This window comes from Streptomyces sp. CB02009, from assembly GCF_001905825.1.
GTDB lineage: Bacteria > Actinomycetota > Actinomycetes > Streptomycetales > Streptomycetaceae > Streptomyces.
This window is the reverse complement of sequence record NZ_LIVV01000009.1, coordinates 169,729-227,399: the sequence shown is the minus strand read 5'-3', so window position 1 is coordinate 227,399 and position 57,671 is coordinate 169,729. Positions and strand designations below refer to the sequence as shown.

Genomic DNA, 57,671 nt, shown 5'->3' with positions numbered 1-57,671 from the left:
CGGCTATCCGCAGCAGGCGCCGCAGCCGGACCCGGGATACGGGTACCCGGCCCAGCCGCCCACGCAGCAGCAGCAGCCGTACGGCTACCCGGCCCAGCCGCCCACGCAGCCGCAGCAGCCCTACGGCGCCGGCTACCAGCAGCCGGCCCAGCCCCCGTACGGCTATCCGCAGCAGCAGCCCTACGGCGGGTACCAGCAGCCCGCCACGGCCGCGGCTCCGGCCGTGGCGCCGGGCGGCGGCAAGAAGCTGTCGGCGCAGCTCCAGATCGTGATCGCGGCGGTCGTCGCGGTCGTCCTGATCATCGGCGCCGGCATCTGGTACGCCAACTCCGGTGACGGCGGCGGCAAGGGCGACGAGTCCAAGGGCACCGGCGGCGCCTCGCAGGGCGCCGACGGCGGGACCGGCGGCAGCCAGGGCGTCGGCGGCGACGGCAAGGAGAAGGCGGGCGGGAACACCAAGGCGAAGGTGGCGTTCCAGCTCGACGTGCCGAAGGTCCCCGACACCACGCCCGTCGCGGGCTCGTGGGTCACCGACAAGGTCTTCGTGAAGACCGGCGTCAACTCGGTGGTCGGCTACGACCTCGACAAGGGCACCGTCGTCTGGACCCTGCCGCTGACCGGCCAGGTCTGCGGCGCCTCCCGGCACATGACCGACGACCACAAGGTGCCGATCCTCTTCGAGGCGTCCAAGCGCGTGGCGCCCCGGTACTACAAGGAGTGCACCGAGGTCGGCATGGTCGACCTCGACACCGGGAAGCTGGTCTGGTCGACCTCCGTCACCGGCGGGGCGGCCGGCGACGGCAAGGTCCGGTTCGGCGAGGTGACGCTCAGCGGCAAGACGGTCGCGGCCGGCGGTCTCGACGGCGGCGCCGCCTTCGACGCGGCCAACGGCAACCCGCGGTGGAAGCCGCAGGCCAACGACCAGGGCTGCTACGACATGGGGTACGGCGGCGGCGAGGGTCTCGTCGCGGTCCGCAAGTGCGGCACGTACGACGCCCAGTACGTGATGATCCAGAACCTCGACCCGGTGTCGGGCGCCCCGCTCTCGCAGTTCAAGATGCCGACCGGCGTCAAGTACGCCTCGGTGGTCTCCACGAAGCCGCTGGTCGTCGCGGCCGACGTCGGCGACAGCGCCGGCGACGGCAGCGGCATCTCGGACTTCTTCTCCCTGGACGAGAAGACCGGGAAGCTGAAGGCGAAGATCACGGCGGACGCCGACCAGTACGCGGCCCGCTGCCGTTCGACCAAGGTCGAGGCCTGCACGCAGGCGCTCGTCGGCAACGGCCGGCTGTACGTGCCGACCGAGGAGCACGAGGGCTCCACCGGCGAGTTCGGCGACGAGACCAACGAGGTGATCGGCTTCGACCTGGCCACCGGCAGGACGGTGCCGGAGAAGGCGGACGCCGGCGACAAGTACACGCTCATCCCGCTCCGCATGGACGGCGGCGACCTGATCGCGTACAAGGAGCCCCCGTACGACAAGGGCGGGCAGATCGTGTCCATCCACGGGGGCACGATGAAGGAGACCCTGCTCCTGGAGAACCCGTCGGACAAGGTGAACCGGGAGAAGGAGAACAGCTTCTCCATCAACGGCGCCGAGTTCCTCTACGAGGACGGCCGGCTCTTCATCTCGTCGGTGAACGTGAGCAAGGCGCGCGAGTCCGCCTCGGCGTACGACAAGCGGTACCTCGCGGTGGCGTACGGCACCAAGGGCTGACGCCGCGCCGCGAAGGAGACGAGGAGGGCCTCCCCGGGATCCCGGGGAGGCCCTCCTCGCGTGTGGGCCGGGACGCGGCCGTTTTCCGGGACGGAGGTTGACGGGCTGTGAGGAGGGGGAGCGTGTAGCTTGCCGGGCGGGGTGGCCGGTGGACGGCGGCCCGGAGGACGGGGGATGACCGGGATGGGCGTACGGCTCGTGGTGGTGGACGACCACCGCCTGCTCGCGGAGGCGCTCGCCTCGGCGCTGAAGCTGCGCGGGCACCGGGTGCTCGCGGCGGCGGCGCCGGTGGCGGGAGCGGCGGAGCTCGTGGTGGCCCGGGCGCCGGAGGTCTGCCTCCTGGGCACGGCCGCGCCGGCCGAACCGGGGGCCTTCGACGTGGTCGTACGGATCAAGCGCGAGCGGCCCCAGGTGGCCGTGGTGGTGCTCGGCCCGGTGCCCTCGCCGCGCGGGATCGCGGCGGCGTTCGCCGCCGGTGCCTCGGGGTACGTCCGGCACGACGAGCGCATCGAGGGCGTCGAGCGCGCCCTGGTGAAGGCGCGGGCCGGGGAGTCGGCGGTGGCGCCGCAGCTGCTCCAGTCGGCCTTCGCGGAGCTGCTGCACCCCTCGGCGCAGCCGGACGACGAGGGGCAGCGGCTGCTGCGGCTGCTGACGCAGCGGGAGGTGGAGGTCCTCGTCCGGGTCGCCGAGGGGGAGGACACCCGGCTGATCGCGGAGGGGATGGGGATCGCGCCGAGCACGGCCCGGACGCATGTGCAGCGGGTCCTGATGAAGCTGGGGGTGGGGTCGCGCCTGGAGGCGGCGGCCCTCGCGGCGCGTACGGGGCTGCTCGACCGCGCGGTGCCGGTGCAGCGGGGTCCGTCCCTCTGACGCTCCGGGGGCGCCGGGTGTCCGGTCCGGGTGTCCGGGCCCTCCGGCGCGCCGGTCTTCCGATGTCCGGGTGAAGCCCGGTCCCTTCCTTCGGGGGAGGGGCCGGGCTTCGCCGTTGACGGAGATGTTGGAATGTGGTTCCTTGTGCGTGGTTATGTTTGAACCGCCGGAGGGCACCCCGTGAAGAAGACCGTCACCACGCTCGCCGACGGGCGCGAGCTGATCTACTACGACACCCGGGACGACGCCGTCCGCACCGCCGTCGACACCCGGCCGCTCGACCCCGTCGCCTCCGCCACCGAACTCCGCCACGACGCGCTCCTCGGGGACTCCGTCGCCGTCGCCTCGCACCGGCAGGGCCGCACCTACCACCCGCCGGCGGGCGAGTGCCCGCTCTGCCCCTCCGGCGGCGGACGGCAGAGCGAGATCCCCGCCCCCGACTACGAGGTCGTCGTCTTCGAGAACCGCTTTCCCACCCTCGCCGGGGAGTCGGGCCGCTGCGAGGTCGTCTGCTTCACCGCCGACCACGAGGCCTCCTTCGCCGACCTCACCCCCGAGCGGGCCGCCCTGGTCCTCGACGCCTGGACCGACCGCACCGCCGAACTCGCCGCCCGCCCCGGCGTCGAGCAGGTCTACTGCTTCGAGAACCGCGGCGCCGAGATCGGCGTCACCCTCGCCCACCCCCACGGGCAGATCTACGCCTACCCGTCCGCCACCCCCCGCACCGCCCTGATGCAGCGGCACGCGGCCGAGCACCGGGCCCGCACCGGCGGCAACCTCTTCGACGACGTCGTCGCCCGCGAACGCGCCGACGCCGAGCGGATCGTCCTGGAGACCGCGCACTGGACCGCCTTCGTGCCGTACGCCGCCCACTGGCCGTACGAGGTCCACCTCTACCCGGCCCGCCGGGTGCCCGACCTGCGCGCGCTCGACGAGGAGGCCCGCACAGAGTTCCCACAGATCTATCTGGAACTCTTGAGGCGCTTCGACCGGATCTTCGGACCGGAGGAGCCGCCGACGCCGTACATCTCCGCCTGGCACCAGGCGCCGTTCACCGGTGCGGACCGCGAGGAGTTCGCCCTGCACCTGGAACTCTTCACCGTCCGCCGGACGTCCGGCAGGCTCAAGTACCTCGCGGGCACCGAGTCCGGCATGAGCGCGTTCAGCAACGACGTGCCGCCGGAGACGGCGGCCCGGCGACTCAGAGAGGTGGCAGGCAAGTGACCGAGGCAGTGCGGAAGTACCTGGTGACCGGCGGGGCCGGATACGTGGGCGGCGTCGTCGCCGCCCACCTCCTGGAACGGGGCCACCGGGTCACCGTCCTCGACGACCTCTCCACCGGCTTCGCCGAAGGCGTCCCGGCGGGCGCCGAGTTCGTCGAGGGCCGCGTCCAGGACGCGGCCCGATGGCTCGACGACTCCTACGACGGCGTCCTGCACTTCGCCGCCTTCTCCCAGGTCGGCGAGTCCGTCGCCAAGCCCGAGAAGTACTGGGAGAACAACGTCGGCGGCACCATGGCCCTGCTCGCCGCCATGCGCTCCGCGGGCGTCCGCAGGCTGGTCTTCTCCTCCACCGCCGCGACCTACGGGGAGCCGGTGACCGTCCCGATCACCGAGACCGCCCCCACGGCCCCCACCAGCCCCTACGGGGCGAGCAAGCTCGCCGTCGACCACATGATCGGCGGGGAGTGCACCGCCCACGGCCTCGCCGCCGTCTCGCTGCGCTACTTCAACGTCGCCGGCGCGTACGGCTTCCTCGGCGAGCGCCACGCACCCGAGTCCCACCTCGTCCCGCTCGTCCTCCAGGTCGCCCTCGGCGCCCGCGAGGCGATCTCCGTGTACGGCGACGACTACCCGACGCCGGACGGCACCTGCGTCCGCGACTACATCCACGTCGCCGACCTGGCCGAGGCCCACCTCCTGGCGCTCGACGCGATGACCGCGGGCGAGCACCTGGTCTGCAACCTCGGGAACGGCAACGGCTTCTCCGTCCGCGAGGTCGTCGAGACCGTCCGCAAGGTCACCGGGCACCCGATCCCGGAGATCACCGCCCCGCGCCGGGCCGGCGACCCCGCCGTCCTCGTCGCCTCCGCCGAGGCCGCCCGCGAGCGGCTCGGCTGGACCCCGTCCCGCCCGGACCTCGCGGACGTCGTCGCCGACGCCTGGGACTTCGCGCGGGCCCGGCACGAGGGAGACCGCGCATGAGCGTCGCCGCCGGTTTCGAGGCGCTGTACGGCGCCGCCCCCGACGGTGTCTGGGCCGCCCCCGGCCGGGTCAACCTCATCGGCGAGTACACCGACTTCAACGACGGGTTCGTGCTGCCGCTCGCGCTGCCGCACACCACCGTCGCCGCCGTCGCCCGCCGCGACGACGGGGTGCTGCGCCTGCACTCCGCCGACGTCGACGGCGGCATCGTCCAGCTCGCCGTCGACTCCCTCGAACCGCTCTCCGGGGGCGGCTGGGCGGCCTACCCGGCCGGCGTCGTCTGGGCCCTGCGGGAGGCCGGGCACCCGGTCACCGGCGCGGACGTCCACCTCGCCTCGACCGTGCCGACCGGCGCGGGGCTCTCCTCGTCGGCCGCCCTCGAAGTCGTCACCGCGCTGGCCCTGAACGACCTGTTCGGACTCGGGCTCTCCCGGCCCGAGCTCGCCCGGCTCGCCCAGCGCGCCGAGAACGCCTTCGTCGGCGTGCCCTGCGGGGTGATGGACCAGATGGCCTCCGCCTGCGCCGAGCAGGGCCACGCCCTGTACCTGGACACCCGGGACCTCTCGTACCGGCAGGTCCCCTTCGACCTCGCGCGGGAGGGGCTGCGGCTGCTCGTCGTCGACACCCGGGTGAAGCACGCGCTCGGCGACGGCGCGTATGCCGAGCGGCGCGCCGGTTGTGAAGCCGGTGCGCGGGCGCTCGGAGCCCGGGCCCTGCGTGATGTGGGCATCGCGCAACTGCCCGAAGCGCTCGCACTGCTGAGCGACGAGACGGTTCTGCGCTATGTGCGGCACGTCGTCACGGACAACGCCCGCGTGGAGCGCACGATCGCGCTGCTCGACGCCGGCGACACCCGGTCCGTCGGCCCCGTCCTCACCGAGGGGCACGCCTCGCTCCGGGACGACCTGCGGGTCTCCTGCCCGGAGCTCGACCTGGTCGTCGAGGCGGCGAACGCCGCCGGGGCGCTCGGGGCCCGGATGACCGGCGGCGGCTTCGGCGGCTCCGCCGTCGTCCTCGTCGACGCCGACCGGGCGGACGCGGTCGCCGCCGCCGTGGAGAAGGCCTTCGCCGAGGCCGGCCACGCGGCCCCCGGGATCTTCCCGGCCGTTCCCGCGGCGGGCGCGAGGCGCCTCTGACGCTTCCGCGGACCCTCCCGTACGGCGCGCCGGTCGCCCGTACGGGGCCGCGGACACCCTCCGCACTCCCGTACGACTTCGGACAGTTCCGTGAATCGGCCCCCGCCGTGACGCCCCGCCCCTACTCTGAGGGGCAGCGCCGGTGGGGGCCGGTGCTGTTCAGGGGGCGAGACCCGGTCGGGTACGGCGCCGGAAGCGGGGGTAACAGTCAACGCACGGCGGCGGCCGCGCGGATGACGGACCCGCCTCCGACGCCGTACCCGCGTCGGCTTTCCCGTTCCTCGACACTTGGGGGTGTCCGTGGCACGTATCCGTGTCCTCGTGGTGGACGACCACCGCGTCTTCGCCGAATCGCTGGCCGCCGCACTCGCGGCCGAGCCCGATGTCGACGTCGCCGCCGCGGGAAGCGGCCCGGCCGCCCTGCGCTGCCTGGAACGCGGTGCCGCCGAGGGCCGCAGGTTCGACGTGCTGCTCGTCGACGCCGAGCTGGGCGCCGGCCCCGCGGGTTCCGTGGCCCGCGCGGTGCCGGACGACGCGGAGGGAGCCGTCGACGGGATCTCCCTGGTCGCGGGGGTGCGCGGGATCCAGCCCGCCGTCCGTACCGTCGTCCTCGCGGAGAAGGACGACCCGCACCGGGCCGCCCTCGCGCTCCAGGCCGGGGCCTCCGGCTGGGTCGCCAAGGACTGCTCGCTCCAGCGGCTCCTCGCGGTGGTCCGCGGGGTGCTGCGGGACGAGACGCATCTGCCACCCGCCCTGCTTACGGGCGTCCTGCGGGAGCTGACGGCCGCCCGCAAGCACCGGACGGACAGCGAGCGGCTCGTGGAGTCGCTGACCCCGCGCGAGCGGGAGGTGCTGCGCTGCATGGTGGCGGGCCTGGGGCGCAAGGCCGTCGCCGAGCGCCTCTTCCTGTCCCCGCACACCGTCCGTACGCACATGCAGAACGTGCTGGGGAAGCTCGGCGTGCACTCGACCCTGGCGGCGGTCGCCCTGGCCAGGCGGGCGGGGGTGGGACCGGCCCAGCTGGGCGAGGTGCCGCTGGCCGGGCTATCCGGGGACGTTGTCGAACGGGGCGGTCAGCTGGCGTAGCAGTGCGGCGAGTTCGCCGCGCTGGCCCCGGGAGAGCTGGGCCAGGATGGCCCGCTCCTGGGCGAGCAGCCCGGCGAGCGCCTCGTCGGCGCGGTCGCGGCCCTCGGGGGTGAGCCGGACCAGGACACCGCGCCGGTCGCTGGGGTCGGGGAGCCGCTCGACGAGGCCCTTCTTGGTGAGCCGGTCGATGCGGTTGGTCATGGTGCCGGAGGTGACCAGGGTCTGGGTCAGCAGCTGGCCGGGGGAGAGCTGGTACGGGGCCCCGGCGCGGCGCAGGGAGGTGAGGACGTCGAACTCCCACGGCTCCAGCTGGTGCTCGGAGAAGGCGAGCCGACGGGCGCGGTCGAGGTGCCGGGCGAGCCGCGAGACGCGGCTGAGCACCTCGAGCGGTTCCACGTCGAGGTCGGGGCGCTCGCGGCGCCATGCTGCGACCAGTCGGTCGACCTCGTCCTCCATGACGATCAGTGTAGAGGGTCTGTTGACATAAAGTCTCTTGGGGTCAAGTTTCTCCATGTCGAGTATCTTGGAATCAAGATATATTTCCCCGGACTGCGGGGAAGGGACCCGGCCGGAACTCCGTTCCGCTTCGGCAACTCGTGCCAGCAAGGGGGCTTCGAACATGCATTCCGTGGAATCCGCCGCACCGTCCGCGCCGACATGGGATCCACAGCAGTACCTCCGACACGCGGGCCACCGCACACGGCCCTTCCTCGACCTGCTCACCCGAATACCGCACCTGCCCGCACAGGACCGGCCCGCCCGAATCGCCGACATCGGGTGCGGCCCCGGAAACGTGACCGCCCTCCTCGCCGACCGCTGGGCCGACGCCCACATCACCGGTTTCGACCTCTCGCCCGACATGCTGGAGCAGGCGGGGAAGGACTGGTCCGGCACCACCCGCGGCGGCGGCTGGATCGACTTCCGGCCCGCCGACGCCGCGCACTGGACCCCCGCCGAGCCCTACGACCTGATCGTCTCCAACGCGGCCCTCCAGTGGGTGCCCAACCACCCCGAGTCCTTCGCCGGCTGGATCGAAGGACTCCGGCCCGGCGGCACCCTCGCCTTCCAGGTGCCCGGCAACTTCACCTCGCCCAGCCACGCCCTGCTCGGCGAGCTCTGCGAGACGCCCGAGTGGCGCGGCCGCCTGGGCGACCAGGGCCGGCGTTTCATCCACATCCTCGACACCGCCGACTACCTCACCCGCCTCACCGACCTCGGCTGCGAGACGGATGTCTGGGAGACCACGTACTGCCAGCTGCTCCAGGGCGAGGACCCCGTCCTCGACTGGGTCAAGGGCACGGCCCTGCGGCCCGTCCTCACCACCCTGGGCGACGACCGGGACGCGGTCGACGCGTTCCTCGGCCAGTACCGCGACCTGCTCCGCGAGGCCTACCCGCGGGGTCCGCACGGCACGGTGTTCCCGTTCCGCCGGATCTTCGCCGTGGCGCGCAAGCCTGACTGACGCGCGCGTCCCCGCACGCGCGGACGCCCCGCACCGGAGTTCCGGTGCGGGGCGTCCGCGCGTACGGGCTCCGCGCGGGTACGGGGCCCTGCGCGGGTGCGGCTCCTACGCCATGGCTACGACATGGCGTTGTAGATCTGGAAGCCGGTGCCGACCTTGTTCCGGGTGCCGAACTTGCCCGGCGCGGTGTTCAGGTAGCTGTAGAGGTCGCCGGCCGAGGTCACGCCCAGCAGGTCGGCCTTGCCGTCGCCGTTCAGATCGCCCGGCGCGACCAGCTTGGTGTACGTGTTCCAGCCGCTGCCGACCTTCACCCGCGTACCGAACGGCGTGGCCGCGTTGCCCGTGCCCGGGTACACGTACAGGTCGCCGCCCGAGGTGCGGGCCGCGACGTCCGCGCGCCCGTCGCCGGTGTAGTCGCCCGCGCCGACGATCTTGTTGAAGGAGCCCCAGCCGCCGCCGACCTTGACGCGCGACGCGAGCGTCGAGCTGCGGCCGGTGCCCCGGTACAGGTACAGGTCGCCGGAGCGGTCGCGGGCCAGCAGGTCGGCCTTGCCGTCGCCGCTCAGGTCGCCCGGGCCGACGAGGGCGTTGTAGACGCCCCAGCCCGAACCGACGTAGGCGCCGTCGACGTAGAGGCCGTTGTCGAAGAGCTGCGCGATGTCGGACCAGTTGTCCGGGGCCAGGGAGGCCAGGTGCGTGTAGTCGGCACCCCGCCAGCCGGCCGTGGGGCCGTACTGGCTGCGCGTGCTGAGCAGGCCGTTGGTCCGGCTGCGGTACCAGAACATGGTGCCGGCCGAGTCCCGCGCCAGGACGCCTTCCTTGGTGGCGGCGACCGGGTTGTTGCTCGCGCCGCCGAACTGCGGGACGCCTTCCCAGCCGCCGACGTTGCTGGCCTGCGCACGCGGCGACAGGGTGCCGTTGCCCCTGCCCGTGTAGTACCAGAAGGTGCCCTTGGCGTCGCGGGCGAGGAGTTCGCCGCTGCCGTCGCCGTTGTCGTCGCCGACGGGGACGATCGTGTTGTAGATGTTCCAGCCGGGGCCCGCCGACACCCGGTTCGCGAACGGCCTGCTCTTGTCGGCCGTGCCGGCGTAGAACCACAGGTTGCCGGCGGTGTCGCGGGCGTAGAAGTCGGCCCAGCCGTCGCCGTTGTTGTCACCCGAGCCGATGAGCTGGTCGTAGGCGTTCCAGCCGGGGCCGAGCTTCACCCGCGCCGAGAACGGCGCGCTGCGCTTGCCGGTCGCGTAGTACAGGTACAGGTTGCCGGAGGTGTCGCGGGCGAGCAGGTCGGCCAGGTTGTCGTCGTTCACGTCACCGGGCGAGAAGAGCTTGTTGTAGATCTGCCAGCCGTAGCCCCGCCACGCGTACGCGGCCGAGGTGGGCGTGGCGTCCGCGTACATGGTGAGCGCGCCCTGCTGGGAGAGCATCAGGACCTCGGGGCCGCCGCCGACCGCGTCCTGGTTGCCGATCGGGACGATGTCCTTCGGGGGCTCGGAGTGGACCCCGTTGAACGCGCCGCCGCCTTCCGCGGCCAGCGAGGTGTAGACGTTGCCGTCCCAGCCGCGGTAGATCAGGTCGCTGACTCCGTCGCCGTCGAAGTCCGACAGCGGATCGGGGACCCTGGAGCCCGCGGCGGCGGCCGCGGCGGCACCGGCGGGGGCGCCGCTCGTGCGGTCCGCGGCGGGCACGGGCCGCGTCGCCGGCGGCGGAGTGAAGCCGGTGGCCGGCTTCTCGACGGCGGCGTGGGGTGGCGCGGGCCGGTCGGCCGACGCCGGGGTCGCGAGCAGCATGCCCGCGGAGAGGACGAGAGCGGTGCAGGCCGCGAGGCGGGAATGCACGGAACGCACAGAACGCACAGAACGCAAGAGATCCCCCCCAGGGATCAGAATGTCGTCGGACCGGGTACCGGCGTCCGCGGCGTCTCCGTACGGCAGAAAGCGCGTGCGGAGGGCGAACGCCCCCGGGTCCTCGGGAGCATACCGTCCGGGGGTGACGGCGGGTTCCGTGAACGGGGGACGCCCCGCGCCGGAGGTCCGGTGCGGGGCGTCGCGCGCGGGAGCCGGTGTCAGGACATGGTGTTGTACACCTGGAAGCCGCCACCGAGCCGGTAGCGCGGCGTGAACTTGTTCGGCGTGGTGTTGAGGTAGCGGTAGAGGTCGCCGCCCGAGGTCACGCCCAGCAGGTCGGCCTTGCCGTCGGCGTTCAGGTCACCGGGGGCGATCACCTTGGTGTACGCGTTCCAGCCACTGCCGACCTTCACCCGGGTCTTGAACGCGGCCGCCGCGTTGCCCGTGCCCGGGTACACGTACAGGTCGCCGCCCGGGGTGCGGGCCGCGATGTCCGTACGGCCGTCGCCGGTGAAGTCGCCGGCGCCGACGATCTTGTTGAAGCCGTTCCAGCCGCTGCCGACCTTGACGCGGGTCGAGAACGCCGTGCCCTTGCCGTTGCCCTTGTAGAGGTACAGGACGCCGGAGCGGTCGCGGGCCAGCAGGTCGGCCTTGCCGTCGCCGCTCAGGTCGCCCGGGCCGACGAGGGCGTTGTAGACGCCCCAGCCGCTGCCGATCCGGTTGCCGTCGATGTACAGCTCGCCGGCCGGGTCGCCGTTGAGCTGCACGGCGAAGTCCGAGAGGCCGTCCGCGTTCAGCGAGGACAGGTTCGTGAACGTCAGGCCGTTCACCTCGCCGTCGGGGAGGATCTGCTCGCGGGGGAACAGCTTCCCGGTGGTGGTGTTCGTGTACCAGTACAGGGAGCCGGCCGAGGTCGTCGCGACGACGCCCTCCTTGCCCGTGTACGGGATGTTGCCGGCGGCGGCGAGCTGCGCGACGCCCGTGAGGTCGCCCGTGCCGCCCAGCTGCACGCGGCCGGCCAGGGTGCCGTTGCCGTTGGCGGAGTAGGCGAAGAGCGTGCCCGCGTTGTCCCGGGCCAGCAGGCCGCCGTTCCCGGCGCGGAGGATCTGGTTGTAGACGCCCCAGCCGCCGCCGATGGCCTTGCGGGCGCCGAACGGCTTGTTCTTGTCGCCCGTGCCGGCGTAGAACCACAGCGTGCCGGCGGTGTCGCGGGCGTACAGGTCGGCCTTGCCGTCGCCGGTGCCGTCGCCGAGGCCGACGAGCTGGTCGTAGGCGCCCCAGCCGTTGCCGACCAGGATGCGGGAGCCGAGCGGCGCGGAGGCGCTGCCGGTGGCCAGGTACAGGTACAGCGCGCCGTCCGGGGTGCGGGCGATCACGTCGGCGCGGCCGTCGCCGTTCACGTCGCCGGGCGAGGTGACCTTGTTGTAGATCTGCCAGCCGCCGCCCACCACCGAGGAGTACGGGGTGCCGGTCGCGTCGGCGTCGGTGTACAGGGTGAGCGTGCCGCTCTCGGAGAGGACGAGCACCTCGGGCTCGGCCGTGCTGCCGCCCTGGTTGCCGATCGGGATGACGTCCTTCGCGACGTCCTCGTAGCGGAAGAGGTCGAAGAGGTCACCGTTGCCGGAGGACGTGTTCGAGTAGAGCTCGCCGTCCACGCCGCGGAAGATGATGTCCTCGGCGCCGTCGAGGTCCAGGTCGGACAGCAGCGGAGACGCCGCCGCGACCGCGGCCGCGCCGGCGCGGGAGGCGTCCTTACCGGCTCGGGCGACGTCCTTCTTCGGGAGCGTCAGCTTCGGCGGCGTGAAGGAGGGCTTCGCCTTCTCGACCGACGGGACCGGCGCAGGGGTGTCGGCGGACGCGGGGCCCGCGAGGAGCATGCCGGCCGAGAGGGCGAGCGCGGTGCAGGCGGCGACACGGCGGGAACGAGTGGACTTCAGGAAATACAAGAGATCCCCCCCAGGGATCAGAGGTTCGACAGAACCACACAGGGGGGCTCGTACAGCGTCGGACGGCATCGGCGCAGGCGGGTGGGCATGCGGAGACGGCATCGTCCGACGGTCGGACACCCCCCCGGATGTTGAAAGTGAGTCTACCTACCGGGGAGGTTTGTGCCAGAGCTTTACTCTCCGGATCCGACGGCGGTGGGCCGCCCCCGGCCGCGGTCAGTTCTTCCGGTGCCCTATCAACCGCGGCTTCGGCTCCAGACCGTCGAGACCGTGCCAGGCCAGATTCACCAGATGCGCCGCGACCTCCGCCTTCTTCGGCTTGCGGACGTCCAGCCACCACTGACCCGTCAGCGCCACACTGCCCACCAACGCCTGCGCGTACAGCGGCGCCAGCTTCGGGTCGAACCCCCGGGCCTTGAACTCCAGGCCCAGGATGTCCTCCACCTGCGTGGCGATGTCACTGATCAGCGACGCGAACGTGCCCGTCGACTGCGCCACCGGGGAGTCCCGTACGAGGATCCGGAAACCGTCCGTGTAGTTCTCGATGTAGTCGAGCAGCGCGAACGCCGCCTGCTCCAGGAGCTCCCGCGGATGCCCCGCCGTCAGCGCGCCCGTCACCCCGTCGAGGAGCTGGCGCATCTCCCGGTCGACCACGACCGCGTACAGCCCCTCCTTGCCCCCGAAGTGCTCGTACACCACCGGCTTGGAGACCCCGGCCTTCGCCGCGATCTCCTCCACCGACGTGCCCTCGAAGCCCTTCGCGGCGAAGAGCGTCCGGCCGATGTCCAGCAGCTGCTCCCGGCGCTCCGCGCCTGTCATCCGCACCCGGCGGCCCCGCCGGGGCTTCTGCTCGCCGCTGCCGGTGCCACTGGTCCTGCCGTCGATCGCCACGTCTTCCATCATGCCGCGTCAGCGGGCGCGCTCTGGCGGCGGGCCGCGATGCGCTCCTTCGCCGGCCAGCGCACGTCGTACGCCCAGCCCGCCAGCTCGAACCAGCGGATCAGCCGCGCGCTGGAGTCGACCTGGCCGCGCAGCACCCCGTGCCGGGCGGACGTCGGGTCCGCGTGGTGCAGGTTGTGCCAGGACTCGCCGCAGGACAGCACCGCCAGCCACCACACGTTCCCCGAACGGTCCCGCGACTTGAACGGACGCTTGCCCACCGCGTGGCAGATCGAGTTGATCGACCAGGTCACGTGGTGCAGCAGCGCGACCCGCACCAGCGAACCCCAGAAGAACGCGGTGAACGCGCCCCACCAGGACATCGTCACCAGACCGCCCACCAGCGGCGGGATCGCCAGTGACAGCATCGTCCAGAAGATGAAGTCACGGGAGATCCGCCGGATCGCCGGGTCCTTGATCAGATCGGGCGCGTACTTCGCCTGCGGCGTCCGCTCCTCGTCGAACATCCAGCCGATGTGCGCCCACCACAGGCCCTTCATCAGCGCCGGCACCGTCTCGCCGAAACGCCACGGCGAGTGCGGGTCGCCCTCCGCGTCCGAGAACTTGTGGTGCTTGCGGTGGTCCGCCACCCAGCGCACCAGCGGACCCTCCACCGCGAGCGAACCCATGATCGCGAGCGCGATCCGCAACGGCCGCTTGGCCTTGAACGAACCATGGGTGAAGTAGCGGTGGAAGCCGATCGTGATGCCGTGGCAGCCGATGTAGTACATCGCCACCAGCAGACCCAGGTCGAGCCACGACACGCCGCCCCAGCTCCAGGCCAGCGGAACCGCCGCGATCAGGGCGACGAAGGGCACCGTGATGAACAGCAGCAGCGTGATCTGCTCGATCGATCGCTTCTTGTCCCCGCCGAGCGTGCCGGAGGGGAGCGGGTCCTGTTCGGTTTCGAGCAACTCAGGACTGATGGTCATACGTGTCCCCTGGGGATGAAGGGATGAGGGATGAAACGGAGCGGAAGGGTATGAAGAGAGCGCGAGGCTACGCCTCCGTAACCTACGGCGTCGTAAGTATGGCAGCGCCGTGGCGCGCGGCAAGGGGGCACAAGACGACCCTGGCCGCCGACCACAATGTGGACACCTATCCTGGGTGCGTCGGACAGCGCGGTCCGCAAGCCTCCAGTACCCCTCCAGACGTGCTCAAACACTGCAAGGAGCCGCACCTGTGAGCAGTGCCGACCAGACCCCCACCGCCAGCACCGAGCTGCGCGCCGACATCCGCCGACTGGGCGATCTCCTCGGCGAGACCCTCGTCCGCCAGGAGGGCCACGAACTCCTCGACCTCGTCGAGCGGGTCCGCAGCCTCACCCGCGAGGACGGCGAGGCCGCCGCCGAGCTGCTCCGCGGCGTCGAGCTCGAGACCGCCGCCAAGCTGGTACGCGCCTTCTCCACCTACTTCCACCTCGCGAACGTCACCGAGCAGGTCCACCGCGGCCGCGAGATGCGCGAGAAGCGCGCCGCCGAGGGCGGCCTCCTCGCCCGCACCGTCGACATGCTCAAGGACGGCGACCCCGAGCACGTCCGCGAGACCGTCAAGAACCTCAACGTCCGGCCCGTCTTCACCGCGCACCCCACCGAAGCCGCCCGGCGCTCCGTCCTGAACAAGCTGCGCCGCATCGCCGCCCTCCTGGAGACCCCGGTCATCGAGGCCGACCGGCGCCGCCACGACCTGCGGCTCGCCGAGAACATCGACCTCATCTGGCAGACCGACGAACTCCGGGTCGTCCGGCCCGAGCCCGCCGACGAGGCCCGCAACGCCATCTACTACCTCGACGAGCTGCACGCCGGAGCCGTCGGCGACGTCCTCGAGGACCTCGCCGCCGAGCTGGAGCGCGTCGGCGTCGAACTCCCCGCCGGAACCCGCCCGCTCACCTTCGGCACCTGGATCGGCGGCGACCGCGACGGCAACCCCAACGTCACCCCCCAGGTGACCAGGGACGTCCTGATCCTCCAGCACGAGCACGGCATCACCGACGCCCTGGAGCTCGTCGACTACCTGCGCGGACTGCTCTCCAACTCCATCCGCTACGCGGGAGTCACCCAGGAACTCCTGGACTCCCTCCAGCGCGACCTGGAACTCCTCCCGGAGATCAGCCCCCGCTACAAGCGCCTCAACGCCGAGGAGCCGTACCGCCTCAAGGCCACCTGCATCCGGCAGAAGCTCGTCAACACCCGCGAGCGCCTCGCCTCCGGCACCCCCCACCAGGACGGCCGCGACTACCTCGGCACCGCCGAGCTCGTCCACGACCTCACCCTGATCCAGACCTCGCTGCGCGAGCACCGCGGCGCGCTCTTCGCCGACGGCCGGATGGACCGCACCATCCGCACGCTCTCCGCCTTCGGCCTCCAGCTCGCCACCATGGACGTCCGCGAGCACGCCGACGCCCACCACCACGCCCTCGGGCAGCTCTTCGACCGCCTCGGCGAAGAGTCCTGGCGGTACGCCGACATGCCGCGCGACTACCGGCAGAAGCTCCTCGCCAAGGAGCTCCGCTCGCGCCGCCCGCTGGCCCCGACCCCGGCCCCGCTCGACGCCGCAGGCGAGAAGACCCTCGGTGTCTTCCACACCATCAAGGAAGCCTTCGAGCGCTTCGGCCCCGAGGTCATCGAGTCCTACATCATCTCGATGTGCCAGGGCGCCGACGACGTCTTCGCCGCCGCCGTCCTCGCCCGCGAGGCCGGTCTGATCGACCTGCACGGCGGCTGGGCCAAGATCGGCATCGTGCCGCTCCTGGAGACCACCGACGAGCTCAAGGCCGCCGACGTCATCCTCGACGGCATGCTCGCCGACCCCTCCTACCGCCGCCTCGTCTCGCTCCGCGGCGACGTCCAGGAGGTCATGCTCGGCTACTCGGACTCCTCCAAGTTCGGCGGCATCACCACGAGCCAGTGGGAGATCCACCGGGCCCAGCGCCGCCTCCGCGACGTGGCCCACCGCTACGGCGTACGGCTCCGCCTCTTCCACGGCCGCGGCGGCACCGTCGGCCGCGGCGGCGGCCCCTCGCACGACGCGATCCTCGCCCAGCCCTGGGGCACCCTGGAGGGCGAGATCAAGGTGACCGAGCAGGGCGAGGTCATCTCCGACAAGTACCTCATCCCGTCCCTGGCCCGCGAGAACCTCGAACTGACCGTCGCCGCCACCCTGCAGGCCTCCGCCCTGCACACCGCGCCGCGCCAGTCCGACGAGGCCCTGGCCCGCTGGGACGCGGCCATGGACACCGTCTCGGACGCCGCCCACACCGCGTACCGCACGCTCGTCGAGGACCCCGGCCTGCCGGCGTACTTCCTCGCCTCCACCCCCGTCGACCAGCTCGCCGACCTGCACCTGGGCTCGCGGCCCGCCCGCCGCCCCGGCTCGGGAGTCTCCCTCGACGGACTCCGTGCCATCCCCTGGGTGTTCGGCTGGACCCAGTCCCGCCAGATCGTCCCCGGCTGGTTCGGCGTCGGCTCCGGCCTCAAGGCGCTGCGCGAGGCGGGCCTCGACCCGGTCCTCGGCGAGATGTACGAGCACTGGCACTTCTTCCGCAACTTCCTCTCCAACGTCGAGATGACGCTGGCGAAGACCGACCTGCGGATCGCCCGCCACTACGTCGACACCCTGGTCCCCGACGACCTCAAGCACGTCTTCGACGCCATCGAGGCCGAGCACGCGCTGACCGTCGCCGAGGTCCTCAAGGTCACCGGCGGCGAGAAGCTCCTGGACTCCAACCCGGTGCTCCAGCAGACCTTCGCCATCCGCGACGCCTACCTGGACCCGATCTCCTACCTCCAGGTCGCCCTCCTCGCCCGCCAGCGCGGCGCCGCCGAGCGCGGCGAGGAACCGGACCCGCTGCTCGCACGGGCCCTGCTCCTCACCGTGAACGGCGTCGCGGCGGGCCTGCGCAACACCGGCTGACGCCCGGCCGCACCAGAACGGTGCCCCCGTGGAGACTCTCCACGGGGGCACCGGTGCGTGGCGGGACGTGCGCGGCCGCACCCCTCAGAGCGCGAAGAACGCCGCCACGAGCAGCGCGGCCCCCGCCACCGCCATCGACCACGCCGTCCTCGGCAGCCGCAGACCACCGCCGATCAGCGGCGCGGCGAGGACCAGAGCCCCGCCCAGCGGCAGCCAGGCGTGCAGCCCGCCGCCCCAGCCCGTCCGCACTCCCTCGTCCGTGCCCGGCTTCACCACCACCGGGATCGTCACGCCCCGCTCCGCCGCCACCGAACGCGCGATCGTCAGCGTCCGGCGGGGCGAGGAGGCGTCCTCGGGGGCGTACCGGCCGCTGCAGGTGTCATCGGTGCAGCCGGTGACCGTCAGCGTGCCGTGCTCGCGGCCCTTGGCGAGCAGGACGTGCTGGGCCGAGTTCCAGGAGGTCCAGGCGCCCGCGACCACGAGGAGGAGGGCGACCAGGGCCATGGCGGCGTTACGGACGTGCGTCATGACCCGCGATCGTACAGTCGTACCGCGCGAGTCCCACCGGCCTCAGGAGTTGTACGCGGACTGAGCCCGCTCCAGACCCTCCGCCACCAGGCACTCCACCGAGTCCGCCGCCCGGTCCACGAACCAGTCCAGGTCCTTGCGCTCCGTCGACGAGAAGTCCTTCAGGACGAAGTCCGCCACCTGCATCCGGCCCGGCGGACGCCCGATCCCGCACCGCACCCGGTGGTACTCCGCGCCCATCGACTTCGTCATCGACTTCAGACCGTTGTGCCCGTTGTCGCCGCCGCCGATCTTCAGCCGCAGCACCCCGTAATCGATGTCCAGCTCGTCGTGGATCGCCACGATGTGCGCCGTCGGCACCTTGTAGAAGTCGCGCAGCGCCGTCACCGGTCCACCCGACAGGTTCATGTACGACATCGGCTTCGCGAGCACCACCCGGCGGCTCGCCGGTCCCGGCGGGCCCATCCGGCCTTCGACGACCTGCGCCTGGGCCTTCCCCGCCCGCTTGAAGGAGCCCCGCATCCGCTCCGCGAGCAGGTCCACCACCATGAACCCGATGTTGTGCCGGTTGGCCGCGTACTCCGGCCCGGGATTGCCGAGGCCGACGATCAGCCAGGGCGCGTTCGCGTCATCGGTCATGTGCGTCGGGTCTCCTCGTCCAGCTACGTCCAGATACGGAAAAACGGGGTGACGGGCCGTGCGGCCCGTCACCCCGTCACGTCAGGCAGAGCCTACGGCTCAGACCTCGGCGCCCTCGGCGGCCTCGGTCTCGGCCTCGGCGGCCGGCTCCTCGGCCTGCGCGGCCAGGACCTGTAGGACGACGGCCTCGGCGTCGGTCACCAGGGTCGAGCCCTTCGGCAGGGTGATGTCACCGGCGAGGACGGAGGCACCGGCCTCCAGGCCCTCCACGGAGACCGTGACGGCCTCGGGGAGGTGGGTGGCCTCGGCCTCGACGGAGAGGGTGCTCAGCACGTGCTCGAGCAGGTTGCCACCGGCGGCGAGCTCGCCCTCGGCCTGCACGGGGATCTCGACGGTGACCTTCTCGCCGCGCTTCACGAGGAGCAGGTCGACGTGGACGAGGAAGCCCTTGATGGCGTCACGCTGGACGGCCTTCGGGATCGCCAGCTCGTTCTTGCCGTCGATGTCCAGCGAGAGCAGGACGTTCGGCGTACGCAGGGCCAGGCCCAGCTCGTGGGCCGGGAGGGTGATGTGCGCCGGCTCGGAACCGTGGCCGTAGACGACCGCGGGAACCTGGCTGTCGCGGCGGATGGAACGGGCGGCGCCCTTGCCGAACTCGGTGCGGACGGCAGCGGCGATCTTGACCTCGGACATGTGCACTCCTCGTAGAAAGGTGACGAAAGAACTGGTCACCCGGCCACGACTGGCGATGGCCTGCTACGAAGAGCGCGTCGATAACGGACCGCCGTGACCCTGTACATCCGTACGGGTACGGCCTCCCTCGCCGAGCAACTACGGCAGTCTACCGGCCCGCCGCCCCACCACCCAATTCGATCACCCCGGGCCCCGGGGACACGGCGGAGGGCCGCTCCCACGAACGGGGAAACGGCCCTCACACCAGCAGTACAGCCGAGGCTCAGTGCTCCTCAGTGCTCTTCTCAGTGCTCTTCGAAGAGGCTCGTCACCGAACCGTCCTCGAACACCTCGCGCACCGCGCGCGCGATCGTCGGCGCGATCGACAGCACCGTGATCTTGTCCAGCTCCAGCGCGCCCGGCACCGGCAGCGTGTCCGTGAACACGAACTCGCTCACCTTGGAGTTCTTCAGGCGGTCGGCCGCAGGACCCGACAGGATGCCGTGCGTGGCCGTCACGATGACGTCCTCCGCGCCGTGCGCGAACAGGGCGTCCGCCGCGGCGCAGATCGTGCCGCCGGTGTCGACCATGTCGTCCACCAGGACGCAGACGCGGCCCTTCACGTCACCGACGACCTCGTGCACGGTGACCTGGTTGGCGACGTCCTTGTCACGGCGCTTGTGCACGATCGCCAGCGGCGCGTCCAGGCGGTCGCACCAGCGGTCGGCGACCCGCACGCGGCCCGCGTCAGGGGAGACGATCGTCAGCTTGGAGCGGTCGACCTTCGCACCCACGTAGTCCGCGAGCACCGGCAGCGCCGACAGGTGGTCCACCGGGCCGTCGAAGAAGCCCTGGATCTGGTCCGTGTGCAGGTCGACCGTCAGGATGCGGTCCGCACCGGCCGTCTTCAGCATGTCCGCGACCAGACGCGCCGAGATCGGCTCGCGGCCGCGGTGCTTCTTGTCCTGACGGGCGTAGCCGTACGACGGGATGATCACGGTGATGCTCCGGGCCGAGGCCCGCTTCAGAGCATCGATCATGATCAGCTGCTCCATGATCCACTTGTTGATCGGAGCCGTGTGGCTCTGGATCAGGAAGCAGTCCGCGCCACGGGCCGACTCCTGGAAGCGGACGTAGATCTCACCGTTGGCGAAGTCGAACGCCTTGGTCGGAACGAGGCCGACGCCCAGCTGGTGCGCGACCTCCTCGGCCAGCTCGGGGTGGGCGCGGCCGGAGAAGAGCATCAGCTTCTTCTCGCCGGTCGTCTTGATCCCGGTCACAGCACTGTCTCCTCAGACGTGTTGTCTGGCCGCGTTCCACGAGCTGTCGTGCGCGTGTGCGAGCCAGCCGAATTTGTGTGCACGTATCACGGTACGCCGAGTTCGACGTACCCGTTTCCGGTCAGCTTTCGCCGGCGGAGTCCTCCGAGGCGGCCTGAGCGGCCTGCGCGGCAGCGCTGCCGGGACGCTTCCGGGCCACCCAACCCTCGATATTCCGCTGCTGGCCCCGGGCGACGGCGAGCGAGCCGGCCGGCACGTCCTTCGTGATCACGGACCCCGCGGCGGTGTACGCGCCGTCCCCGATCGTGATGGGAGCCACAAACATGTTGTCCGACCCGGTCCGGCAGTGCGACCCGATCGTGGTGTGGTGCTTCGCCTCCCCGTCGTAGTTCACGAAGACGCTCGCCGCGCCGATGTTCGTGTACTCGCCGATCGTGGCGTCGCCCACGTACGACAGATGGGGGACCTTGGTGCCCTCGCCGATCGTCGAGTTCTTCATCTCGACGTACGTGCCGGCCTTCGACTTCCGGCCGAGGTTCGTGCCCGGACGGAGGTACGCGAACGGCCCCACGGAGGCGCCCTCGCCGATGACGGCGGAGTCGGCGACGGCGTTGTCCACCCGGGCGCCCTTCTCCACGCGGGTGTCCTTCAGGCGCGTGTTCGGGCCGACCACGGCGTCCTCGCCGATGTGCGTCGCCCCCAGGAGCTGCGTACCGGGCAGGAGGACGGCGTCGGGCTCGAAGGTCACGGTCACGTCCACGAACACGGACGCGGGGTCGACCACGGTCACACCGGCGAGCATGGCCCGCTCGATCAGCCGCTGGTTCAGCAGGGCGCGGGCCTCGGCGAGCTGCACCCGGTTGTTGATCCCGAGGATCTCGCGGTGGTCGCCGGCGACGGAGGCGCCGACGCGGTGCCCGGCCTCGCGCAGGATGCTCAGCACGTCGGTGAGGTACTCCTCGCCCTGGCTGTTGTCCGTCCGGACCTTGCCGAGGGCGTCGGCGAGCAGCTGCCCGTCGAAGGCGAACACGCCGGAGTTGATCTCCCGGATCGCCCGCTGCCCGTCGGTGGCGTCCTTGTGCTCGACGATCTCGGTCACGGCCCCGGTCGCGTCCCGCACGATCCGCCCGTACCCGGTGGAGTCCGGGACCTCGGCGCTCAGCACGGTGACGGCGTTGCCGTCGGCGGCGTGGGTGTCGGCGAGGGCGCGCAGCGTCTCGCCGGACAGCAGCGGGGTGTCGCCGCAGACGACGACCACGGTCCCCTCGGGCGCCTGCCCGAGCTCCTCCAGGGCCATCCGCACCGCGTGCCCGGTGCCGTTCTGCTCCTCCTGGACGGCGGTGCGGGTCCCGGCGTAGTGCTCCTCCAGGTGCCCCTTCACCAGCTCGCGGGCGTGCCCGACGACCACGACGAGGTGCTCGGGCTGCAACTCCCGGGCGGCGGAGACGACATGCCCGACGAGCGAGCGCCCGGCGATGTCGTGGAGGACCTTGGGGGTCTTCGACTTCATGCGGGTGCCCTCACCCGCTGCGAGGACGACGACGGCTGCCGGGCGATTGGCGCTCACGGGAATGCCCTTCGGCTTTGGGTGGTGGACGCACGAAGGATACCGGGGGGCAAGGGGGCGGACATGAGCGCGGGTCCTGACCGTGGTGGTCAGGACCCGGATGAAGAAGCTCCCCCGCCAGGACTCGAACCCGGACATAAGGCACCAAAAGCCTCAGTGCTGCCAATTACACCACAGGGGATGGCGTACAGGGTTGAAACGGACAAAGCGTCGGTCTCCTGCCCCGGCGGCCTCCACTATGCCGTACCGAGCGGCTTCGACGCGACGGTGTTCGCCGCGGCGCCGCCGGGGCTCGCCCGTAGGGTGGTGGGTATGACCGCAACGGGGGCAGACCGGGACGCCGTGGGCGTCGGGAGCTGGTGGTGGTGGGGGAGACGGCGGAGTGCCGTGCTCGACGGGGGGCTCGCCCTCGTGTCCGCCGTCGAGTGCGCGTTCGAAGGGGGGCGGTTCGCCGAGGAGGCCTCGCTGCCCCTGCCCCTCGGGGTGCTGTTCGGGTTCCTCGTCGGGTCCGTGCTGCTCGTCCGCCGGCGGTGGCCCATCGGCGTCGTCCTCGTCTCGATCGCCGTGACGCCCGCCGAGATGGGCTTCCTCATGGGGATCGTCGGGCTGTACTCGCTCGCCGCCTCCGAGGTGCCCCGCCGGATCACCGCCCTGCTCGCCGGCCTCTCGACGGTCGCCGTGTTCGTCGTGACCGCGGTCCGGATGCGGCAGGACGTCGCCCGGGCCGAGATCGACCCGAGCGGCTGGTACGTGCCCGTCGTCTCGCTCTTCATGACCCTCGGGCTCAACGCGCCGCCGCTGCTCTTCGGCCTCTACATAGGGGCGCGCCGCCGGCTCATGGAGAGTCTGCGGGAGCGGGCGGACAGCCTGGAGCAGGAGCTGTCGCTCCTCGCGGACCGGGCGGAGCAGCGGGCGCAGTGGGCGCGGCAGGAGGAGCGGACCCGGATCGCCCGTGAGATGCACGACGTGGTGGCGCACCGGGTGTCGCTGATGGTGGTGCACGCGGCGGCGCTGCAGGCGGTGGCGTTGAAGGATCCGCAGAAGGCCGTGCGCAACGCCGCCCTGGTGGGGGACATGGGGCGGCAGGCGTTGACCGAGCTGCGGGAGATGCTGGGGGTGCTGCGGGAGGGGGCCGCTCCGCCGGCCCCCGCTCCGGTGCCGTTGGCGGCCGTCGGGCGGGCCGCCGCGGCCGCGGCGGTGGCCGCCGCCGAGGACGGGCCGTCCCTGGAGGCGCTGGAGGGGCTGTGCGAGCAGTCCCGGCTGGCCGGGGCGGTGGTGGAGCTGGTCGTCGTCGGTGACGCGCGGGCCTATCCGCCGGAGGTGGAGCGCACGGCGTACCGCGTGGTGCAGGAGGCGCTGACCAACGTCCACAAGCACGCGGCGGGCGCCGCGGTCGTGGTGCGGCTCGCGCACCGGGAGGCCGAGGTCGCGATGCAGGTGGAGAACGGCCCGTGTCCCACGGACGCGGGCGTCGCCGACGTTCGGCTGCCGAGCGGCGGGAACGGGCTCGTCGGCATGCGGGAGCGCGTGCTGCGGCTCGGCGGGGTGTTCGTCTCCGGGGCGACCGACGCGGGCGGTTTCAAGGTGTCGGCGGTGCTGCCGACGGTCAGCCCGCCGTCAGGCGGGTCGGCTGCGCGCCCGTGACGAGGGTCGAGAGCGCCGTGTCGATGTCCTTGCCGAGGTACCAGTCGCCCGCGTGGTCGAGGCTGTAGACCCGTCCCTCCATGTCCATGGCGAGGATCGCCTGGTGGTCGCCCTCCTCGCCGAGCGGCGCGAGCTCCGTGTCCAGGGCGCGGCCGAGGTCCCCGAGGGTGCGGGAGAGGTGGAGTCCGGCGAGCGGGTCGAAGCGGACGGCGGCGGGCGCTATCTGGCGTCCGTGGCCGGGTGCGCTGATCCGCAGGCCGCCGAACTCGGCCCAGGCCTCGACGACGGCGGGGAAGACGCTGTGCCGGTGGCCCGCGGGGGAGAGGTGGGCGCGCAGGGTGTCGGCCCATTCCTCGGCGAGCTTGATGTCCCAGCGGCCGGGCTGCCAGCCGGCCTCGCGGAGGGCGGCGTCGACGTTGACCGGGAACCGGGTGGTGCTGTGGTGGTCGGGCATGAGCGTGCGGTCAGCCGTTCTCGACAGGCGTGGTGGGGTCGACGGTGCGGACGCCGAAGTGGGCGAGCATCGCCGTACAGGAGCGGCAGGGTGCGGCGTAGCCGCCGTGCAGGGGGTCGCCGTCCTCGCGGATGTGCCGTGCGGTGAGCTTGGCGTGTTTGAGGGAGCGGCGGGCCTCGCCGGGGGTGAGCGGTTTGCGCTGGGCGCGCTTGGAGCGGGCGTTCTCGGTGGCGGTGAGGTGCCGGGAGAGCAGGATCGCCTCGGGACAGCGTCCGGTGAAGCGTTCGCGCTGGCCGCTGGTGAGGGTGTCCAGGAAGTCCTGGACGAGTGCGTGCAGGGCGGGCGGCCGGTCGCCGCGGCCGGCGGTGCACGTGAGGGTCGTCTCGCCGCGGACGGAGAGCGCGGCCCCGACGGTGGGGAGGATGCCGTCGCGGCGCTGACGCAGTAACGGCGCGCGCGTGGTGTCGGCGCTGCTGCTCCAGTTGAGGCGTGGGTCACCCTGTGTGGGTGTCGGTGCTGCGTGCATGGTGCTGGTCTTCCCCTCCTGCAATCCCCCGAGTTGCGTGGACAGCCTGCCAAATAGGGAGCCATATGGGGAAGCTGGGGCGCTGAAACGCCGCTTCGGTGTGTCGGAATCATGGTGCACCTGTCATGGCGTCGTGACAGTTGGTGACCGTCGGATCGGGCCGGTTCGGGCTCTTGTGCCAGCGCATAGGCTGTGCGGCATCAGTCAGGAGCAGCCAGCGGCTGCGGGTAGTAGCAGTCAGCGACGCCAGTGCAGGGGGCAACCGCCATGACGACAGGTCGGCTCGGGCAGGACACCGCGCCACCGAACGCCGCCTATGCCGGGCAGGTCGTGCACTTCCCGGACCCGGTCCGGGCCTCCCGGCATCCGCGAGGGGTGCGGGTGGACGAGTTCGGGCATCCGGACTTCTCGCCGTACGCGCGCGCGGCGGCGGAGATCGCCGAACCGCCGGAGGGTTTCGGCGTCGACGAGCTGCGGCTCACGGACTACGTGTCGGCGAACGCGGCGATGGCGGCGACCGGTCATGAGCTGTGGGACACGATCCCGTCGGTGGCGACGCCGCACGGCTGGACCTGGCACCACGTGGCCCGCAGTCGTCGGATGGAGCTGGTCCCGGTCGAGGTGAAGGCGCTGCTGCGCCATCACGGCGGGGTGGCGACGGCCGCCGTCGACCACATGAAGCGGGGCACGCGTCCGCTGCAGGAGACCCGGCCGGCGCACTTCGGGCTGCCGAAGGGCCTGGTGTCGGTGTCGGAGCAGCAGTTGCAGGGTGTCGAGGAGGATCTCGGCTACCGGCTTCCGGGCGCGTACCGCTCGTTCCTGCGGGCGGCCGGCGGGTGCGCCCCGGTGGGTGCGGCGCTCGACGCGGAGCTGGGGCTCCTGGTCGACCAGCCGTTCTTCACGGTGCGGGAGGAGGCGGGGGTCAACGACCTCGTCTACGTCAACAAGTGCCTCCGTGACCATCTGACCAAGGACTATCTGGGCGTGGCGTTCGTCCAGGGCGGTCTGGTCGCGCTGAAGGTGCGGGGTGAGGGGGTCGGTTCGGTGTGGTTCTGCGCGTACGACGACGCCCGGGACTCCGGCGAGGTCGCGGCGGGCTGGTCGGTGGGTGAGCGGGTGGAGCGGCTGCTGCTGCCCTGTGGTGCGGACTTCGACGCGTTTCTGCAGCGGCTCGCGGGCAATCCGCCGGAGCTGGAGACGGTGGCGAACCTGATGGTGGACGGTGGCTTCGCGCGTGCGGTGCCGGTCGTCCCGGTGGGGGAGTGAGTGGGCTGTGGTGACGTTCGCGCAGGCGCAGGAGCGCGCCGAGGAATGGATCAACGGCGACCTGCCGGCGTATCAGCACCGTGAGGTGCGGGTGCGGGAGTTCGAGCTGGGGTTCGTGGTGTGGGCGGAGGACCGCGAGGGCGGTCCGACGTCGGACGGCGGGCGCCAGCGGCTGGTGATCGCCCGGGACAGCGGTGAGGCGACGCTGTGGCCGGGGCTGCCGGTGGGTGAGGTGATCCGCCGGTACGAGGAGGAGTACGGGACGTCGGAGGACGTTCCGGCGCAGGCGGCCGTGCCGGCGGCGCGGATCGATCTGAACCAGACGTCGTTCCTGCTGAGTCCGCCGGAGTGGCTGCAGGACGCGGCGGACCGGATCGGGCTGCCGAAGCAGCCGAACGCCTCGCAGGAGAGCGGGATCCCGGAGGCGTCCGAGGACGACGCGTCGGAGCCGGTGGCGGCGGCGGAGACGGGGCCCTCGGCCTCGGTCGCCTCCTCTTCCTCCGCGTCGGAGGGTGCGGGGGTGTCCGCGGTGGCGGGTGGCCTCGCGTACGAGCCGACCGCGATGGACGGGGTTCCGGCGGGGACGCCGGGTGTGGGCGCGGGTGTGGGCGCGGGTGTGGCTCCGGCCTCCGCGGCCCAGGCTCCGGCTCCCGCTCCCGCGGCCCATGCTCCGGCCCCCGCGGCTCCGGCGGCCCAGGCTCCGGTGACCGCTGCCGCTGCGGCCCCCGCCGCGCCGGTCGCGCCGCCGGCCGCGCCCCCGGCTCCGCCCGCGTCCGGGCCGGCGCCCGGTCCCGCGCCGACTCCGCCGCCCGCGCCGAGCCCGTGGGCCGATGCCAACGCGAGTTCCGGTGGCGCGGACGGCGCGGTGCCGCTGCCCGCGACCGTGTTCGCGCCCGCGCTGTCGGGGACGGACGACGAGGACACCCCGCCGCCGCAGGTGGGTGCCGACGCGCCGACCGCTCTGATGAAGGGCGGCAGCGCGCTGCCGCCGACCGCCGTGGCGCCCCGGCTCGACCCGGCCGCGCCGCCGCCGGGCGGTGCCGCGCCGACCCCGCCGTCCGCGCCGCACGCTCCCGCGCCTCCGCAGGCCGCGGGTCCCGGCACGCCGCCGCCCCCCGCGCCCGCGCCCTCGGCGCCGGGTGCCCGTGACATCGCGGACGAGGCGACCAGCAAGGCCGCGCTGCCGCCGAAGAGCGGGCGCGGACCGGCGGCGCCCCCGCCGCCGCCGGGAGCGCCGGGCGTCCCCGGCGGTTCGTCGGGTGCGGGTGCGTACATCCCCACCCAGCTGGTGTCGCAGCTTGGTCCCGAGGGGCCCAGGCCGCCCGCGCAGCCGGGTCCGCCCGGTCCGCCGCCCGCCCCGGCCCCGCCCGGTCCGCCGACGCCGCCGCAGCCCGTGCACCACGCGGCGACGATGCTGGCGCACCCGAACCAGGGCGGTCCGGGCGCGCCTCCGCCGCCGCCCCCGCCGCCGGGTGTGCCCGGCACGCCCGCGGGCGGTCTGGAGCACGCCGCGACGATGCTGGCCCACCCGGGTCCGGCCGGTCCGGCGGCGCCGCAGCCCCCGGGGCCGCCGGCTCCGCCGCCGCCGCTGCACGGCGGTCACGCACCGCCGCCCGCACCGGGTCCCGTACCGGGTCCGGGTCCTGGTCCCGTGCCCGGGGCCGTACCTCCCGCGTACGGCTATCCGCATCCGGCGGGTCAGCCGACGGTCGGTCCCGGCTACCAGGCGGTGCTGCGCTATCGCGCGCCCGACGGGTCGGAGGCGCAGATCATCCGGCGTTCGGCGCCGGGCACCCCGCATCCGGAGTGGCAGATCCTGCACGAGCTGCGCGCGATGAACGTGCCGCCGCAGCAGGTGCTGGAACTGCACACGGAGCTGGAGTCCTGCGAGCTGCCGGGTGGTTACTGCGCGCGGATGATCCGGGAGACCTGGCCGCAGGCGCGGATCACCAGCATCGCCCCGTACGGTCGTGATCACGCGGGCCGTCAGCAGGGCATGCAGCAACTCCTGACCCATCAGGGTGAGTTGCACCAGGTCGCGGACGGTCCCGCGCGGCCGGCGCCGGTGCGGGCGCCGCTGCCGCAGGTGCAGCCGGCGCCGCCGGTTCCGCCGGAGGCGATCGCGCAGGAGCTGGCCGGGGCGTTCGGTCCCGGCATCCTCCGCTTCGACCAGCGCGCGGTGTCGCGGCAGGGCGTGCCGGAACTGGTGGCGCGCACGCTGGTGTGGGCGGGTCTGCCGGCGGACTTCGGGCCGTTCTTCTGGGCGCAGCCCGCGGTGCCGGTGGTGCCGACGCTGGCGGAGCTCGCGGCGCAGCGGCAGGTCCAGGCCGCGCCGGACGCGAGCTCGTACCTGGTGCTCGGTTCGGACTTCGGCCGGGCGATCTGCGTCCAGTACGGGACCGCGCACATCGTGGCGGTGCCGGTGGAGGCCGGTCCCGGCGGGCAGCCGGTGCCGCCGCAGTTCGTGAACACCGGGCTGCCGGAGTTCACGCGTGCGATGGCGCTGCTCGGCCGGATGTGGCGGCTGCGGTTCGGGCTGAACCCGGAGCAGGCGGGCCGCTGGACGGTCGACTTCCAGGCGCAGCTGGCGATGCTGGACCCGGCGGCGCTGTCGTCGCCGGAGAACTGGTGGTCGGTGCTGCTCGAGCAGATGTGGGACGGGCTTCTGTAGAAGGTGGGGGCGGGTTTTCCCGCCGACGCCGCTGGACAGACTCTGCTGGACAGAATGTGATGAAAGGCGCTCGACGTGTATGCACGTTGGGCGTCTTTTGTCCGTTCTGATGCAGCATCCTGGACGTTCGGGTCGGGCACAGGGAAGGGGCGCCAGGGATGAGTTTCGCTGTCGGACGGGGGCGCGGGTACCGGCCCGAGCAGGTCGACCGCCATCTCGCCGCGCTCTCCCAGGACCGCGACGGCGCCTGGGAGCGGGCCGCGCGGCTCACCGTCCTCGCGAAGGAGATGGAGACCGAGGCGGCGCGGCTGCGCGCGGCCGTCGAGGCGTTGGTGCCGCACCGGTACGAGACCCTCGGCGACCGGGCGGGGAAGATCCTGGAGCTGGCGGAGCTGGAGGACGAGACGCTCGTACGGGCCGCGGAGGCGGCGGCGCAGTCCCTCGCGGAGGCGGCCGAGGAGGCGGGCCGGGAGGCGGCGGAGGCCGCGCGGGCCTACGCGGAGGGCGTCCGGGCGGCGGCCGACGCGGCGGCGGGCGCGACCCTGGCGACGGCGCGGGCGCGGGCCGAGGAGCTCACGACGGAGGCGCGGCGCGAGGCGGAGGAGCGGCTGACCGGGGCGCGGGAGGCCTTCGAGGAGACCGAGCGGCGCGCGGCGGACCTCCTCGCCGAGCAGGACGCGGAGCAGAAGGCCGTACGGGAGGAGGCGGACCGTACGGCGCAGGGCCGGGCGGCCGCCCTGGACGCCCACCACGGGGAGCTGACCGCTGCGGCGGAGGCGAGGCTCGCGGAGGCGCAGCGGACCCTGGCGCAGACCGAGGAGCAGGCCCGGCACGGCCAGGAGGACGCGGAGGCGCGCGCGGGCGGGCTGCTCGCGGAGGCCCGGATGAGGGCGGAGCGGGTCGAGCGCGAGACCGAGCGGGTGCTGCGGGAGCACGAGGAGGCCCGGGACGAGATCCACGGCCACATGGACCACATCCGCGACTCACTGGCGGCACTGACGGGCCGCGCGGGGACGACGGGCGAGGACGAGGAGTAGCGACGCCGGCGGGGACGGGGAGTAGCGACGCCGGCGGGGACGGGGAGTAGCGGCGCCGACGGGCAGCCGGAGCCGCGCCCGTCCCCCGGCCCGGCCCGGCCCGGCCCGCGCCCGTCCCCCGGCCCACCCCCGCGCCCGCCCCTGACCCACCCCACCCCCGCGCCCCCGAAGCGCCCCGCCCCGCGCGGCCCAACTGCCTAGAATCCCGCACATGTTGATGCGACCCACCGCCGTGAATCTCGACTGCGCCGACCCCCTGGCCCTCGCCGGGTTCTACCACCGGGCCACCGGGATGCCGCTCCACGAGCGTTCGGACGGGGAGTTCGCCGGGGTCGGCGGCGGTGAGCACGGACTGCTCCTCGGCTTCCAGCGGGTCGACGGCTACCGCCCGCCGACCTGGCCCGGCCAGGACGTGCCGCAGCAGCTGCACCTGGACTTCGACGTCGACGACCTGGACGAGGCGGTGGCCCTGCTCGTGGCGTGGGGCGCCACCGTGCCGGAGGCGCAGCCGCGGCCCGACCTGTGGCGGGTGGTGCTGGACCCGGCGGGGCACCCGTTCTGCATCTCCCCGCGGAAGCGGGCGGGCGTCTGACGAAGACCGGTGGCGGCCGGACTTCACCCATCGGATAACCTCCCGTTTCCCAGGGGAGGGAAGATCCACTTGAACAGCACACGCACGCGCGGCCGCCGTCTCGCGGCCGTCGCCGTCACCATCGTCCTCGCCGCCACGGGCGGTGCGCTCACCACGCTCCAGGCGACGGCCGCGCCCGCCGGGCCGGGGGCCGCGCAGGAGGACCAGCAGACGATCGCGCCGTACCCGAAGGGGTACGTGGACGTCATCGGCGGCGGCAGCGCCGGCTTCTTCACCCGCACCCCGCAGACGCGCACGGTCAGCTGGACCCGGTACGCGGACGGCGTCACGACGCCGGTGATCGAGGGCCTGCACACGGGCACGGGCGCGTACGCCGTCTCCTCGGACGTCCTCGTGAGAGGCGACCACGCGAACAGCCTCCTGGCGTCCCGGGTGCTCACGGTCCGCGACCTGGCCGCCGGGGCGCAGCCGTACGTCGTCGACCTCGCCTCGCTGGAGAAGGACGGCGCGGCCTACGACTACGTGGGTGTCGTAGACGGCACGCTCGTCGTCGCCGTGCGGAAGGCGGACGGCACCGTCGATGGCCGGCTGCTCGTCCCCGGCCCGGGGCGCCCGCAGGAGCGGGTGATCACCGGGCTGCCCGGCGACCAGGCCGGCTTCACCGTCGTGCAGCAGGGCGGCACCATGTCCGGATCCGCCCTGCTGTACGTGTCGGCGGGACCGGTGGACGCCCGCCGCTCCACCCGGGCGGTCCTGGACCTCGCGTCCGCCACGGTCACCGACGCCGTTCCGGTGCGCGCCGGCCTGGACCATCGTCTGTCGGGGGCCCTGTCGGCATCGCATGTCGCCTGGAGCGGCCCGGACCTCACGCACCTGGCCGTCGGTCGCCGCGGCTCCGACAGCATGCGGCTCACCACCGTGCCCAGTTACTACAAGTACGGTCTGGTCGGGGACTGGCTGGTCTCCAGCGCGGCCGGCGAGAACTGGTCCCCGTTGCTCGCGGAACGTGCCGACGGCAGCGGCAGCAGCGTGCGGATCCTCGACCGCGTGAAAACGCTGGCACCCGGCCCGGACGGCTCCCTGCTGGTCAGGGGCGGGACGATCGCGCACGGTGAGGGGCTCTACCGCGTCACGGCCGGAGCGGAGGGCGCCCCGGTCGCCGAACTCGTCGCCACCACCGGCGAGCCGACCGCCCTCGTGTTCGGCGGCGCCGACATCCCCGCCACGATCGACCTCGACCGTCAGGACGGCGTCGACCTCCGCTGGCGCCTGTCCCGGCAGGACGCGCACGCGAACGTCACGATCACCCGCAGGACGGGCAGCGGGCGCGTCGATTCGGTCGAGTTCAGGGGCCTGAAGGCCATGGGGGACGACGCCGTCGGCTTCCACTGGAACGGCGAGGACCTCGTCGCCCCGGGGCGCCCCGCCCCGGGCGGCACGTACACCTGGACGTTCGAGGCGAAGCCGCGCGACGGGGTCGGTGAACCGGTCCGTGCCTCGGGCACGTTCACCGTCCGCCGTGCTCCCGGCCTGCACGACTACGACGGCAACGGCGCGCCCGAGCTGTTCGCGCGGAAGCCGGGCGGCGGAACGTTCACGTCCGTCGACATCGTCCCGGGCACGGACGGGACAGGGCCCGCTCTCCGCGAGAAGCGGGCCATCGCCGGGTACGCCTACGACCGGGTCGAGTCCTCGGGCGACCTCACGGGTGCTCCCGTCGCCGACCTCGTGGCCCGTGACGCGAGCGGCGTGCTCTGGCTGCACCGGGGCTCCGGCGACCGGCATCGGCCGCTCCTCGACCCTGTACGGGTCGGCGGCGGCTGGAACACGTACGACCTCCTGGCGGGCGGCAGCGACGTCACCGGCGACGGCCGGGCCGACCTCGTCGCCACCGACCGGGCCGGCGTCCTGTGGGCCTACCCGGGCACCGGGAACGCCACGGCCCCGTTCGGCGCGCGGAAGCGGGTCGGCGGCGGCTGGGGGATCTACAACGACGTGACCGCCACCGGGAACCTCGCCGGAGGCCCCGCCGGCGACCTCCTCGCCCGGGACAGGGCCGGTGTCCTCTGGCTGTACCTCGGCAAGGGCGACGGGACCTTCGCGCCGCGTACGCGGGTCGGCGGCGGCTGGGGCGGGTTCGAGGAGACCGTCGCGATCGGCGACGTGAACTTCGACGGCCGCCAGGACCTCCTCGCCCGCGCCGGGTCCGTCGTCTCCTACTACCTGGGCTCCGGTGACTGGAAGGCTCCCTTCAGAGCCGGCCCCGAGCGCGAGTACACGACGCTGGGCACCGACCGCGTCTTCTGACCCGCCACCCGTTCCGCATCCCGGTCCGCGCGCACGCGCGGACCGGTGCCGGTGCGCACCGGCACCGGCTCCTTCGCCATCCACGGAAAGTACCCGTACGTGAACCACCCCTATCCGCGCGACCGCCGTCTCGCGGCCGTCGCCGTCACCATCGTCCTCGCCGCCACGGGCGGTGCGCTCACCACGCTCCAGGCGACGGCCGCGCCCGCCGGGCCGGGGGCCGCGCAGGAGGACCAGCAGGCTCCCGTCGCCTTCCCGCGCAACGCGGACATCGTCGGCGCGGGACCGAGCGGCTTCCTGTCGCAGACCCGCGGCGGCACGCCGGAGTTCCGCTGGACCTGGTACGCCGACGGCTCGTCGGTCGTCCTGGAGGGTGCCTCCGCCGCCGGGGGCGGCTCGGACCTCGTGGTGACCGGGGACCGGGGCCTGATGACCGTCAGTTCGCTGCTCCGGGTCTACGACATGTCGAAGCCCGCAGCGACGCCGGTGGAGATCGACTTCGACGCCCTCGGCGACTACAGCTTCGCCGGCCTGGCCGGCGACACACTCCTGCTCGAGCGATACGAGAACGGCAGCGGGGTGCAGTACGCCACCACGCTCGACGCCGCGACGCTCGCCGGGGGCACGCCGACGATCCGCAAGCTGGTCGGAGGGGTCCAGATCGACTGCCAGGACGGCGACGGCGTCTGGACCGTCGCGGGCTCCGCGCTCTACGACTGCCGACTCGGGGACGCGCCGCAGATGCGGTCCAAGATCCTCGTCGACCTCGCCTCGGGAACGGACTCCTGGTACGTCCAGAGCAATGACGAGTGGGCCTTCGACGGCTCCGTCTCCGCGACGCACGTGGCCTGGCGGGAGGGACGGCTCGGGGGCGACGGGATCGTCGTCCACCGCCGGGGCGAGGCCCGGGAACAGTGGATCCCCGACGCCGAAGCCGAGGTGACGGACCCCCTTTACCTGGTCGGCAGTTGGATCGCGTCCGGCCAGAAGGCCCACATCGACGGGTCCGCCCCCGGCGACGCGCCCGCCGGCACGGTGCGGCCGTTCACCCTCCAGTCCATCGAGACCCGCGAGAAGACGGCCGTCCTCACCGCGTTCTCCTCCGCCGTCGCCGGTCCCGGCGGCTCGCTGCTGGTGCGCGGTGGCACGCCCGAGCACGGCGAGGGCCTCTACCGGATCTCACCGCGTGCCGACGGCGGCCGACCGGCCGTGGAACTGGTCGCTTCCACGGGGCAGGCGACCCTCCCGACCCTCACCAGCGGCTCCACCGTCCCGAAGACGCTCTCCGGCGACCAGCTCGCGGGCGGGGTCGACTTCAGCTGGAACCTGTCCCGGGGCGACGTCGCCGTACGGGTCGCCCTGAAGCACGTCCGCAGCGGGCAGTCGCTCGTGCAGGAGTGGCCCGCCGGAGCGGCGGACCCCCGCCGGATCGACTGGCACTGGGACGGCAAGGACCCGGAGCGCCCCGCCGGGATGTCGAGCCCGGCCCGTGCCGGCGAGTACGAGTGGGAGATCACCGCCACCCCTGACGACGGCATCGGGGTCCGGCAGAAGCTCTCCGGCCGGTTCACCGTGACCCGGCCCCCCGCGCCCCACGACTTCGACGGCGACGGCACCGCCGACCTCCTCGTCCGCGAGGTCAACGGCGACCTGTGGGAGTTCGGGACCCGGCCCGTCGCGGCCGGCGGTTCCGTCGAGCTCGCGAGCGGGACGCGGGTCGGCGGCGGCTGGCAGTCCTACGACCGGCTCGAAGCCGCGGGGAACATCGCGGGCACGACCGCGCCGGACGTCCTCGCCCGCGACGGTTCCGGCGTCCTCTGGCTCTACCAGGGCACCGGCGACCGGGACGAGCCGCTCTCCGGCCGCACCCGGATCGGCGGCGGCTGGCAGACGTACGACCGGATCGCGGCCGGCAGCGACGTCACCGGCGACGGCCGGGCCGACGTCGTGGCCACCGACAAGGCCGGGGTGCTGTGGCTCTACCCCGGCACCGGGAACGCCACCACCCCCTTCTCCGCCCGCAAGAGGGTCGGCAGCGGCTGGGGCGTCTACAACGAGGTCGCCGCCGTGGGGAACCTCGCGGGCGGCCCCGCCGGAGACCTCCTCGCCCGGGACCGCACCGGCGTGCTCTGGCTGTACCTCGGCAAGGGCGACGGCACCTTCGCCGCCCGCACCCGGATCGGTGCCGGCTGGGGCGGCTTCAAGGACCTCGTGGGTGTCGGCGACGCCAACGGCGACGGCCGGGCCGACCTGATCGCCTCGTCCGGCGGCACCACCCTCTACGCCGGTACGGGCGACTGGAAGGCCCCGCTCAAGGGCGGCGTGAAGACGGACCTCACGAGCGGGGTCCCCTACAACACCGCCTTCTAGCCGCACCCGGCCGCGGAGCGGGCCGGGGGCTCCTCAGGGGAGGGCGCACTCCGCCCACACCGTCTTCCCCGGCGCCCCCGGCCTCGGGCACCAGCCCCAGCGCTCGGCGAGCGCATCGACGAGCAGGAGTCCCCGGCCCCCGTCGCTCAGTTCCGGACGGGGGCCGTCGGGCTCCCCGGGCCGGGGCGGTACGCGCTCGGCACGGGTGTCGCTCACCTCGACCCGGGCGAGCCCGACGGCCACGCGCAGGGAGAGGTGGAAGTCCCGACCCGGTACGTGCCCGTGCCGTACGGCATTCGTCGCCAGCTCGGCCGCGACGAGAACGACGGTCTCGTGCGCGCCGGTCCCGTACGCGACACCCCACTCGTCCAGCCGGACGGCGACGAGCCGCCGCGCGAGCCGGGCGCCCCGGGCGGTCGAGGTGAAGCGGAGGGCGAAGACCCGCCGGTCCAAGTGAGGTGAGACACCATCGAGTTGGGTGGTGTCCGTGGGGCTGAGGTTGTCACTCGTCATGCCCTCCAAGCTCCTCTTGGTGGCGTAGCGTGACCAGTGGTGACGCACTGACGCGACCCGCTTGTACGTGGGGTGCCGGTGCCGGTACGAGAGGTGGGGCGCGGTGGCGGACGAGCAGGCGGAGCCCGGGGCCGACGAGGCGGAGGGCGCCCAGACGGCGGACAAGTCCGGGCAGGGCGTGGTGGCGGCGTTCGGGCAGAGTCTGAAGACCCTGCGGACGCGGGCGGGGATGGAGCGGGAGGAGTTCGGCAAGCGGCTGGGCTACTCGGCGTCGACCATCGCGTCGTTCGAGCAGGGGCGACGGATTCCGCCGCCGCGTGCGATCGACCGGTCGGATGAAGTGCTGGGCGCGGACGGCCTGTTGAAGGTCTGGAAGGACCAACTGGAGAGAGCGCAGTATCCGGCGTTCTTCCAGGGGATGGCGCAGCTGGAGAAGCAGGCGATAGAGCTGCTCGCGTACGACACGCTGGCGGTCAAGGGACTGTTGCAGACCGAGGAGTACATGCGAGCGGTGCTGAGCAACCGGCGTCCGCCGCTCGACGCCGAGACCATCGAGCAGCGCGTGACCGCGCGGTTGGCTCGACAGGCCATCTTCGAGAGGCGACCCGCGCCCTTCCTCAGTTTCGTCATGTGCGAATCGGTTCTGCGGCGCAACGTCGGTGGCAAGGAGGTGCTGCGCGGTCAGCTGGAGCAGCTCCTCCTCGTCGGAGGGCGAAGGAATGTCGAGATCCAGGTCATGCCGCTCGATTGCGAGGACAACGCGGGCCTGGAAGGTCCGTTCACGGTCGTCACGCGTGAGGACGGCAAGAGATTCGTCTACGCCGAAGCCCAGAGCACCAGTGCCCTGGAGACCGACCCCAAGCAGACGGTTCTTGCCGCCGCTCGCTATGGGATCATCCGGTCGCAGGCTCTCAGCCCGCGAGAATCACTGGAGTTGATCGAGAAACTGTTGGGAGAGCTATGAACAGCGCGGAACCCCTCGCCTGGTTCAAGAGCAGTTACAGCGGCGGTGACGGCGGTGACTGCATCGAGGTCGCGACCCGCGCGGGAGCCGTCCACGTCCGTGACTCCAAGGACGTCTCCCGGCCGGCCCTCCACGTCTCGCGCGAGGCGTGGGCCGGATTCGTCGGGCTCGCCTCGGCGGAGTAGTACAACCGCCGTCTGTACGCGTCAGCCCTCCGCGCTGCGCCGTTCCCCCTCCTCCAGGACCGGGAAGCGGCGCGGCGCCAGGGTGAGGAGGACCAGGAGCGCCAGGGCCGCCGCGCCCGCCGCGCCCACGAAGACGTAGTCGACCGCCGCGTCGACCGCGCGCCGCAGGCCGTCCATCGCCCCGGCCGTCAGGGAGCCGGGTGCGTCGAGCGCGCGGGCCAGGGTGTCGAGGTCGCCGCCGCCCAGGCGGGCGGCCAGGACGGCGTTCGCCACGGCGCCGAACAGGGCCGCGCCCACGCTCTGGCCGACCTGGCGGCAGAAGAGGACCGACGCGGTGGTCGTGCCCCTCTCCTCGTACGGGACGGTCGACTGCACGCCCACGATCAGCGGCAGTTGGAAGAGGCCGAGCGCCCCGCCCAGGAGCAGCATGATCAGTGCGGGCTGCCAGGGCTCCCCGGGGAACGGCAGGAACGGGAAGGCCAGGAGCAGCAGCAAGGCCAGCGAGATGCCGATGACGGCGGTGAGGCGGAAGCCGATCCGGCCGTAGATCCGGTTCGAGAACGCCGCGCTGATGGGCCAGCTCAGGGTCATCACCGAGAGGACGAACCCGGCCGCGATCGGCCCGAGGCCGAGGACGGACTGCGCGTACGTCGGCAGGAAGACCGTCGGCGCGACCATGAGCAGGCCCAGCGCGCCCAGCGCGAGGTTGACGGCGGATATCGTGCGGCGGCGCCAGACCCAGCCGGGGATGATCGGCTCGGCGGCGCGCCGTTCGATGACCACGGTCGCCGCGCCGAGGACGGCCGACCCGGCGAGCAGTCCGAGGGACGGGGCCGACAGCCAGGGCCAGGCGACGCCGCCCTGGACCAGTGCGGTCAGGAGCAGGGCCCCGGTGGCGAAGACGGCGAGCGCGCCCGCCCAGTCGACGCGTACGCGCGCGCGTGGCGCGGTGCGGGCCGGTTCCTTCAGGTGCCTGACGATCAGCCACAGCGCCACCGCCCCGACCGGCAGGTTGATCAGGAAGATCCAGCGCCAGTCGGCGTACCCGGCGAGGAGTCCGCCGGCCGCCGGGCCGGCGACCGAGGACGCGGCCCACACGGAGGAGAGCTTCGCCTGGATCTTGGGGCGTTCCTTCAGCGGGTACAGGTCGGCGGCGATGGTCTGGATCGTGCCCTGGAGCGCGCCGCCGCCGAGGCCCTGGACGACGCGGAAGGCGATGAGGGAGGCCATGTTCCAGGCGGCCGCGCACAGCAGGGAGCCGATGAGGAAGAGGACGACCCCGGCGATCAGGACCGGCTTGCGGCCGAAGGTGTCGCTGAGCTTCCCGTACACCGGCAGGGTGACCGTGACGGCGAGCAGGTAGCCGGAGAACAGCCAGGAGAAGACGGCGAGTCCGCCGAGGTCGCCGACGATCTGGGGGACGGCCGTGGACACGATCGTGCCGTCGATGGCGGCGAGGCCCATGCCGAGCATGAGGGCGGCCACGACGGGACCGCGGCGGTGGGGCGCCGGCGGGCCGGGTGGGGAGGCGGTGGCTCCGGCCTTTCCGGCGGGGGTGCCCGCCGGTGTCGTGGAGGACTCGGTCACCGCAAGAACCCTTTCTTCGTACACCTAAATGTTCGCTGGACAGGGTCTCACCCGTACCCGAGGTGGAGGAAGCCCCCGAGGCGTTCCGTTCCCCGCCGCGTGCCTCCGGGAGATCCGTGCCCCTGACCCGCACCTCGGGGATCTCCCCGATGGCGCGGGCGGGCGCGGACGACGACGATGCACCGCATGACCGAACCCGCCCTGCCCGCGCCGACCGGGTCGCATCCGGTCGGCACCACGTCGGTGCACCTCGAGGACGTCTCCCGCCCCGACCCGTGGGTCGCGGACGCGCCGACGCGCGAGCTGATGATCACGATCTGGTACCCGGCCGCGCGCCCGTCCGGACCGCGCGCCCGGTACCTGACGCGGGCCGTGGCGGCGGAAGTCCTGGCCGGGCGGTCCGTGGGAGTCGACCCCGACGTGCTGAGCTCGGTGCGCACCCACGCCTTCCCCGACGCCCCGCCCGACCCCGCGCTGAGCGGACTGCCGCTGATCGTCCTCTCGCCGGGCTTCACCCGGCCCCGCGCCACGCTCACCTCGATCGGCGAGGACCTGGCCAGCCACGGCTATGTCGCGGTCGCCGTCGACCACACCCACGAGACGGCGGCCACCGCCTTTCCCGACGGCCGGGTGGTCGGCTTCGCCCTCGGCCACGGGTTCGCGCGCACCCCCGAGTTCTGGCGCAAGGTGAAGACCGGCCGCGCCCGCGACGTCTCCTTCGTCCTGGACCGGCTGCTCGGCGGCGACCCGCCGTGGGACGGCGCGGCCGCGCTGGCCCCGGACCGGATCGGCATGGCCGGACACTCCGCGGGCGGCGCGGCCACGCTCGCGGCGATGGTCGCGGACGAGCGCATCCGCGCGGGCGCCGACGTGGACGGCAGCACCGACTCCCTGATCCCGGACACCGGCCTGGACCGCCCGTTCCTGTTCCTCGGCCGGGACGGCCAGTACGCACCCGGCGACGGGCCCGCCGCGGACACCTGGGCCCGGGACTGGGCCCTGCTGACCGGCTGGAAGCGCTGGCTCGTCGTCGCGGGCGCCAGACACCCGTCCTTCACCGATCTCGGCCTGCTGGCCGACCAGCTCGGCATGCCGCTCGGCGCGGCCACCTCGGGGCTGCGCACCACGGCGATCACCCGCACCTGTCTGCGCGCCTTCTTCGACCAGCACCTGCGCGACGCTCCGCACACGTGGTTCGACGCGTCGATCGCGGACCACCCCGAGGTGCGATCCGCCGCACCGCCGCGGCCGGGCGGCGGCGCCCAGAAGTGAGGGCCTCCACCTTCGGGTGGAGGCCCTTTTGCGTGTCCGGTGCGGCTGACGGCGAGGTCGGAGGCGTCGGGTGGCGGTGGGCGTACGTCCGGGGTGGGGGACGGGGGGTTCCCCGGGTGGACGCCCCTTAGGGGGATCTCCCCCATACGGGCCAGGGGCCGTTCGTCCCGGCGGAGGAGGAGAACTCCGCGCCCCGCTCCTTAACTTGAACTTACAAACCCACCCACGCTTCACGCCACCGCTAGGAGAAAACCGTGACCACGGCTGTGACCATCCCCAGGCACGGGGGAGACGATGAAGGTGCGGCGCGCAGCGCCTCGTTGAGGGGCGGTGGTCGGGCGGCGGGTGGGAGTACGGCCGTCGCCGCGCGGGCGCGTCAGGTCGTCAAGGCGTACGGCACCGGGGAGACCCGGGTCGTCGCACTGGACTCCGTCGACGTCGACATCGCCCGCGGACAGTTCACCGCGATCATGGGACCCTCGGGTTCCGGCAAATCGACCCTGATGCACTGCCTCGCCGGGCTCGACACCGTCACCAGCGGCGAGATCTTCCTCGACGAGACCGAGATCACCCGGCTCAAGGACAAGAAGCTCACGCAGTTGCGCCGGGACCGGATCGGCTTCATCTTCCAGGCGTTCAACCTGCTGCCGACCCTGAGCGCCATCGAGAACATCACGCTGCCGATGGACATCGCCGGCCGCAAGCCGGACGCCGAGTGGCTGCGCCGGGTCGTGGACACCGTCGGTCTCTCCGAGCGCCTCAAGCACCGCCCCAACGAGCTCTCCGGCGGCCAGCAGCAGCGCGTGGCCGTGGCCCGCGCCCTCGCCGCCAGACCCGAGATCATCTTCGGGGACGAGCCGACCGGAAACCTGGACTCGCGGGCGGGCGCCGAGGTCCTCGGCTTCCTCCGCACGTCGGTCGACGAACTCGGCCAGACGATCGTCATGGTCACCCACGACCCCGTCGCCGCCTCCTACGCGGACCGGGTCCTCTACCTCGCCGACGGGCGGATCGTGGACGAGATGCTCCGGCCGACCGCCGACGCCGTCCTCGACCGCATGAAGGACTTCGACGCGCGCGGGCGGACGTCATGAGCGTCCTGAAGACCTCGATGCGCAACTTCTTCGCGCACAAGGGACGCATGGCGCTGTCCGCCATCGCCGTCCTGCTCTCCGTCGCGTTCGTCAGTGGCACCCTCGTGTTCACCGACACCATGAACACGACGTTCGACAAGCTCTTCGCCTCGACCGCCTCCGACGTCACGGTCAGCCCCAAGGACACCGACCCCGGCGAGGTGTCCCAGGGCGGCCGCCCCGAGTCCTTCCCCGCCTCGCTCGTCGAGCAGGTCCGGAAGACCGAGGGCGTCCAGGCCGCCCAGGGCTCCGTCGTCTCCACCGGGATCACCGTCGTCGACGCGAAGAACAAGAACGTCGGACCCACCAGCGGCGCGCCCACCATCGCCGTCAACTGGAGCCCGAACGAACTCCGTTCCATGGAGATGACCTCCGGCCACGAGCCGCGCGGCCCCACCGAGGTCGTCGTCGACGGCGACACCGCCGAGAAGCACGGCCTCAAGCTCGGCGACGAACTGCGGACCATCTCCGTCGTCGGCGACTTCACCACGAAGATCTCCGGCATCGTCGACTTCAAGGTCACCAACCCCGGCGCCACCGTCGTCTACTTCGAGACGGCCGTCGCCCAGCGCGAACTTCTCGGCAAGGAAGGCCTGTTCACCCAGATCACGGCCGACGCCAAGGCCGGCGTGACCGACGACGCCCTGAAGGCGAACATCGCCGCCTCGCTCGGCGGCGGCTACACCCTGCAGACCGCCGCCGAGTCCGCCGACGCGGGCCGCGAGGACGTCGCCGGCTTCCTCGACGTCATGAAGTACGCGATGCTCGGCTTCGCCGGGATCGCCTTCCTCGTCGGCATCTTCCTCATCGTCAACACCTTCTCGATGCTGGTCGCCCAGCGCACCCGCGAGATCGGCCTCATGCGGGCCATCGGCTCCAGCCGCAAGCAGGTCAACCGCTCCGTCCTCATCGAGGCGCTGCTCCTCGGCCTCTTCGGCTCCGTCGCCGGAGTCGCCGCCGGCGTCGGACTCGCCGTCGGACTGATGCAGCTCATGTCCTCGATCGGCATGGAGCTCTCCACCGACGACCTCACCGTCACGTGGACGACCCCGGTCGTCGGCCTCGTCCTCGGCATCGTCGTCACCGTCCTCGCCGCCTACATCCCGGCCCGCCGGGCCGGGAAGATCTCCCCGATGGCGGCCCTCCGCGACGCGGGCACCCCCGCCGACGGCCGGGCCGGCCGGATCCGCGGCGGCATCGGTCTCGCCCTCACCGCCGCCGGAGCGGCCGCGCTCGTGGCGGCGTCCCGCGCCGAGGAGGCCGCCCCCGGCTCCCTGTGGCTCGGCCTCGGCGTCCTCTTCACCCTCCTCGGCTTCGTCGTCGTCGGCCCGCTCCTCGCGGGCGCGGTCGTCCGCGCCCTGGGCGTCGTCGTCCTCCGGATCTTCGGCCCGGTCGGCCGGATGGCCGAGCGGAACGCGCTCCGCAACCCGCGCCGCACCGGCGCCACCGCCGCGGCCCTGATGATCGGCCTCGCGCTCGTCGCCGCCCTGTCGGTCGTCGGCTCCTCGATGGTCGCCTCGGCCACCGACGAACTGGACAGGTCCGTCGGCGCCGACTTCATCGTCCAGTCCGGCACCGGCCAGCCGATCGTCCCGCAGGCCCAGGCGGCCCTGGAGAAGGCCCCGGGCCTGGACCACGTCACCGAGTACCGGTGGGTCGACGCCACCGTCACCGACCCGCGCGGCAGGACCACCACGGCCGACCTGGCCGCCACCGAACCGTCGTACGTGCAGGACCTGCGCCGGGAGACCACGGCGGGCACCCTCACCGACGCGTACGGCAAGGGCGCGATGTCGGTCGGCAGCGACTACGCCACCGCGCACAAGGTGAAGGTCGGCGACGTGCTGACCGTCGCGTTCAAGGGCGGCGAGAAGGCGAAGCTGAAGGTCGCGGCGATCACCGCCGACACGGGGCAGGTCGACAAGGGGGCGATGTACATCAACGTCACCACCCTCGCCGAATACGTCCCCGCCGACCGCATGCCGCAGAGCCTGCTCCTGCTCGCCAGCGCGAAGGACGGCCAGGAGACCGCGGCCTACCAGGCCCTCAAGGACGCGCTCGGGCCGTACCCGCAGTACAAGGTGAGCAACCAGGCCGACTACAAGGAACAGCTGCAGGACCAGGTCGGACAGCTGCTCAACATCGTGTACGGGCTCCTCGCCCTGGCGATCGTCGTCGCGATCCTGGGCGTCGTGAACACCCTGGCCCTGTCGGTCGTCGAGCGGACCCGGGAGATCGGGCTCATGCGGGCCATCGGCCTCTCCCGCCGCCAGCTGCGCCGCATGATCCGCCTGGAGTCGGTGGTGATCGCCCTGTTCGGCGCACTGCTCGGCCTCGGCCTGGGCATGGGCTGGGGCACGGCGGCCCAGAAGCTCCTCGCCCTGGAGGGCCTCGGGGTCCTGGAGATCCCCTGGCCGACGATCCTGACGGTCTTCGTCGGCTCGGCCTTCGTGGGACTGTTCGCGGCCCTGGTCCCGGCGTTCCGGGCCGGCCGGATGAACGTCCTGAACGCGATCGCCAGCGAGTAGCCCGGAAGGCGCTCGGAAGGCCTTCGGAGGGCCTTCGGAAGGCGTTCGGAAGGCGCGGTCGTCCGCCCGCACGGGGGTGGGGCGGACGACCGCGCCGGGCCGTACGCAGGCCCGGCCCGGTTCCCGCGCGGCGGGGCCGGGCGCGGTGCGTGAGCGGCGGGGCGGGCACGGGCGGGTGGTGTTACGGGGGCGGGTGTCCGTGGCTCGTCGTACGCTGGACACCCCGGCCCGTGCGACGTGTCGGGCTGTTCGCGTTGCCCGCCCCCGTCACCCCTCGGGATGGAAAGCTTCATGAGCCTGCACGGTCTGCTCGATGTCGTCGTCAAGGACGCGGCCCTCGCCGAGGCGGTGAAGGCCGCCGCCGACGGGAACCGCCCGCACGTGGACCTGGTCGGTCCCGCGGCCGCCCGGCCCTTCGCCGTCGCCGCGCTCGCCCGGGACTCGGGGCGGCCGGTGCTCGCGGTGACCGCGACCGGGCGGGAGGCCGAGGACCTCGCCGCCGCGCTGCGGTCCCTGCTCGACCCGGACACGGTCGTCGAGTACCCGTCCTGGGAGACCCTGCCGCACGAGCGGCTCTCGCCCCGCTCCGACACCGTCGGCCGCCGCCTCGCCGTCCTGCGCCGCCTCGCGCACCCGAGGGACGACGACCCGGCCGCCGGCCCGGTGAGCGTCGTCGTCGCCCCCATCCGCTCCGTGCTCCAGCCGCAGGTCAAGGGCCTCGGCGACCTGGAGCCGGTGGCGCTGCGGAGCGGGCAGACGGCCGACCTGAACGAGATCGTGGAGGGCCTGGCGGCCGCCGCGTACTCCCGCGTGGAGCTGGTCGAGAAGCGCGGCGAGTTCGCCGTCCGCGGCGGCATCCTGGACGTCTTCCCGCCGACCGAGGAGCACCCGCTCCGCATCGAGTTCTGGGGCGACGACGTCGAGGAGATCCGGTACTTCAAGGTCGCCGACCAGCGGTCCCTCGAAGTGGCCGAGCACGGGCTCTGGGCGCCGCCCTGCCGCGAGCTGCTGCTCACCGCGGACGTACGGGAGCGGGCGGCGGCGCTCGCCGAGGAGCACCCGGAGCTGGGCGAACTCCTCAACAAGATCGCCGAGGGGATCGCCGTCGAGGGCATGGAGTCCCTCGCGCCGGTCCTCGTCGACGACATGGAGCTGCTCCTCGACGTCCTGCCGAAGGGCGCCATGGCCGTGGTCTGCGACCCGGAGCGGGTGCGGACCCGGGCCTCGGACCTCGTCGCCACGAGCCAGGAGTTCCTCCAGGCCTCGTGGGCGGCCACGGCCGGCGGCGGCGAGGCCCCGATCGACGTCGGCGCGGCCTCCCTGTGGGGGATCGCGGACGTCCGGGACCGGGCGCGCGAGCTGGGGATGTCCTGGTGGTCGGTGTCGCCGTTCGCGGCGGACGCGACGGCCGAGGGCGCCGACGGGGACACCCTCACGCTCGGCATGCATGCCCCCGAGTCGTACCGCGGGGACACCGCACGCGCGCTCGCCGACACCAAGGGCTGGCTGGCCGACGGCTGGCGCACGGTCTACGTCACGGAGGCCCACGGCCCCGCGACCCGTACGGTCGAGGTCCTCGGCGGCGAGGGCATCGCCGCCCGCCTCGACGCGGACCTCGCGGAGATCTCCCCGTCGGTCGTGCACGTCTCGACCGGCTCCATCGACTACGGCTTCGTCGACGCGGCCCTGAAGCTCGCCGTCCTCACCGAGACCGACCTGTCCGGCCAGAAGGCGGCCGGCAAGGACGGCCAGCGGATGCCGGCCAAGCGGCGCAAGACCATCGACCCGCTGACCCTGGAGGTCGGCGACTACATCGTGCACGAGCAGCACGGCGTCGGCCGGTACGTGGAGATGGTCCAGCGGACCGTGCAGGGCGCCACCCGCGAGTACCTCCTCGTCGAGTACGCCCCCGCCAAGCGCGGCCAGCCCGGCGACCGGCTGTACATCCCGACGGACCAGCTGGAGCAGGTCACCAAGTACGTGGGCGGCGAGGCGCCGACCCTGCACCGGCTCGGCGGCGCGGACTGGACGAAGACGAAGGCGCGCGCGAAGAAGGCCGTCAAGGAGATCGCGGCCGACCTCATCAAGCTGTACTCGGCGCGGATGGCGGCCCCCGGGCACGCCTTCGCCCCGGACACCCCGTGGCAGCGCGAGCTGGAGGACGCCTTCCCGTACGCGGAGACGCCCGACCAGCTGTCCACCATCGCCGAGGTGAAGGAGGACATGGAGAAGACCGTCCCCATGGACCGCCTGATCTGCGGCGACGTGGGCTACGGCAAGACGGAGATCGCGGTCCGCGCGGCCTTCAAGGCGGTGCAGGACGGCAAGCAGGTCGCGGTCCTCGTCCCGACGACGCTGCTCGTGCAGCAGCACTTCGGGACCTTCTCCGAGCGGTACTCCCAGTTCCCGGTGAAGGTGCGGGCGCTGTCCCGCTTCCAGACCGACACGGAGGCGAAGGCGACCCTGGAAGGCATGCGGGAGGGCTCGGTCGACGTCGTCATCGGCACCCACCGGCTCTTCGCCTCCGAGACGAAGTTCAAGGACCTGGGCCTGGTCATCGTCGACGAGGAGCAGCGCTTCGGCGTCGAGCACAAGGAGCAGCTGAAGAAGCTCCGGGCCAACGTCGACGTGCTGACGATGTCGGCCACCCCCATCCCCCGTACGCTCGAGATGGCGGTCACCGGCATCCGCGAGATGTCGACCATCACCACCCCGCCGGAGGAGCGCCACCCCGTCCTCACCTTCGTGGGGCCGTACGAGGAGAAGCAGATCGGCGCCGCGATCCGGCGCGAACTCCTGCGCGAGGGCCAGGTCTTCTACATCCACAACCGGGTCGACTCGATCGACCGGGCGGCGGCGCGGCTGCGCGAGATCGTGCCCGAGGCGCGGATCGCGACGGCCCACGGCCAGATGTCCGAGTCGGCCCTGGAGCAGGTCGTCGTCGACTTCTGGGAGAAGAAGTTCGACGTCCTCGTCTCGACGACCATCGTCGAGTCGGGCATCGACATCTCCAACGCCAACACCCTGATCGTCGAGCGCGGCGACAACTTCGGCCTCTCGCAGCTCCACCAGCTGCGCGGCCGTGTCGGCCGCGGCCGGGAGCGCGGCTACGCCTACTTCCTGTACCCGCCGGAGAAGCCGCTCACCGAGACGGCGCACGAGCGGCTCGCGACGATCGCCCAGCACACCGAGATGGGCGCGGGCATGTACGTGGCGATGAAGGACCTGGAGATCCGCGGCGCGGGCAACCTGCTCGGCGGCGAGCAGTCCGGCCACATCGCGGGCGTCGGCTTCGACCTGTACGTCCGGATGGTCGGCGAGGCCGTCGCGGACTACCGGGCGCAGATGGAGGGCGGGGCGGAGGAGGAGGCCCCGCTGGAGGTCAAGATCGAGCTGCCGGTCGACGCCCACATGCCGCACGACTACGCCCCGGGGGAGCGGCTCCGCCTCCAGGCCTACCGTTCGATCGCCTCGGCGAACTCGGAGGAGGACATCAGGGCGGTCCGCGAGGAACTCACCGACCGCTACGGCAAGTTGCCCGAGCCGGTCGAGAACCTCCTGCTGGTGGCGGGCCTGCGCATGCTGGCCCGCGCGTGCGGCGTCGGCGAGATCGTCCTGCAGGGCCCGAACATCCGCTTCGCGCCGGTGGAGCTGCGCGAGTCGCAGGAGCTGCGCCTGAAGCGGCTCTACCCGCGGACCGTCATCAAGCCGGCCGTCCACCAGATCCTGGTGCCGCGCCCGACGACCGGCAAGATCGGCGGAAAGCCGGTGGTGGGCCGCGAACTGCTGGCGTGGACGGGGGAGTTCCTGACGACGATCCTGGGGTCGTAGCGGAGGCGGGCCGGGGTGCGCGGGCGGACGCGCGCCCCGGCCCGCGCGCCCCGGCCGTCGGCTACAGCTCGTCGAGGTCCAGTGCCCCGGCCATCGCGCGGTAGCCCGCGTCGTTCGGGTGGAGGGCGTCGCCCGAGTCGTACGCCGGGAGGATGCGGTCCGGGTCCGTCGGGTCGGCGACCGCCTGGTCGAGGTCGACGACCGCGTCGTACGCGCCCGAGGTGCGGACCCAGGTGTTGAAGGCGTCGCGCTTGGCCTCGTTGGCCGGGGTGTCGTAGAAGGAGCCCTTGACCGGCGTGAGGGTCGCGCCGATCACCTTCAGGCCCTTGGCGTGGGCCTGGCGGATCAGGGTGCGGTGGCCCTTGATCAGCTCGGCCACGGAGACGTCGGGGGTGGGTGCGGCGGGGACGTTCACCGTGCTGCCGCCGATGTCGTTGATGCCTTCGAGGAGGATGACCGTGCGGACGCCCCGCTCGTTCAGGACGTCGTGGCGGAAGCGGGTCAGGGCCTTCTCGCCGGCCCAGGTCGTGTCGTTGACGACCTGGTTGCCCGCGATCCCGTGGTTGAGGACCGCACGGGGGCTGCCCGCCGCGGCCAGGCGCTCGGCGAGCTCGTCCGGGTAACGGTTGTCCGCGTCCGTCGCGGAGCCCACGCCGTCGGTGATCGAGTCGCCGAAGGCGACGATGCCGTCGCGGCGGGCGGTGTCCCGGCCGCCGGTGACCTCCACGCCCGACAGGAAGTACGAGGACGTGCTCGTCTCGGTGAAGGCCGAGCCGGACAGGTCTCCGCGGTGGTCGCCCGCGGCCCGGTAGGCGGTGGCGCCGGCGAACTGGTGGAAGGTGGCCGGTCCGGTCTCGCCCGCCAGGTAGAGGGTGACGGTCAGGGACTCGAACGCCTTGACCGGGAAGGGCGCGCCGTCGCTGAGGAGCGTGCCGCCGGCCGGGATCGTGGTGGACGCCCGCCCGTCGAAGCGCAGGGTGCGGACCGAACCGGCCCGCACCGCGCCGCCCTCGACAGTACGGGCCACGGTCGCGCCGGTGACGCGCAGCGGGCGGGTGCCGTAGCGGTTGCTCAGCTCGATCCTGGCCCGGGTGCCGGCGGCCGTGACGCGGACGACCTGCCGCACGGTGTGGTTGTCGAAGCCCCGCTCCGACCAGTTGGGGGCGAGCGGCGCGGCCGGTGCCTGCGGGGAGGCGGCCCAGGCGCCGCGCCAGGGCGTTCCGGATCCCGCGTGGTCGGGGGTGGCGAGGGCGGTGGGGGCTAAGGCGAGGGTCGCCGTGGTGAGCAGGGCTGTGGCGCTGCGACGGAGGGTGCTCGTGGTTCTCATGTTCTCCGTCAATTGCTGACCGACGCGGGCTATTCCCGCGGCTCCGGTCCCTCCGGCGGGAGTTGGCCGGTGAAGAGCAGGCCGGTGAGGGAGCGGAAGTACTCCTCGGCGTCGCGCTCGCCCAGCGCCCCCGTCACGTTGTGGGTGAGGAGCAGCGTCGCGAAGCCGTGGGCGAGCGACCAGGCGGCGATGCCCGCCGTGCGGGCGTCGGGGACGTCCGTCAGTTCGGCGACGCCGGCGCGGAGTTCGGCGGAGGCGCGCTCCTTGGCGGCGAGCAGGTCCGGGTCGTCGGCGCGCAGCAGGTCCGGCTGGAACATGACCTGGAAGTGGGCGGGGTGCTCGATCGCGAACCGCACGTACCGCACGCCGCGTTCGCGCAGCTCTGGTGCGGCGGCGAGGGCCTCGGCGAGCAGCCCGTACCCCTCGGTCGCGAGGGCGGTGAGGAGCCCGGTGCGGTCCTTGAAGTGGTGGGCGGGCGCGGCGTGCGAGACGCCCGCGCGGCGCGCGAGGTCGCGCAGGCTGAGCGCCCCGGGGCCCTCGGCGGCGATGACGTCGAGGGCGGCATCGAGGACGGCCTGCCGCAGGCCGCCGTGGTGGTAGGAGCTCCGGCTCGTAGGCGTCATGGGAGGAGCCTAGCCCTCATCTAGGCATTGACAAGTTCTGGGGCGCGGAGCACTATCTAGGCAGTGACTAGATAGTGAGTGAAGGACGAGGAGCCCGCCGTGGAATCCGGACGCGTACGTCAGATGTGGCACCTGCTCGAACCCCTGCACGCCCTGCTCTACTACGCCCCCGAGGCCTTCGACGAGGCCGCCGCCCTCGGCTACGACACCTCCGAGCGCTGGCCCTCCTACTTCGCCTGGCGCGCCGCGCCCCTCGGCCCCGTGGGCCCGGACCGGGTCGCGGACACCTTCTACAGCTTCAGCCCCGCGATGATCGCCCGCTACGTCCCCGCCGGCTGGGAGACCGCCGCTCCGGCCGACGTCCTCGCCGCGCGGCTCCGGGCCGTCGACCGCACCTACCGGGCCGTCCTGGGCGAGGAGCTCCTCGCGGGCCCCGAACTCGCCGAGGCCGCCGACCTCGCCCGCACCGCGGCCGACCGGGCGGTGACCGCCTCCGACCCCGCCGTGGCCCGCCCGCTCGCCGCCGCCAACGCCGCCCTGGCCCGGCCCGAGGCCCCGCACCTGGTCCTCTGGCAGTCCGCGACGGTCCTCCGCGAGCACCGGGGCGACGGCCATCTCGAAGCCCTCGTCGACGCCGGACTCGACCCGGTCGAGTCGCTCGTCTCCTTCGCGGCGATCGGCGCCGCGCCGGAGCCCGTCTTCGAGAGCCGGGGCTGGAGCGGCGAGGAGTGGGGGGCGGCGCGCGCCCGTCTCGTCTCCCGCGGCCTCCTGACCGCCGACGGGGGAGCCACCGAGGCGGGCCGCGCGCTGCGCGCCGAGGTCGAGCGGCGTACCGACGAACTCGCCGCCGCCCCCTGGGCCGCCCTCGGCGCGGACGGCACCGCCCGCCTCGCGGAGCTGCTCGGCGGCCCGTGGCTGGCGGCGATCGGCTCCGGCCTGCTGCCCTCGGAGAACACCCTGGGCATCGGCAAGGTGTGAGGGGCTGCTGCAGGGGGTGAGGGCTGCTGCGGAGCCGTGAGAGCTGCTGCGGAGCCGGAGGTCCGGGGACGCGAAGGGCCCGGGCGTCGCGTGTGCGACACCCGGGCCCGGTCCGGCTCCCCGAGGAGCGTCAGAAGAGCAGTTCCCCCGCGGGGAAGTTCGAGCCGACCTTCACGCGCGGGGCGTAGCCGCCGGCGCCGTCGCCCTTGTAGTAGTAGAGGTCACCGCCGTCCTCGCGGCCGATCAGGTCGGCGTTCCCGTCGCCGTTCAGGTCGCCGGGAGCGGCGAGGGCGTCGTAGACCTGCCAGCCGTTGCCGATCCTCCTGCGCTCCGCGAGGGTGCCGTCGCCGTTCCCCTCCTGGAGCCAGAGGGAGCCGAGTTCGTCGATGGCGACGATGTCGGCCGTGCCCTGCGCGGCGCCCGTGCCGCGGGCGAAGTCCGTGGCGACGAGGTACGGGTAGATCCGCCACTCGGCGCCGGGTTCGACGATCCGCGCGCGCGGGGCGTAGCTGTGCGCGCCGGTCCCCTTGTGCAGCCAGAACGTGCCCGTGGTGGACTCCCGGGTGATCAGGTCGGCAGTGCCGTCACCGTCGAAGTCGCCGGGCGTGAGGAGCGCGTCGTCGTCCTGGAAACCCGTGCCGGCCTGCTTCCTGGTGGAGCCGGAGTACGAGCCGTCGGCCGCCGCGGCCGGGTAGTGCCACAGCGTGCCGGCCGCGTCGACCGCGGCCACGGTCGTGCCCTGGCGGGCGACGTGCGTCATGCCCTGCCAGCCGTAGCCCACCTTGCACGGCTTCTCCAGCGCGGCGGTGTCCCCGCTCGGGCGGCCGTCGTAGCGGTAGAGGCCGCCGGTCGCGTCCCGCCGGAACACCGAGCCGGGAGCGGCGGTGTAGGGGTGGAGGCAGTCCGCCCAGTAGGCGGCGCCGCGGTAGCGGCCGTGGTCGGAGAGGGAGCGGACCTCGGTGAACGCGTCGCCCACGGCGCCCGAGAAGAAGCGCGAGCTGAAGAAGAGGAAGTCGAGCTTCTTGCGTTCGCCCTTGTCGCTGACGAACGTGCTCTCACCGGTGCGGCACCGGTCGCGGAGGCCGCAGTCGACCGTCGGGTTGCCCGCGAAGTGCTCGCGGTCGGTCTCGTCGGCCTCGACGAAGGTGCCGGTGGCGTTGTTGTTGATGCTCGTGTCGTAGAAGTACGACAGGGGAGCGGTGAGCGGATTGGCGTTGAAGTCGCCGCCGAGCACGACGGGGATGCCCTCGCTCTCCCACTGCCGGGTCTGGTCGGTCAGCCTCCTGGCCTCCTCCTCCATGGGGCCGGCCCCCGGCGTGCCCCAGAAGAGGTGGACCGCGCAGGCCCAGTTGAGCCGGTTCTGGACGTAGGTCTTCAGGCAGGGGGCCTTGATGGCCTCGGTCTGGGGAACGCCCGGCGAGACCGGCGGGAGGTCCCCGGGCCTGTGCAGGGTGAGGGTGGCGTCGTCGACCTTCGTGCCCCGGACGAACAGGGCCATCCCGTAGTCCCTGTTGTCGGTGTCGGAGGGGTTGGCCGGGTTCACGCAGAGCCCGGCCGCCGCCGGCTTCAGGGTGGAGGCGTAGTGGCCGACGTACGACGCGGGAAGCCGCTGGTCGAGATCGTCGAACTGGTACTTGCAGATCTCGACCAGGAAGATCTGGTCGGTGTTCCAGCCGGTGGCGGAGGTCTCGTTGACGATCGCGTCGTAGCGCCTGGTGTTGCCGCTCGCGGTCACGTCGCAGCCGGCGGTCCCGCCGCTGCCGCAGATGTTGTAGGTGACGGTCCGCAGAGGCGGTGCCGTGGACGGGGTCACCACGTCGGCGCGGGCCTGGGGCGCGGTCACCGTCATCGCCGCGCAGAGGAAGGCCAGTGTGGTCAGCAGGGCTCGAAGCGGCCCGAATCTTCGCATGGAGAAGCTCTCCTGATGGAGTGTCTGGAAAGCTTCGAACGGTACTCGAACGATTGTTTGCTTCGGGAGGAGGGTCCGAAGGGGACGCACTCCTCCCGGCGGGCCTCGGCAGGCCACCGGATGGGCCTGGACGGGCCCCGTCAGGCCCCGACGGCCTAGAATTCCCGAATGCTTGCAGAGCGGACGATTCGAACGACCCTGGTCGCCTCGGCACTTGCCGTCACCACGCTCCTCGCCACCGCCTGCTCACCGGAAGGCGGCGGAGGCGCCGGATCCGGTGGCGGCTCGGGATCCGGTGGAGGCTCCGGCGGCGGGTCCGCCGCGCGGGGGACCGCGCTCGCCGCCGTCGAGACGCTCGCCGTCAAGGGGCGTGCGCCGAAGACCGGTTACGAGCGGGAGAAGTTCGGACGCGCCTGGGCGGACGTCGACGGCAACGGCTGCGGGACCCGGGACGACATACTCAAGCGCGACCTGACCGGCGTCCGGTTCACCGACGGCCGCTGCAAGGTCGCCTCCGGCACCCTCACCGACGACCCGTACACCGGGACCACCGTCCGCTTCGTCCGCGGGCGCAGCAAGGTCGACATCGACCATGTCGTCGCGCTCTCCGACGCCTGGCAGAAGGGCGCGGGGAAGTGGGACGGCGAGACCCGGCGCCGGTTCGCCAACGACCCGCTCAACCTGCTCGCCGTCGACTCCGCCACCAACCGCCGCAAGTCCGACGGCGACGCGGCGACCTGGCTTCCGCCGAACAAGGCGTACCGCTGCACGTACGTGGCCCGGCAGATCGCCGTGAAGAAGAAGTACGGGGTGTGGGTGACGGCCGGCGAGCGGGACGCGATGAAGCGGGTCCTCGCCGGCTGCCCGCGGCAGAAACTCCCGTAACCCGCCCCGACCAGGGGAAAACCTGTTGGCCCTGCCGGAAACGATCTTTACTCTGCCCGCATGGACCTGAACATATCGACCCTTGCCGAGCGCCCCGAACTGGAAGGGCCGATGTGGGGCATGCGCGACCTCTGGCCCGAGTTCATGATGTACGACCCGGTGGGCTGGGCGAACATCGGGCGGATCGTGCGCGAGCTGCCCGAGTACGTCGTCGTCGCCACCGACGCCGAGGGCAAGGTCGTCGCCCGCGGCTTCAGCGTTCCCTTCCGCCTCGACGCCGACGGGCGCCGCGCGCTGCCCGCGCGCGGCTGGGACGAGGTGCTGCTCTGGGCGTTCTCCGACCTGAAGCACGGCCGTGAGGCCGACACCGTGAGCGCCATCGAGATCACGGTCGACACGAGCGCCCTGGGCCAGGGACTCTCGCACCGGATGCTGGCCGCCATGCGCGACAACGCCCGGCGGCTCGGCTTCTCCGAGCTCGTCGCCCCGGTCCGCCCCAACGGCAAGCACCTGGAGGCCGCGTCCTCCATCCACGAGTACGCCTTCCGCACCCGGGAGTCCGACGGACTGCCGCACGACGCCTGGCTGCGCGTCCATGTGCGCGCGGGCGGTGTCATCGAGGCGGTCGCCCCGGCCTCGATGACCGTCTCCGGCTCGGTCGAGCAGTGGCGCGCCTGGACCGGTCTGCCCTTCGACACGGACGGCCCGGTCGAGGTCGCCGGCGCGCTCGTGCCCGTCCACTGCGACGCCTCGCGCGGCTACGCGGTCTACGTCGAGCCCAACGTCTGGGTGCGGCACCGCATCTGAGCACGTACGGGACGCCCCCGGGGAGCGGGACCCCGGGGGTGATCTTCACGGCGGGGGATGTACCGTACGGCGTCCCCTGTCGTACACCCGTGCGCCCCGCCCCCGGCGCGCGCCGCCGTGAGAGGTCCCGCGAAACGTGAACCAGGCCGTCCGCTTGGAGAAGGGCGCGGAGTCCCCGCGCCCCATGGAGCTGCCCGGCCGGCCGGCCCGGGTCGGGCTCGCGCTGGTGCCGCTGCTGAGCCTCGGCGTCCTCGGGTTCGTCCCCTCGCTCACGCTCGCCCTGCGGCGCGGGACGCGGAGCGACTGGCTCGCCGCGCTGCTGTTCACGGCCGCCTCGGTCGGCTGGTGCTTCCAGATCGCGCTGACGCCCGTGGAGACCCACGGCCTCGCGTACCTCGTCGACGTGGTGCTGCTCGCGGCCGCCACCCTGGGTGCGGCGGCGCACGGCCTCGCCGCCGGGAGGGCCGACCGGTGAAGACCCGTCGCGCCTGGCGCGCCACCGAGCGGGAAGCGGCCAAGAGGGAGGCGGCGGAGTCCGGGAGCGCCCGGATCCCCGGTCTGCTGGCCGCCGGTGCGGGTGCGCTGCGCGGGCGGCTCGGCTGGGCCGTCGCCTCGGTCCTGGTCCTCGTCCTCGGTTTCGTCGGAGTCTCGCTGTTCGCCGGATCGGACGGTCCTGGCACCCCGCCCGACACCCGGGCCCGTGCCTACCAGGACTACGACGCCTGTCTGCTCACCGACGAGCGGGGCATCGTGACCGGTGCTCCGGCGGCCCCCGTCTGGGAGGGGATGCAGGCGGCGTCCCTGGACAAGCGGATCCGCGTGACGTTCGTACCGGTCATGGGCGAGAAGTCGGTGGAGAACGCCCGGCCGTTCCTCAACGGCCTGGTCCAGCGGGACTGCGAGATCGTCGTCGCCTCGGGCGCCCCGCAGGTGGCGGCCGCCGAGGCGGCGGTGGAGAAGAACCCGAAGGTCCGGTTCGTGACGGTCGGAGAGGCGGGCGGCGGCGCCGCTCACGACAATCTGGTCCGGGTGGCGCCCGGTGCGTCCCTCAAGGACGACATCGCGGCGACGGTGAAGCGGCTCGCCCGCGAGGGCTGAGGGGCCGGAGGGGCCCCGCCGCGTGGTCTCGGCCGGAGTTGTCCGGAAGGGTTCCGTCCCACAAGTAAAGCCGGAGTAAAGTTCGGCACCCTGGTGCGAACTGGTGATCCGTCATCGGGCAGGCTCGCGAGGCTTTGTAAGTATCGCGTTAGTAAAGGCTGGCCCATGCGTATACGCCGGGTCCGTAGCCCTCGCCTGTTCCCACCGGGTCGCACCGGTAGACGCAGGCTGAGGGCTACGGCTCTTTCCGTACTCATCTCCCTGTTCCTCATGCTCACCACCGAGTCGGCACTCGCCGCGGGCGTCACGCTCGAACCGGTGAAGATGCCCAAGCTCTCCCTCTCCGGACTGTGGAAGTGGGTGAGCGAGAGCCCTCTCGACACCCCTGACCAGCAGGGCGGCACCGCCCGGGGCAAGAGCCACCACGCCTCGTCGGACGCCACGAGCCTCGAAGGCAAGGCCGGGCGCAAGCCCGGCAAGGGCAAGGGCGAACTCCCGCTGTTCGAGCGGGAGACCGACGACCCCGCCGAGACCCGCACCGGCAGGGCGCCGGGCAACGCCAAGAGCTTCGACGCGCGCACCAGCAGGCGCGACGCGAAGAAGTCCACGGCCACCTCGGACTACTACGTCAACGCCGACGGCTCCACCACCGTCCGCCACTTCGCCGGCCGCACCAACTTCAAGGGCGCGGACGGCACGTGGAAGGCCATCGACACGAGCCTGACCGAGGACAAGGACGGCCGCCTCCAGCAGACGGCCAACTCCCTCGACGTCGAGTTCGCGCCGGACGCCGCCGACAAGGCGCTGGCCTCCGTCGACTTCGGCGCCGGACGCTCGCTCGCGTACGCGCTGAAGGGCGCCGCGAAGACGGAGCCCACCGTCGCCGCCAACGGCACCGTGACCTACGCGGACGTGCTGCCCGAGACCGACGTGCAGCTCGTCCCGCTGGCGGAGGGCTTCAAGGAGAACGTCGTCCTGCGCTCCCCGCAGGCCGCGAACTCCTGGACCTTCCCGCTCGCGGTGAAGGGCCTCACCCCCCGCGTCGCCGCCGACGGCGACGTGGAGTTCACCGATGCGAACGGAAAGGTCACCGCGACCATCCCGCACGCGTTCATGGAGGACTCCAGGATCGACCCCCGCTCGGGCGACCCCGCCCAGTCGCGGGCCGTGACCTACGAACTGGTCACGGTGGACGGCGAGCCGGCGCTGCGGATGACCGCGGACCGCGCCTGGCTGGACGACCCCGCCCGGGTCTACCCGGTGACCGTCGACCCGACGGTGACCGCGTCGAACTCCACGTACACGCAGAACACCATCGGTGGTGACCACTCCACCGAGACCCAGATCAAGGTCGGCTCCTACGACTCGGGCACGAACAAGACGAACTCGTTCCTGCAGTTCTCCTCGCTGGGCACCACGCTCGCGGGGAAGCGGGTCACCGCCGCCACCCTGAACGTCTACGCGCTCTGGTCCTCCACCTGTGCCGCCCAGTCGTTCTCGGTGCACCCGATCACCCAGTCCTGGACCCCGTCCGGAGTGACCGCCTACCCCGGCCCGAGCTTCGGCGCGGCCATGGGCACGGCCACGCCCGCCCCCGGAGCCTCCTGCTCCAACAGCGGGAACTCGGCCTCGGTCGGCGTGAAGATGCCGGTCTCGCTGAACACGACGTGGTTCAACAACGTCGCCGGCGGAGCCGCGAACTACGGTCTGGCGCTCACCGCCCCGACCAACGACATGCTGCACTGGAAGAAGTTCCACTCGGACAACGCGGCGACCGCCGGCTTCCGCCCGGCCCTGGACCTGACGTACACGGCCAACACCGCGCCGCAGGTCAACGCCTCGTACCCGCCGCAGAACTTCCAGGCCAACACCCTCCAGCCGGAGCTGCTCGTCTACGCGAGCGACGCCGACAAGGGACCGAGCCCGCTGTCCTACACGTTCGAGGTCTACGACGGCGACGCCACCGGCACCCCCACGCTGGTGGCCACGTCCGGCGCGGTCACCAAGGGCAGCTGGAAGGTTCCCGCCGGCAAGCTCAAGTGGTCGAAGAACTACGACTGGTACGTGGAGGCCAGCGACGGCACCTCGGCCGTCGTGGAAGGCAGCCGCTTCACCACGGCCGTGCCGCAGCCGCCGGTCACCTCGGGCCTGTCGATGAACACCGACGGGCACGAGTTCGACCCCTCGGACGGCAATTACACGACCGAGGACACCGACGCCGACGTGCCGGTCATCGGCCCGTCGCTGGAGATCGAGCGCTCCTACAACAGCCTCGACCCCCGCGTGGACTCCGCCTTCGGCGCCGGCTGGTCGACGATCGTCGACATGAAGGCCGTCGAGGTCAAGGACGGCACCGGTGCCCTCACCAGCGTGGTCATCACCTACCCGGGTGGTGAGCAGGTCGCCTTCGGCCGGAACTCGGACGGCACCTTCGTGCCCCCGCTGGGCCGCTACGCGCGCCTCGCGGCCGTCACCGGCGGATACGCGCTCACGGACAAGGACTTCACGGAGTACGCCTTCACCCAGGCGACCGCGAAGACCGGCACCTACGCGCTGAAGACCATCAAGGACTACGCGGGCCGCACCGAGACCTTCTCGTACGACGCCAACAAGCGCCTCACGAAGATCACGAACGAGGTCTCCAAGCGGAACCTCGGCCTGACCTGGTACCAGCCCGCCTCGGCCACCGCCTGGCACGTCCAGACCGTCTACACCGACCAGGCCACGGCCGGCGACGCGAACTCGGTCCAGACCTGGCAGTACACCTACACCGGTGACCAGCTCACCAAGGTGTGCCCGCCGGCCGACTGGTCGAAGTGCACGACGTACACGTACGCCACCGGCAACCACTACCGGACCACGGTCCTCGACGCCGACCCGTTCGCCTACTGGCGGCTCGGCGAGACCTCGGGCACGGTCGCCAAGGACGCCCTCGACGCGAACCAGGGCCAGTACAACGGCACCTACAAGAACGTGACGCTGGGCGGGACGGGTCCCCTCGCGGGCTCCACCCAGAAGGCGGCCACCTTCAACGGCACCACCTCGTACGTCGAGATGCCGGCCGCGCCGGGCGCCACGCCCTCGTACACCTCGGTCTCGCTGTGGTTCAAGACGAGCACCGCCGGAGGCGTGCTCTTCTACTACGGCGACAAGCCCCTCAGCGACCCCGACCCGGTGGCCAACACCACGAAGAACACCCCCGCGGTGTACGTGGGCACCGACGGCAAGCTCCGCGGCTGCCTGGCCATGTCGCCGGGCTGCATGACGACGATCACGTCCACCCCGGTCGTCACCGACGGCAAGTGGCACAACGCCGTCCTGACCGGTGTCGCCAACAGCCAGACCCTGTACCTCGACGGTGC

The 57,671-nt window shown here is 72.6% G+C and carries 44 protein-coding genes and 1 tRNA gene (2 of these 45 only partly in view); 27 read left to right on the top strand and 18 right to left on the bottom strand.

Annotated features, from left to right (window positions below; genetic code table 11):
- From AMK27_RS31710 to AMK27_RS31685, 6 genes are all read left to right on the top strand, one after another.
- A protein-coding gene (locus AMK27_RS31710) for an outer membrane protein assembly factor BamB family protein (protein ID WP_073916063.1) crosses the window boundary here: on the top strand, positions 1–1,717 show its 3' portion. 140 nt of this gene lie to the left of the window's left edge; 1,717 of the gene's 1,857 nt are visible here — the last part of the coding sequence; the start codon falls outside the window, past its left edge; it ends in the stop codon at positions 1,715–1,717.
- 183 nt (positions 1,718–1,900) lie between these two features.
- Positions 1,901–2,587, top strand: a complete 687-nt coding sequence (locus AMK27_RS31705; RefSeq protein WP_073916590.1) for a response regulator transcription factor — start codon at positions 1,901–1,903, stop codon at positions 2,585–2,587.
- 180 nt (positions 2,588–2,767) lie between these two features.
- A complete protein-coding gene (galT, locus tag AMK27_RS31700) occupies positions 2,768–3,811 on the top strand; it encodes a galactose-1-phosphate uridylyltransferase (RefSeq protein ID WP_073916061.1) in 1,044 nt (347 codons plus the stop codon).
- A gap of 8 nt (positions 3,812–3,819) precedes the next feature.
- Positions 3,820–4,791, top strand: coding sequence for a UDP-glucose 4-epimerase GalE (gene galE, locus AMK27_RS31695; RefSeq protein WP_445194888.1), 972 nt, complete (start codon positions 3,820–3,822; stop codon positions 4,789–4,791).
- Positions 4,788–5,927 carry a galactokinase gene (gene galK, locus AMK27_RS31690; RefSeq protein WP_073916055.1) on the top strand — a complete coding sequence of 380 codons (1,140 nt, stop codon included), beginning with the start codon at positions 4,788–4,790 and terminating at the stop codon, positions 5,925–5,927. Before galE ends, galK begins: the two co-directional genes overlap by 4 nt.
- A gap of 300 nt (positions 5,928–6,227) precedes the next feature.
- Complete coding sequence (locus tag AMK27_RS31685) at positions 6,228–7,013, top strand: response regulator transcription factor (RefSeq protein ID WP_073916586.1); 786 nt, start codon at positions 6,228–6,230, stop codon at positions 7,011–7,013.
- Here the strand turns inward: AMK27_RS31685 and AMK27_RS31680 are convergent.
- A complete protein-coding gene (locus AMK27_RS31680) occupies positions 6,972–7,469 on the bottom strand; it encodes a MarR family winged helix-turn-helix transcriptional regulator (RefSeq protein WP_030315385.1) in 498 nt (165 codons plus the stop codon). The two genes, AMK27_RS31685 and AMK27_RS31680, sit on opposite strands and share 42 nt — an antisense overlap.
- Positions 7,470–7,632: 163 nt before the next feature.
- Here AMK27_RS31680 and AMK27_RS31675 point away from each other — a divergent pair, with 163 nt between their 5' ends.
- Positions 7,633–8,475: a trans-aconitate 2-methyltransferase gene (locus AMK27_RS31675; protein WP_073916051.1), complete on the top strand. Its 843-nt coding sequence runs from the start codon at positions 7,633–7,635 to the stop codon at positions 8,473–8,475.
- Between the two features lie 116 nt (positions 8,476–8,591).
- Here the strand turns inward: AMK27_RS31675 and AMK27_RS31670 are convergent, their stop codons facing one another.
- From AMK27_RS31670 to AMK27_RS31655, 4 genes are all read right to left on the bottom strand, one after another.
- Positions 8,592–10,310 (bottom strand): FG-GAP-like repeat-containing protein, encoded by a 1,719-nt coding sequence (locus AMK27_RS31670; RefSeq protein ID WP_241847662.1) that lies wholly within the window; start codon positions 10,308–10,310, stop codon positions 8,592–8,594.
- A gap of 227 nt (positions 10,311–10,537) precedes the next feature.
- A complete protein-coding gene (locus tag AMK27_RS31665; RefSeq protein ID WP_073916046.1) occupies positions 10,538–12,265 on the bottom strand; it encodes an FG-GAP-like repeat-containing protein in 1,728 nt (575 codons plus the stop codon).
- Between the two features lie 216 nt (positions 12,266–12,481).
- On the bottom strand, positions 12,482–13,168 hold the full coding sequence (locus AMK27_RS31660) for a TetR/AcrR family transcriptional regulator (RefSeq protein ID WP_189833463.1): 687 nt from the start codon (positions 13,166–13,168) through the stop codon (positions 12,482–12,484).
- A complete protein-coding gene (locus AMK27_RS31655) occupies positions 13,165–14,136 on the bottom strand; it encodes an acyl-CoA desaturase (protein WP_073916041.1) in 972 nt (323 codons plus the stop codon). The genes AMK27_RS31660 and AMK27_RS31655 overlap by 4 nt, the downstream gene beginning before the upstream one ends.
- Positions 14,137–14,386: 250 nt before the next feature.
- Here AMK27_RS31655 and ppc point away from each other — a divergent pair, with 250 nt between their 5' ends.
- Complete coding sequence (gene ppc, locus AMK27_RS31650) at positions 14,387–17,116, top strand: phosphoenolpyruvate carboxylase (protein WP_073916039.1); 2,730 nt, start codon at positions 14,387–14,389, stop codon at positions 17,114–17,116.
- Between the two features lie 84 nt (positions 17,117–17,200).
- On the opposite strand, the gene AMK27_RS31645 is transcribed toward ppc, so the two are convergent.
- From AMK27_RS31645 to AMK27_RS31620, 6 genes are all read right to left on the bottom strand, one after another.
- Positions 17,201–17,644, bottom strand: coding sequence for a hypothetical protein (locus tag AMK27_RS31645; protein ID WP_073916036.1), 444 nt, complete (start codon positions 17,642–17,644; stop codon positions 17,201–17,203).
- A gap of 42 nt (positions 17,645–17,686) precedes the next feature.
- Complete coding sequence (gene pth / locus AMK27_RS31640; protein WP_073916034.1) at positions 17,687–18,283, bottom strand: aminoacyl-tRNA hydrolase; 597 nt, start codon at positions 18,281–18,283, stop codon at positions 17,687–17,689.
- Between the two features lie 99 nt (positions 18,284–18,382).
- Positions 18,383–18,976: a 50S ribosomal protein L25/general stress protein Ctc gene (locus AMK27_RS31635; protein WP_073916031.1), complete on the bottom strand. Its 594-nt coding sequence runs from the start codon at positions 18,974–18,976 to the stop codon at positions 18,383–18,385.
- Positions 18,977–19,260: 284 nt separating this feature from the next.
- Positions 19,261–20,235, bottom strand: coding sequence for a ribose-phosphate diphosphokinase (locus AMK27_RS31630; protein ID WP_030315367.1), 975 nt, complete (start codon positions 20,233–20,235; stop codon positions 19,261–19,263).
- 121 nt (positions 20,236–20,356) lie between these two features.
- Complete coding sequence (gene glmU, locus AMK27_RS31625; protein WP_073916029.1) at positions 20,357–21,802, bottom strand: bifunctional UDP-N-acetylglucosamine diphosphorylase/glucosamine-1-phosphate N-acetyltransferase GlmU; 1,446 nt, start codon at positions 21,800–21,802, stop codon at positions 20,357–20,359.
- 109 nt (positions 21,803–21,911) lie between these two features.
- A tRNA-Gln gene (locus AMK27_RS31620) sits at positions 21,912–21,983 on the bottom strand.
- Positions 21,984–22,114: 131 nt separating this feature from the next.
- Here AMK27_RS31620 and AMK27_RS31615 point away from each other — a divergent pair.
- Positions 22,115–23,446, top strand: coding sequence for a sensor histidine kinase (locus AMK27_RS31615; protein ID WP_073916582.1), 1,332 nt, complete (start codon positions 22,115–22,117; stop codon positions 23,444–23,446).
- Here AMK27_RS31615 and AMK27_RS31610 read toward each other — a convergent pair.
- Positions 23,409–23,900: an SUKH-3 domain-containing protein gene (locus AMK27_RS31610; RefSeq protein WP_073916026.1), complete on the bottom strand. Its 492-nt coding sequence runs from the start codon at positions 23,898–23,900 to the stop codon at positions 23,409–23,411. The genes AMK27_RS31615 and AMK27_RS31610 overlap by 38 nt on opposite strands.
- Before the next feature lie 10 nt (positions 23,901–23,910).
- Positions 23,911–24,426 carry a YwqJ-related putative deaminase gene (locus AMK27_RS31605; RefSeq protein WP_073916023.1) on the bottom strand — a complete coding sequence of 172 codons (516 nt, stop codon included), beginning with the start codon at positions 24,424–24,426 and terminating at the stop codon, positions 23,911–23,913.
- Between the two features lie 267 nt (positions 24,427–24,693).
- Here AMK27_RS31605 and AMK27_RS31600 point away from each other — a divergent pair, with 267 nt between their 5' ends.
- From AMK27_RS31600 to AMK27_RS31575, 6 genes are all read left to right on the top strand, one after another.
- The gene (locus AMK27_RS31600) at positions 24,694–25,692 is read left to right on the top strand and encodes an SMI1/KNR4 family protein (RefSeq protein ID WP_073916020.1); all 999 of its coding nucleotides are present in this window, start codon (positions 24,694–24,696) and stop codon (positions 25,690–25,692) included.
- A gap of 7 nt (positions 25,693–25,699) precedes the next feature.
- Positions 25,700–28,363: an SUKH-4 family immunity protein gene (locus AMK27_RS31595; protein ID WP_073915983.1), complete on the top strand. Its 2,664-nt coding sequence runs from the start codon at positions 25,700–25,702 to the stop codon at positions 28,361–28,363.
- Positions 28,364–28,521: 158 nt separating this feature from the next.
- On the top strand, positions 28,522–29,400 hold the full coding sequence (locus AMK27_RS31590) for a cellulose-binding protein (RefSeq protein WP_073915981.1): 879 nt from the start codon (positions 28,522–28,524) through the stop codon (positions 29,398–29,400).
- Between the two features lie 211 nt (positions 29,401–29,611).
- Entirely contained in the window at positions 29,612–29,992 is a 381-nt protein-coding gene (locus AMK27_RS31585) for a VOC family protein (RefSeq protein ID WP_073915978.1), read from the top strand.
- Positions 29,993–30,061: 69 nt separating this feature from the next.
- Positions 30,062–32,299, top strand: a complete 2,238-nt coding sequence (locus AMK27_RS31580; RefSeq protein ID WP_073915976.1) for an FG-GAP repeat domain-containing protein — start codon at positions 30,062–30,064, stop codon at positions 32,297–32,299.
- A 51-nt stretch (positions 32,300–32,350) separates the two neighbouring features.
- Complete coding sequence (locus tag AMK27_RS31575; RefSeq protein ID WP_241847661.1) at positions 32,351–34,669, top strand: FG-GAP repeat domain-containing protein; 2,319 nt, start codon at positions 32,351–32,353, stop codon at positions 34,667–34,669.
- Positions 34,670–34,702: 33 nt separating this feature from the next.
- Here the strand turns inward: AMK27_RS31575 and AMK27_RS31570 are convergent, their stop codons facing one another.
- On the bottom strand, positions 34,703–35,182 hold the full coding sequence (locus tag AMK27_RS31570; RefSeq protein ID WP_198955968.1) for an ATP-binding protein: 480 nt from the start codon (positions 35,180–35,182) through the stop codon (positions 34,703–34,705).
- Between the two features lie 103 nt (positions 35,183–35,285).
- On the opposite strand from AMK27_RS31570, the gene AMK27_RS31565 reads away from it, so the two are divergent.
- The gene (locus tag AMK27_RS31565) at positions 35,286–36,146 is read left to right on the top strand and encodes a helix-turn-helix domain-containing protein (RefSeq protein ID WP_073916575.1); all 861 of its coding nucleotides are present in this window, start codon (positions 35,286–35,288) and stop codon (positions 36,144–36,146) included.
- Positions 36,143–36,331, top strand: coding sequence for a DUF397 domain-containing protein (locus AMK27_RS31560; protein WP_073915971.1), 189 nt, complete (start codon positions 36,143–36,145; stop codon positions 36,329–36,331). Before AMK27_RS31565 ends, AMK27_RS31560 begins: the two co-directional genes overlap by 4 nt.
- A 21-nt stretch (positions 36,332–36,352) precedes the next feature.
- Here AMK27_RS31560 and AMK27_RS31555 read toward each other — a convergent pair whose 3' ends face one another.
- Complete coding sequence (locus tag AMK27_RS31555; protein ID WP_073915968.1) at positions 36,353–37,918, bottom strand: MFS transporter; 1,566 nt, start codon at positions 37,916–37,918, stop codon at positions 36,353–36,355.
- A gap of 186 nt (positions 37,919–38,104) precedes the next feature.
- Between AMK27_RS31555 and AMK27_RS31550 the strand changes: the two genes are divergently transcribed.
- The 4 genes from AMK27_RS31550 (at position 38,105) to mfd (ending at position 46,682) form a co-directional block, all read left to right on the top strand.
- On the top strand, positions 38,105–39,190 hold the full coding sequence (locus tag AMK27_RS31550) for an alpha/beta hydrolase family protein (RefSeq protein ID WP_241847660.1): 1,086 nt from the start codon (positions 38,105–38,107) through the stop codon (positions 39,188–39,190).
- A gap of 254 nt (positions 39,191–39,444) precedes the next feature.
- Positions 39,445–40,284, top strand: coding sequence for an ABC transporter ATP-binding protein (locus tag AMK27_RS31545; protein WP_376577296.1), 840 nt, complete (start codon positions 39,445–39,447; stop codon positions 40,282–40,284).
- A complete protein-coding gene (locus tag AMK27_RS31540; RefSeq protein ID WP_073915959.1) occupies positions 40,281–42,851 on the top strand; it encodes an ABC transporter permease in 2,571 nt (856 codons plus the stop codon). The genes AMK27_RS31545 and AMK27_RS31540 overlap by 4 nt, the downstream gene beginning before the upstream one ends.
- 291 nt (positions 42,852–43,142) lie before the next feature.
- Positions 43,143–46,682: a transcription-repair coupling factor gene (gene mfd, locus AMK27_RS31535; protein ID WP_073915956.1), complete on the top strand. Its 3,540-nt coding sequence runs from the start codon at positions 43,143–43,145 to the stop codon at positions 46,680–46,682.
- Between the two features lie 61 nt (positions 46,683–46,743).
- Here mfd and AMK27_RS31530 read toward each other — a convergent pair whose 3' ends face one another.
- Positions 46,744–48,009, bottom strand: coding sequence for an SGNH/GDSL hydrolase family protein (locus tag AMK27_RS31530; RefSeq protein ID WP_073915953.1), 1,266 nt, complete (start codon positions 48,007–48,009; stop codon positions 46,744–46,746).
- A 29-nt stretch (positions 48,010–48,038) separates the two neighbouring features.
- Positions 48,039–48,632 (bottom strand): TetR/AcrR family transcriptional regulator, encoded by a 594-nt coding sequence (locus AMK27_RS31525; RefSeq protein ID WP_073915951.1) that lies wholly within the window; start codon positions 48,630–48,632, stop codon positions 48,039–48,041.
- A gap of 123 nt (positions 48,633–48,755) precedes the next feature.
- Here AMK27_RS31525 and AMK27_RS31520 point away from each other — a divergent pair, with 123 nt between their 5' ends.
- Positions 48,756–49,610, top strand: a complete 855-nt coding sequence (locus AMK27_RS31520; RefSeq protein WP_073916571.1) for an SCO6745 family protein — start codon at positions 48,756–48,758, stop codon at positions 49,608–49,610.
- 130 nt (positions 49,611–49,740) lie between these two features.
- Here AMK27_RS31520 and AMK27_RS31515 read toward each other — a convergent pair whose 3' ends face one another.
- Positions 49,741–51,519, bottom strand: a complete 1,779-nt coding sequence (locus AMK27_RS31515) for an endonuclease/exonuclease/phosphatase family protein (RefSeq protein ID WP_073915948.1) — start codon at positions 51,517–51,519, stop codon at positions 49,741–49,743.
- Positions 51,520–51,687: 168 nt separating this feature from the next.
- On the opposite strand from AMK27_RS31515, the gene AMK27_RS31510 reads away from it, so the two are divergent.
- The 5 genes from AMK27_RS31510 to AMK27_RS31490 form a co-directional block, all read left to right on the top strand.
- Positions 51,688–52,404, top strand: coding sequence for an HNH endonuclease family protein (locus AMK27_RS31510; protein WP_073915945.1), 717 nt, complete (start codon positions 51,688–51,690; stop codon positions 52,402–52,404).
- Positions 52,405–52,464: 60 nt separating this feature from the next.
- On the top strand, positions 52,465–53,211 hold the full coding sequence (locus AMK27_RS31505; protein WP_073915942.1) for an N-acetyltransferase: 747 nt from the start codon (positions 52,465–52,467) through the stop codon (positions 53,209–53,211).
- 136 nt (positions 53,212–53,347) lie between these two features.
- Positions 53,348–53,686, top strand: coding sequence for a hypothetical protein (locus AMK27_RS31500; protein ID WP_073915940.1), 339 nt, complete (start codon positions 53,348–53,350; stop codon positions 53,684–53,686).
- The gene (locus AMK27_RS31495; RefSeq protein ID WP_073915937.1) at positions 53,683–54,309 is read left to right on the top strand and encodes a BMP family ABC transporter substrate-binding protein; all 627 of its coding nucleotides are present in this window, start codon (positions 53,683–53,685) and stop codon (positions 54,307–54,309) included. The genes AMK27_RS31500 and AMK27_RS31495 overlap by 4 nt, the downstream gene beginning before the upstream one ends.
- 270 nt (positions 54,310–54,579) lie before the next feature.
- On the top strand, positions 54,580–57,671 hold the 5' end (the start) of the coding sequence (locus AMK27_RS31490) for a LamG-like jellyroll fold domain-containing protein (RefSeq protein WP_241847659.1). Its footprint extends 7,594 nt past the window's final position; 3,092 of the gene's 10,686 nt are visible here — the first part of the coding sequence; it begins with the start codon at positions 54,580–54,582; its stop codon lies beyond the right edge, outside the window.

What these genes read in the sequence shown, in the direction of transcription:
- AMK27_RS31705 (WP_073916590.1), top strand. Translation starts at nt 1,901, where the DNA reads ATGGGCGTACGGCTCGTGGTGGTGGACGACCACCGCCTGCTCGCGGAG.
- galK (WP_073916055.1), top strand. Translation starts at nt 4,788, where the DNA reads ATGAGCGTCGCCGCCGGTTTCGAGGCGCTGTACGGCGCCGCCCCCGAC.
- AMK27_RS31680 (WP_030315385.1), bottom strand. Translation starts at nt 7,469, where the DNA reads ATGGAGGACGAGGTCGACCGACTGGTCGCAGCATGGCGCCGCGAGCGC.
- AMK27_RS31675 (WP_073916051.1), top strand. Translation starts at nt 7,633, where the DNA reads ATGCATTCCGTGGAATCCGCCGCACCGTCCGCGCCGACATGGGATCCA.
- AMK27_RS31660 (WP_189833463.1), bottom strand. Translation starts at nt 13,168, where the DNA reads ATGATGGAAGACGTGGCGATCGACGGCAGGACCAGTGGCACCGGCAGC.
- AMK27_RS31655 (WP_073916041.1), bottom strand. Translation starts at nt 14,136, where the DNA reads ATGACCATCAGTCCTGAGTTGCTCGAAACCGAACAGGACCCGCTCCCC.
- AMK27_RS31645 (WP_073916036.1), bottom strand. Translation starts at nt 17,644, where the DNA reads ATGACGCACGTCCGTAACGCCGCCATGGCCCTGGTCGCCCTCCTCCTC.
- pth (WP_073916034.1), bottom strand. Translation starts at nt 18,283, where the DNA reads ATGACCGATGACGCGAACGCGCCCTGGCTGATCGTCGGCCTCGGCAAT.
- AMK27_RS31635 (WP_073916031.1), bottom strand. Translation starts at nt 18,976, where the DNA reads ATGTCCGAGGTCAAGATCGCCGCTGCCGTCCGCACCGAGTTCGGCAAG.
- AMK27_RS31615 (WP_073916582.1), top strand. Translation starts at nt 22,115, where the DNA reads ATGACCGCAACGGGGGCAGACCGGGACGCCGTGGGCGTCGGGAGCTGG.
- AMK27_RS31610 (WP_073916026.1), bottom strand. Translation starts at nt 23,900, where the DNA reads ATGCCCGACCACCACAGCACCACCCGGTTCCCGGTCAACGTCGACGCC.
- AMK27_RS31605 (WP_073916023.1), bottom strand. Translation starts at nt 24,426, where the DNA reads ATGCACGCAGCACCGACACCCACACAGGGTGACCCACGCCTCAACTGG.
- AMK27_RS31600 (WP_073916020.1), top strand. Translation starts at nt 24,694, where the DNA reads ATGACGACAGGTCGGCTCGGGCAGGACACCGCGCCACCGAACGCCGCC.
- AMK27_RS31590 (WP_073915981.1), top strand. Translation starts at nt 28,522, where the DNA reads ATGAGTTTCGCTGTCGGACGGGGGCGCGGGTACCGGCCCGAGCAGGTC.
- AMK27_RS31585 (WP_073915978.1), top strand. Translation starts at nt 29,612, where the DNA reads ATGTTGATGCGACCCACCGCCGTGAATCTCGACTGCGCCGACCCCCTG.
- AMK27_RS31570 (WP_198955968.1), bottom strand. Translation starts at nt 35,182, where the DNA reads ATGACGAGTGACAACCTCAGCCCCACGGACACCACCCAACTCGATGGT.
- AMK27_RS31560 (WP_073915971.1), top strand. Translation starts at nt 36,143, where the DNA reads ATGAACAGCGCGGAACCCCTCGCCTGGTTCAAGAGCAGTTACAGCGGC.
- AMK27_RS31550 (WP_241847660.1), top strand. Translation starts at nt 38,105, where the DNA reads ATGACCGAACCCGCCCTGCCCGCGCCGACCGGGTCGCATCCGGTCGGC.
- AMK27_RS31540 (WP_073915959.1), top strand. Translation starts at nt 40,281, where the DNA reads ATGAGCGTCCTGAAGACCTCGATGCGCAACTTCTTCGCGCACAAGGGA.
- mfd (WP_073915956.1), top strand. Translation starts at nt 43,143, where the DNA reads ATGAGCCTGCACGGTCTGCTCGATGTCGTCGTCAAGGACGCGGCCCTC.
- AMK27_RS31530 (WP_073915953.1), bottom strand. Translation starts at nt 48,009, where the DNA reads ATGAGAACCACGAGCACCCTCCGTCGCAGCGCCACAGCCCTGCTCACC.
- AMK27_RS31525 (WP_073915951.1), bottom strand. Translation starts at nt 48,632, where the DNA reads ATGACGCCTACGAGCCGGAGCTCCTACCACCACGGCGGCCTGCGGCAG.
- AMK27_RS31520 (WP_073916571.1), top strand. Translation starts at nt 48,756, where the DNA reads ATGTGGCACCTGCTCGAACCCCTGCACGCCCTGCTCTACTACGCCCCC.
- AMK27_RS31515 (WP_073915948.1), bottom strand. Translation starts at nt 51,519, where the DNA reads ATGCGAAGATTCGGGCCGCTTCGAGCCCTGCTGACCACACTGGCCTTC.
- AMK27_RS31510 (WP_073915945.1), top strand. Translation starts at nt 51,688, where the DNA reads ATGCTTGCAGAGCGGACGATTCGAACGACCCTGGTCGCCTCGGCACTT.
- AMK27_RS31505 (WP_073915942.1), top strand. Translation starts at nt 52,465, where the DNA reads ATGGACCTGAACATATCGACCCTTGCCGAGCGCCCCGAACTGGAAGGG.